The sequence below is a fragment of the Bradyrhizobium sp. genome (genome assembly GCF_036735945.1).
GTDB lineage: Bacteria > Pseudomonadota > Alphaproteobacteria > Rhizobiales > Xanthobacteraceae > Bradyrhizobium.
The window spans coordinates 1-54,573 of sequence record NZ_DAINNI010000028.1 but is presented as its reverse complement, the minus strand read 5'-3'; the positions used below and the strand labels follow the sequence as shown (position 1 = coordinate 54,573).

Below are 54,573 nucleotides of genomic sequence, written 5' to 3'. Positions count from 1 at the left end.
CACGTCACCCGCGAAGACATCCTGGCGTTCGCCGCCGAATACGACCCGCAGCCGATGCATCTCGACGAGGCCGCCGCCAACGCCTCGATGCTCAAGGGGCTGTCCGGCTCGGGCTGGCACCTCGGCTCGCTCATGATGCGGATGCTGTTCGACGGCTTCATCGGCCGTACCGCCTCGCTCGGCTCGCCCGGCGTCAACGAGATGCGCTGGCTGTCGCCGCTGCGTCCGGGTGACGACCTGACGCTGGATGTCGAGGTCGCCGAGGCCAGGGTCTCGAAGAGCCGTCCCGAGACCGGCATCGTCACCTTCAAGGGCACGATCCGCAACGCGGCCGGCATGGTGCTGTGCGAGATGGAATCGCCGATCATCGTGCAGCGGCGCGCCGGGGCGGGGACGGGCTAGCGATGCGTTTCTTCGAGGATATCGAGATCGGTGCCGAGCGCCACTTTGGCTCGTTCACCTTCACCGCCGACGACATCAAGCGGTTTGCCGCGCAGTTCGATCCGCAGCGCTTTCACCTCGATGAGGAGGAGGGGCGCAACTCGCTGTTCGGGGGATTGGCGGCATCGGGCTGGCACGTCGCCGCGGTCTGCATGAAGTTGCTGGTCGCCGACGGCAAGCGGCTGACGGCCGAGGCCACCGCACGCGGCGAGAAGGTTGCGATATGGGGACCGTCGCCGGGCTTTCGCGAACTGCGCTGGATCAAGCCGGTGCGGGCGGGCGACACCATCAGCTTTTCCAACCGGGTCGAAACCAAGCGGACCTCGGAGAAGCGTCCCCAGTGGGGGATATTGCAGGCCCGCAATACCGGGACCAACCAGCGCGGCGAGGTGGTGTTTTCGTTTCTCGCCACCGCCTTCGTGCCGCGGCGGAACGTGGGCTAGGATCTCTCCAATGAGACATGGTTAACGAATCGTTTCGTTAGAGTTTCGTAATCCATGCCGCCGCGAAACCGAATATTTGCTAACACATTTTGAACGTTCTACCTGCCATAAGCGTCTCAGGGGAAGTACCGAGGGGATGAACATGGCAGATCGCGGCAGCCTGAAATTCGTCGGCTTTGTCTTCGCAACCGTCACGCTGGCGGTGATGCTGACCGCCGGAATGGTGGTGAAGTCCTACGCGGACGGTGTCTATACGATCGAAGACACCGCGTTCGTGCGCTAACAGATTCCGGATTGCAAACGCAGCCGCCGAATCGGAAAAATTTCAGCGGCTCCAGATCAGCGCCATCGCCACGACTGCAACCGTCAGGAGGCTGACGAAGCGGATCGCGATCGTGCCCACGCCGTGTGACGATTGCCGAAGCGGCACCGTATCCAGATTTTCTGGCTGAACGTTCTGAACGTTTTGCATCGCCGGTAAGTCCTTGAAAAAGGTGACTGCCCCCGCGTCACGACGTCGTCTTTGGACGTTAATCCGCTTATAGGATTCAGATCGCGCACAGCCAAACAAAACCGCCGCGCTCCATGCGGAACGCGGCGGAGTGTCAGATTTTTGCAACGATCGAGTTAGCTGTTGCGCAGGCCGTCGGCAGCGCGCTTCCACTGCGTAACGTTGTCGGCGATCATGCGCGTCGACTTCATCGCGGCCTGGCTGAGCTGCGCGTAGCCCGAGATCTCGCGCTGGACGCGCTGGCCTTCGGCATGCAGGAGGTCGCGGAGGCTTTCCAGTTCCGAAATCAGCTTCTCGATTTCCGCCAGCGAGGTTCCGGCGACGCGCTGGATCAGCGAGTTGACGTTGTTGACGGTGGCTTCCGCGTTGGTATCGAGCGGGGCGGTGTCCGTCGCGACGGCGGGCCGGCGCAGATAGGCGATATCGTTGCGAACGAAATCGCGGATGCCGGCCTCGACCTCGGAGACGGCGGCGAGATCGGTCTCGACCTCGGTGTTCGATTCAACCTGCTCGGGTCGATTGGTGGCGTTCATCGGCTATTCCTCTGTTTCGCTTTCAGGCGAGCGCGGAGTCCCCCCGCACGACGAAATGGATCGGGCCGCATCTGTCCTGCCGATTTTGGCTGCATCTGGGCCAATCTGCGGCAATGGTCGTTCATTCTCGGCCGCCGACGCTTTTGCGCCCGAAAAGCGTTTCAAATCAAGACAGTTCGGCCCCTACCAGCTCCGCTTGAAGCCGGCGCTGAGGCTCTTGTTGGCCGCGCCCGAGGGCGTCTCGCCGATCGAGCCGGAGATGGTGATGCCATCGAGCAGCCTCTGTTCGGCGCCGACCTTGCGCAGCCATCTGTCCTCAGACCCCGATAGCGTCTGGCCGGCCGTGAAGCTGGTGCCGGTGTCTGCGATGCTGAGCCGCGCCGACTGGTCGGTCTCGGAACTGCGCGAGGGATGGCTGACGATGCCCGGCACCGGCACGAGGCCCTGCTGGATCAAATTGTAGTCGTTCTTCAGCGTCAGCGAATATTGCTCGCCGATCGGCAGCGATTTGCTCAGGGAGGTGCCGAGCTTGCTTTGCTCCGAGTTGGGGTCGATGCGGGCTTCGACCGACGTCGTATCCCAGATCGAGGCGACGCCCGGGGCGGTGACCGCCGCCCAGGCGGTGCCGGACGATTGCGGCAGGCTGCCGCCATTGGCGAGCTTTTCCGAAAGCTGCTCCGACGTCGTCGCGGCGCCTTGCCGCGCGACCGTCATGTCGGCGCCGATGCGGGTGTCCCAGAACGGCGAGATCGATTGCCTGACCGACACCGCCGAGGTGCCGTTAGCTCTTTCATTGGCGGACCATATGGTTTCCGTTCCGCTCGGGCCTTTTGATCCGCCGCCGCGCTTCGCGGCGAGGTCAGCGAGGACCGAGGCGTCGACATTGAGCAGGCTCCAGTCGAGCTTGCTGACGTCGACGTCCTTCATGATGTCGTCGTCGCTGGCACCGGGCGCCGCCTCGGCGGGAGCCGCACCAGCGTCCTCCGTCTCCTGCATCTCGGGCTCGTCGCTCGCCGGCGGCGTTTGCGCCGCGGCCGACAGCATCCACGCCAAACTCACGCCGGCCACCAGCATTGGCAGCCGCGCCGAGCCACGTCGCATGTTCGAAATCATTGCCCCGCCCGCATTCCAGGTCGCGTCCAGATTGCGTTTGTTTTAGCGCAAAATTATGACCGCGCGTCAGTTTGGTGCGCGGGCCGTCATGGCCGGGACTTAAATCCCGGCCATCCACGCTCTACTCGGGGCTGGCGGAGCAGGGGACGTGGATGCCCGACACTGTATCGCGAAGACGGCTTCGCGCTCTTGTCCGGGCATGACGATAACGCAAGACAGAACGGAAACGGCTACACCGCGATCCGCTGCAGGTGGATCGGATAGCCCACGGTCTGCTCGACGAGATCGAAGGTGTCGACCAGCACGCGCAGATTGGTCAGCCGGCCGGCCTTGAACTGCGCGAAATGGGCGATGCGCAGGCTGATCGGCTTGTTCGAATCCAGCGCCGTCAGCGAGTAGCGCATCATCGAGGACGCCGAGTCGACGCCCAGCATGATCGATTCGCGGTCGAAGCGGTGGACGCGGAAATTGTCGGCGATCTGCCTGATCACATCCATCACCGCCGCCTTGCCGCGGCGTGCGCCGAAGAACGGATAGAGGTCGACCGGGCCATAGATCGACCATTCGACGTCCTCGTCGAGCAGGGCTTCGATATCCTCGGGCTGGCGTTCGTTGACGGCGCGATGCAACGCGCGCGAGAAACGCCAGAGACTGTGCTCTGTCATTTGATGCGGTCCTTGGAAGCTGGAATACAAAACGGCAATCAAGCCCGGCCGGGCGTCTTCATCGACGCCGGGCGGCCATGCCGACATTCACTGTTGCGGCCAGAAATAGTGGAGTTCGGCCGAAATACAATTGTCATTTTTTGCATTGCACAAATGCAGCGATTTCGGGCGGAATCAGCGCTCCCGGTGGTGGACCGGCTCGCGCTCGATGGCGATCTCGGCGTCGCGAATGGAAAGGATGCCGAACAGCAGGGCGCCGCCGATACCGCCGATCGCGGCGCCGGCCGGCATGAAGGTGAAGAACACCAGCATCCCGCTATAGCCTTCAAAACTCGAGGTTTTAAAGATTTCCACCCAGGCCAGCCCGGCCCCGATGCCAAGCGCCGCGCCCCCCAATGTCCCCAACGCCAAACCGAGCAAAGCCAGCAGCGCGATCTTCATACGTTCTTCTTGTCCGGAAACGGCCTTGTGGTGTGTCACGGACGGAACGATTGGGTTCAACGGCTGTGGGAAAAACAGGCAACGCGCAGGCTTGCCGCGCGGATGTACAAATGGAACGACAGGTGGATAACAACGCTACATCGGGGTGGACCGTCGGCCGGTCAGGATCGCGGCGACGTCGCGTTCGAGCAACTGCTGGACCAGATCGAAGGTATCGATGACTTCCCTGATATGGCTGATCTTGCCGTCGCGCAGCGAGTAGAAGCCGGCGATATCGAACTGCACCATGCGCTGATTGATGCTCTTGCGGAAGTATACGCGGATGAAGGCGGCGGCCCTGTCGTCCTCGGTGATCAGGAACGGCACTTCGCAGCGCAGCTCGGAATAGCGGGCGCTCACCGCTTCCCACATCTCGCGCAGTTCGGCCTTGCCGCGGCGGTGGCCCATATGCGGCAGGATGTCGATCGGGGCATTGGCGAGGGATTCGACGTCGTCGGTGCAGCGGTCCAGCGCGGCGTCGATGTCGCCGGAATACAGGACGTTGAGGAAATCCAGCACGCGCTGGCGGTTCGATCCCTCGGTCATTCGCCCTTCCCACCTGCATTCGGGCCGGCTCTCGCGGTCGCGGCCCATTGTGAACGGATCGATAAGACGATCAATCAGCAAAAGGATTTAAAGTTTCTGAAAGTATTACGCGCTCGGCCAAAAGCTTTTTGCGCCGCGCCCTTTGGCGGTAGGCCATCACCGCCGTGGGCGCTATGCGCGCGAAGCACACCAGAAGCAAACTCGCCGCGCTCAACTGGTGACGAGCGAGATGAGGCTGGCAATACCGGCGGTGGGGGTAACGGGCATGAAATGGAATGTGCCGCTCGGTTACGAGCGGCAGGCGAATTTGCACTCATTCCGTCCTTCAATGGGACGTTGCGAGCACCGTGATGGACTTGGTCCCGCTGCCAGGCGTCTGAAACGCGATGCGTTGTCCCACCGACAAGCCGATGAGGGCGGCCCCAACCGGCGTCAGGACCGAGATGCGGCCGAGTTCGATGTTTGCTTCATGCGGATAGACCAGCACGACATCCCGGGCGGCGCCCGTCTCATCGTCCCGGTACGTCACCTTCGATCCCATCCTGACCACGCCTTGCAGGTCGCCATCGTCGGTCACGACCGACGCACGCTCCATTTCCCGGGCGAGAAAGTGAGCAACGCGCGGGAAGCGTTCCATGCCCGAGTTGGCGAGGGAACTGAGCCGGCGTAACTCGTCCTCGGTAACCCTGATGTCGGGGAGCGTCGGTTCTCGCCTGCGGGGCAGGCTGGCATCGATGTTGGTCACGTGATTTTTCCTTCTTCTCAGGCTGCAGGTGGTCCGGGGTCGTCGTCGAATTGCGTTCTTCTTCTTCGCGCCGCCCCATGAGGAAGCTGGCATTCCCGATCTCCCCGTTGAACTGCGACGCGCACGAACTGTTCGAGGCGCGGGTACTGCGATGCAATCAACGAGATTCTTGGAAGAGGCCGCACGGCACCGTCCTTTCTGTGTTCCAGGGCTGACCGCCCAGAGGTCAGCAAGACGAATGGAAGCTGATGAAAGAGTCCGGACGGCGCGGCAAGCCGTCCGGCTAACCGCCTGCGTGGAGGCGACCGGCGTGCAGACCAAAGCGCGCAATGCGCGGATCGATGACGATGACGTAGGTCATGATAGGATAACTATAGTCATCCGTTCGCTCCACAACATTGCGACGAAACCGCGCAGGAGCGGATGCGAAGCAGAAGCTTCAGATGGCGCTCTTGCGCAGGCGCTTCACGCGCTTGGCGTTGATCTGGTTGCTCAACCGCAGGGATCGAAGGCGGCGTAAGAGAGAACTGTTTCCGTATCTTTTCCGGTGCGCAAGTTTGCAATTTCACCGGTGTATGCTAGCTACGCCGCGCGGCAATGGGCCGCTTATCGAACCTATGGAGGTGTGTCATGCGCAAGCATCGTGATCTCGAAAACCTCCCCAGCTTTCAGCATCACGCGTAAGCGGCGGAAGTCCTTCCCTTCGGAAACCCATGTCAAGCGCGGACAGCGCGTCGTCCACGGCAGCGTCGAGCTGATGGAAAAGCTCGGCCGCAACGATCTATGTCCGTGCGGCTCAAGGCGCAGGTTTCAAAGCCTGTTGCATGAAGTCCGGCGACCATGATGGGTCAAACCGGCATTATTACTTTTAGGGAGTAGCCGCCGATAGGCGATAACAAGTCATCATTCCGGCGTCGCGAAGTGGCAGTCCCGGAATGATACTTTCTCGTCGCGATGGACCGCAGTCGGCCAGGCCTAACTAATTGCTCCAGCCGAGGCTCTGCAGGAACGACGGTGGCTGCGGAGGCTGGACAGGCTCGACCTGTTCCGGTGCCCGGGCATCTGCCGGAGGGGCCGCTACCCGCCTGACCTTTCGGCGATCGTGCGCGGGTCGCAATTCCGCGCGTGCCTCGCGGGTGGCGCGAACGTGCCGGCGCTTTTGGCTGGGCCGGCGCGCTGCCGGTTCATCCTTCGCAACCTCTGCTTCCTGCGCGACCCGTGTCGGGGTCTCTCGAACGGATGCCGGCCTGTCCTGAACGGGCTGTGCGTCTTCCAGCTTGCCTCGCGCTTCTCTCTCGGCCGCCCAGGCCTCGAACTGGCTGATCAGGCTGTCGCGTGACTCCGCAAGTTCAGGCCCGGCGGCAACTTGTTCGGGGGCCGGCGCGTCGCTGGTCCTCGGCGGCAAAGCCTGGACATCGGGGGTATCCCGGATAGCGGCGGTATCCTGGATAATGGCGGTATCTTGAATCGCCGGCGGCGTTGATTGGTCGGGGCCAGGCTGAAGCGACGTTTTGCTGGTCAGCGAAGCCGTGACATCGGCGATCGAAGCCGTGAGGTATGCAGACACGCGCGCTGGAACTCCTGCCGATAGCAGCGCGACAACCAGCGCCGATGCCGCAATAAGCCAGACGCCCGCACCGAGGACGGCGAACGAAAGAACAGATCTATTCCAGGTTTTCCTGGTACCCCGCTGCGCCGGTTCATCGGCCAGGAAGAGGGGCAAATTCTGGTCCGGATTTAAGCCGTCTTCGGTCGGCATTGAAGGATGCCTCCTTGTGATGTCCTCGCACGCGTTACGCTCCATCGAGGCCCAAAAGGGGGAGAAATCTTGACATCTCTTGGACCAGGGAACCGCGAGCCTTCGCAAGGCAGGAATGCGCGCTGGAAGTTCCACGCATCAGATTGGACATGCCAGACCGGCGCATATCGCGGCAGGCGAGCGGTGCGCGGGTAGCCTGATTGATGTATGCTGGCATCGTTTCTGCATTGCAGCCTGTGTGGAGGCAGCGATGACGAAGGACTTCATTATCATCTGGGCCGCGATGCTGGCGGTTGGCGTGGCGGCGTGGAGCTTCTCGGGTGACCGGCAAAGTACGAAGCCGATGCGGACAGAAGCGGCGGCGCGCATCATTGCAGATGATCCGGCGCTGAAGCTTTATTCCGAGAAGAGCCCTTACATGCGAAACGAGCGATAGACGCCGGCGGTGCCGCGCTATCGCTTCTTCCATCCTCCCCGCCGTCCCGGCGCGCCGCCGGTCGACCGTGGCGACGGCCCGAACTCCGGGCCCGACTCGCGCGAATTGGTCGGCTGGAAGATCTTGCTGCCGGAGCCGAATTCGGGCTTGCGCGGCTTTGCCGCGTCGGGGCGGTAGGGCAGGGATTCCGGGCCGTGCATTTCGTCGAGATGGGGCTTGTGGACTTTGGTTGAGGCACCGCCTTGTGGAGAGAGCCCCTCACCCCGACCCTCTCCCCGTAAAGAACGAGGAGAGGGGGAGCCACCGCGGCTGGATTTCAGGGCGGCCTGTACACCTTTCTTCTTCATGGCGCTCACCGGCAGGTTGGCGGCGTCGCCGTATTTTCTGGTGCCGGCATAGGCGCCGGCCTGCTTCTGCACGCTGCGCTGCTTGGCGGTGGGATCGTCGACGACGGCCATCTCGGTCGCGCGCAGGCGTTTGACTTCGTCGCGGAGTCTCGCGGCTTCCTCGAAGTTCAGGTCGGCGGCGGCTTCGCGCATTCTGGTTTCGAGGTCGGACAGCACCGCCTCGAAATTATGGCCGATCGAGATCACGTCATCGGCCATGCCGCCGTCGCCGATCTCGACCAGCACGTGGTCGCGCTCGTAGACGGAGTTGAGGATGTCGCCGATCGATTTCTTCACGCTCTCCGGCGTGATCCCGTTGGCCTCGTTGTACTCGACCTGCTTCTCGCGACGGCGGTTGGTTTCGGCGATGGCCCGTTCCATCGATCCGGTCATCTGATCAGCGTACAGGATCACCTTGCCGTCGACATTGCGCGCGGCGCGGCCGATGGTCTGGATCAGCGAGGTCTCGCTGCGCAGAAAACCTTCCTTGTCGGCGTCGAGGATCGCGACCAGCGCGCACTCGGGAATGTCGAGGCCCTCGCGCAACAGGTTGATGCCGACCAGCGCGTCGAATGCGCCGAGCCGCAAGTCTCTGATAATCTCGATGCGCTCGATCGTGTCGATATCGCTGTGCATGTAGCGGACGCGAATGCCCTGCTCGTGCAGATACTCGGTGAGGTCCTCCGCCATGCGCTTGGTCAGCACGGTGATCAGCGAGCGATAGCCGGCCGCGGCGGTGGCGCGAACCTCGCCGACGAGGTCGTCGACCTGCGTCCGCGCGGGCCTGATGTCGACGGGCGGATCGATCAGGCCGGTCGGACGGATGACCTGCTCGACGAACACGCCGCCGCTTTCGTTCAGCTCCCATCCGCTCGGCGTCGCCGAGACCGCGACCGATTGCGGGCGCATCATGTCCCATTCCTCGAACCGCAGCGGACGGTTGTCCATGCAGGAGGGCAGGCGGAAACCATATTCGGCCAGCGTCGCCTTGCGGCGGAAGTCGCCGCGGAACATGCCGCCGATCTGCGGCACCGTGACGTGGCTCTCGTCGGCGAAGACAAGCGCATTGTCCGGGACATATTCGAACAGCGTCGGCGGCGGCTCGCCGGGGCGGCGCCCGGTGAGATAGCGCGAATAGTTCTCGATGCCGGCGCAGCTTCCCGTCGCCTCCATCATTTCGAGGTCGAAGGTGGTGCGCTGCTCCAGCCGCTGCGCTTCGAGCAGGCGGCCATGATTGTTCAGCTCGTCGAGCCGCATTTTCAGCTCTGATTTGATCGACTTGATCGCCTGCACCAGCGTCGGGCGCGGCGTCACATAGTGCGAGTTGGCGTAGATCTTGATGAATTCGAGATCGTCCTGCTTGTGGCCGGTGAGCGGATCGAACTCCTCGATATTCTCGACGGTGTCGCCGAACAAATTCACGCGCCAGGCGCGGTCCTCATAGTGCGCCGGGAAGATGTCGATGACGTCGCCGCGCACCCGGAAGGTGCCGCGGGTAAAGTCGTCCTGGGTGCGCTTGTACTGAAGCGCGACCAGGTCGGCGATCAGCTGGCGCTGGTCGATGCGCTCGCCCTTCTTCAGCGCGAAGGTCATCGCGGTGTAGGTCTCGACCGAGCCGATACCGTAGATGCAGGACACCGAGGCGACGATGATGACGTCGTCGCGCTCCAGCAGCGCGCGCGTCGCCGAGTGGCGCATGCGGTCGATCTGCTCGTTGATCGAGGAGTCTTTTTCGATGTAGGTGTCCGTACGCGGCACATACGCTTCGGGCTGGTAGTAGTCGTAATAGCTGACGAAATACTCGACGGCGTTGTCGGGAAAAAAGTTCTTGAACTCGCCGTAAAGCTGCGCGGCGAGCGTCTTGTTCGGCGCGAGGATCAGCGCCGGGCGCTGCGTCGCCTCGATCACCTTGGCCATGGTGTAGGTCTTGCCCGAGCCGGTGACGCCGAGCAGCACCTGGGTGCGGTCGTTGCGGTTGATGCCCTCGACCAGTTCGGCAATCGCGGTCGGCTGGTCGCCTCTCGGCTGGTATTCGGATTTGATCTCGAAGCGCACGCCGCCTTCGGATTTTTCCGGGCGCGGCGGCCGGTGCGGCGTCCACACCCTCATCGAGCCGTCGTCCTTGCGGAATTCCGGGCGGCCGTCGCGGATCAGGTTCTCCAGCGCGTCGGCGGTCGCCTTGACGCCAAGCGATTCCATCTTGCTGCGCGGCGGGCGGGCGAGCGCTTCGTCGTCGTCCTCGGCCGTCGGCAGACCGAGCTGGCGCGCGAGCTCAGGGTCGAGGGTCGGGATGGTGGCCGAGGTGCCGTAGTTGGCTTGCGGGGCTTCCTCGAGGCCGTGTCCGGCATCGCGTTTGGCGACGTCGTCGCCCATGCCTTTGGTCGAGGCGCGCGCACGATGCGCGGCCGCCTCGCCGCCGGCGCGGCGGTCCCAGGAGTTGTCCGGCGGCGGCTGCAGGCCGGTGCCGGAGCCCATGCCGGCATCGCCGCGGTTGAGAGCGGGATTGAGCAGTTCCGCCAGCGCAGGCCCGATCGGCTGAACGTCGGGCCGGTGTGCCTTGGATTTCGGAGTCTTGCCTGATTTTTTGGGAGGGTCGGGTTTCTTCGCCATGCCCGCAATATGGGACTGCCGCAGGCCGCTGAAAAGGCCGAACTCGCCGTCCCGTGTTGTCGATCCGCAGGTCGTGCGGCGGCGCCGGAACTGCTGCCAACCACTGACATTGCGAGGGCGCCCTTCACCGAACAGAGGATGTGCAGGATGCCTTGATAGTGTGAGGAGACGTGTTGACCGCAAGACAGCCTGTGATTGAATGCGGCGAGATAATCAGAGGGGGAGTCAATGCAGCTCATCGAAGCCGCACTGGCGTTCGCGATCACGATGCTCGCGCTGTCGCTGGTGGTCTCGTCATTTGTCGAAATCATTCACCGCGTGTTCTCGATGCGCGAAGCCGGGCTCAAATACGTGCTCGGGCAGATGTTCGATCAGGTGCTGGCCAAATATGTCGTCCCGGCGATCACGCGCGCCGTGGCGGCCGATCCTGGAATTGCCGTCGCCGCGCGCAACGATCGCGTCGTGGAATTGCTGGCGGGTGTGCGCACCGCCTTCGTCGAGCGCATGAGCGCCAACCGCGCACCGATGGGCGTGACGCCCAAGGCCACGCCGACCGATGCGCCGCAGCAGGTGGCGGCCAATCCGCCGCGAGCGTTCGGATTGTGGAGCGGCCGCGACCTTGCAGCGATGACGCCCGCCGAGTTCATGGAGCGGCTCGGCAGCATCGATGTCGGGCAGGCGATTGCGGCGGCGAATATCGCGGCCAACAATGCCGCGCGGGGTGCCGGCGGCGCGGCCGCGGATGCCGTCGATACCGTGCTGAAGGACGTCGCGCAGAAGTTCGAGGCGTTCGGCAAGGAAGCCAGCGTCTATTTCGAGGGCCGGGCGCGGCTGTTGTCGGTTGGGGTGGCGATGGCGCTGGCGCTCCTCGCCCACGTCGATGCGGTCGATCTGTTCAAGACCTATCTGCGCGATCCCAACGCCCGCGCCAAGGTGATCGAGCAGAGCGAGGCGATTACCGCGCAACACAAGGCGGCCGCCGAGGCCGCCAAGGCGCTGAAAGACATCGATCCGAACGCGAGCTTGACGCCCGAGGAGGTCAAGAAGCAGATCGAAACCCTGAAGAACGACTGGAAGGAAGCGATCGCCAAGGCGAATTCGACGGTCGAGCAATATGCCGATCTCGGCCTGCCGCTCGGCTGGAACGAGGAACGCATCGACCGGGCGAAGATGTCCCAGTGGGCGTGGACCTGCAAGGACCCGAACAAGAAGGAAGGCGAAGGGCTCGAATCGCTCTGGAAGGATTGCGGCAAGAATCGCTGGCAGCGGGAAGTATGGGTGCAGGTGCCGACCTCACCACCTGTCTGGTTCTACCTCTTCCTCGGCGGACTGCTGGTCGGGCTCGGCGCGCCGTTCTGGTACAACGCCGTGACCGGGCTGACCAATATCCGCAACGCGGCACGCGGGACCAGCGCCGATGCGCAGACGCACGCCGCCGTGGCCGTCGCAGCGCAGGCCAGCACGACACAGCCGGCGACGCCGGTCGACACCTTCAGGGTGTCGAGCGCGGCGCTACGCTGAACGGCGGGGCCGCGACTTACGCTGTCAGCGGGGACGGCGAGGGCTTGATGATGTCCAGATGAATCCCGCCGCAGCGCGTGCAGCGCATGGTCCAGTATTCGGCGCCGGCACGGCCGGGGATGACGCGCAGCACCGACAGCGCGGCGCTGCAATCCGGGCAACTCGAAAGCACCGGCGTAGCCTGCAGGGTCTGTTCGGCCGAAGGCAGTGCGATGCGGCCGGGCAGCGCGCCGGTATTTATGGATTCACAAACCGCGGGCTGAAACGATCGATATGGGCTTTCGCGTCTGCGATCGCCGCTTCCGGATCCGACCACGCGAAGCCGACTTCGAGGGTCGGGAACGCCATGCCATCGATCACGACCGGCGCATGGTCGGTCCGTTGAATTCTCGCGTGCCACAGCCCTCTCCCCGCTTCGAACGACTGAATTTCAAAGCCGCCGTAAATCATGGCGCATCCCCCGGAATTGCCCGTATCGCCCACAACAGCACGGCGGGGACAGCGCAGATGTGAACGGGTTCACATGCGACGGATTTTTTGCGGTTCCGCGGATGCGGCGGTTCGCGTCACGTCCTACGGACTGCGCGCCGCGATATGGTCGGCGAGCACGGCGGCGTCGTCGCCGACGCCTGATAGGAACGAGGAGTTCATCTTCGACAGCCATTGCAGGCCGAGGAAGTAGAGCCCGGGCACATCAGAGACGCCCTTGTGGTGAACCGCCTCGCCGCGTTCATCGATCACGGGAACATCGATCCAGCCGAAATCGACGCCGTAGCCGGTCGACCAGATCACCGACGAGATGCCCGTGGCGGCGAGGTCGAGATGCGTCAGCGGCGCAGTGACGCATGGCGGGTCGGCGACCCTCGTGTGGGCGTCGGCATCCTCGGGTAGCTCGAGCTGGCGCCGCTTCGCATAGGCATCGACCGTACCGAGAAAGGTGCTGTAGACGAGGTCGCCGTCGAACAGGCTGTCGGCAAGGCCCGGCGCGATCTCGATCACGCCGTCTTGCGCCGCCGCCAGGCGCCCGACCAAGGTCATGCCGTCGGCGGCGAAATTGCGGAAGTCGATGGTGCGGCCGCCATAGGCGCCGGAGATGACGGGGCCAAGTCGCGCCGATCCGCGCTCCTCCGGCGTCATCTGGTCGAGCCGCATTTCGGCGAGCCACCAGACCAGGTCGCGGCCGCGATAGCGACGGGGCAGGCGGCGGTGCCGTGCGATGGACAGATAGACGTGGCGACCGGCGCGCTGCAATTCCTCCGCGATCTGCGCGCCCGACGCGCCGGCGCCGGCGACCAGCACCGCGCCCGGCGGAAGCTGTTCGGGATTCCGGTAGTCGGCGGCATGGACCTGGAACACGGGATGATCGCGCAGGATGTCCGGGATGATATTGCGCTGATAGGGGCCGGTAGCGACGACGACGTTACTGGCTGTGATCGCGCCGTCCGTGGTCTCGGCGAGAAATCCTCCGCCGTCGCGCTGCGACAGCCGCGTCACTGCAACGCCGCATCGGATCGGCGGCGCGACGAAGTCGGCGTAGGCCTCGATGTATCTGATGATGGTGTCGGTGTCCGAAAACGCATCGGGATCGTCGTGCGGAAACGGAAACTCCGGCAGCCGTATCGACCAGTTCGGAAACTGGAATTTCAACCCGTCCCAGCGCTCGCTGCGCCAGCGTTCGGCGATGCGGCGGCGCTCCAGCACGAGATGGGGCCGGCTGCGCTGCTTCAGCCGGTGGCTCATGGTGAGGCCGGCCTGGCCCCCGCCGATCACGAGCGTTTCGATGGTCTCATCCGGCATGGCGTTGACTCTTGCGGCGCAGGGCAGGTTCCGCCGCCGCACGGATGATCCAGCGGCGGAAGGCAGTGAAGTCGCGTTGGGCAGTGCTGAAACCCCGATATACGAGGTACCAGCGCATGCCCTTCGGAACGCTTAACGCGAAGGGTGCAACCAATCGCCCGGCGGCGAGGTCGTCGTCAATATAGGGGCGGATACCCATGGCGATGCCGAGGCCGTCGACCGCGGCCTGCAGCGCCTGGCCGTAGAATTCGAATTCCGTCCCGCGGGCGGTGATGCGGGCGGTGCCGGCGGCCTCCAGCCATGCCGGCCAGTCGTCGGGCGAATGCGCCACCCGCAGCAAGGTCGGCCCCTTCAGATCGGCGGGACGCCTGAGCTGGTTGGCGAGCCGTGCCGCGCAGACCGGCAGCAGATCGGCGGCGAACAAGGGTTCGGCGATCAGGCCGGGCCATTCGCCGTCGCCGAGCTTGATGCCGCAGCTCCAGTCCTCGCCGAACGGCACCGCCGCGCCGCCGGTGGTGATGCGGACGTCGATATCAGGCTCTTCCTTCCGGAAATCGGCGAGCCGCGGGATCAGCCATTTCATCGCAAAGGTCGGCCCGACGCCGATGGTCAGCACCCGGACGCTTGATGGCGCGGTGACCTGGGCGGTCAGGCTCGCCAGCGCGTCGAAGATCGGGGTCAGCCCGCCCTGATAGGAACGGCCGGCCGCCGTGGTGACGAGGCGGTTGGCTTTGCGCTCGAACAGCGCCACCCCGAGCCGCTCCTCCAGCAGGTGCACCATCCGGCTGACCGCGGCGGCAGACACATTGAGCTCCGAGCCCGCGGCGGCGAAGCTGCCGGTGCGCGCGGCCGCCTCGAACGCCTTGATGCCATTGAGAAAGAGCAGTCGCCGCACCTAACCCTCAGGAAAACTTATGCCAGAGCAAGATAACTCAGTTTGCGCCTGACTCACAAGCAAGGCACAAGAATAGCTGTGGTTTCTTTTGGTTGAATCGGTCAGGCGCAGTTCAACCGCGGGCCTATGCAGGAGACTTTTCGTGACGCCGTTGATGATCGCAGCGCTGGGTGTCCTGATGGTCGCGACGGCGTTTCTGTCGGGGCTGTTCGGCATGGCCGGCGGCATGATCCTGATCGGCGTGCTGTTGATGCTGATGCCGCTGCCGACCGCGATGGTGCTGCACGCGATCACGCAGATGGCCTCGAACGGCTGGCGCGCCTTTCTGTGGCGGGCGCATATCCGCTGGCGGCCGGTGTTCGTCTATCTGATCGGCTGCGCGCTGGCGCTCGGCATGTGGTCGGTGACCCGCTACGTGCCGGACAAGCCGATCGCCCTGCTGCTGCTCGGCGTGACGCCGTTCATGGCGCGGATGATGCCGAAGAACATCAAGCCGAATCCCGACAGTATTTATCAGGGCTCGTTCTACGGCTTCATCTGCATGGGACTGATGCTGATGACCGGCGTCTCCGGTCCGTTGATGGACACGTTCTTCCTCGGCGGCAATTTCGGCCGCCGCGAGGTGGTCGCCACCAAGGCGACCTGCCAGGTCGCGAGCCATTTCACCAAGCTGATCTATTTCGGCGGCATCATCGACCAGGCCTCGACGCTCGACCCGGTGCTGGCGGCGGTGGCGGTCGCGGCCTCGATGCTCGGCACCACGCTGGCGCGGCGCATTCTTGAGGCGATGAGCGACGCGCAGTTTCGCACCTGGGCGAACCGGATCATCACGACGGTTGCCGGCTACTACATCCTCTACGGCGGCTGGCTGCTGTTCTCGCGCACCAGCGCGATGGCGTTCTGACGTCCGACTTCGACGGGAGGCACTCGATGACTGAGGCGACCGATCCCCTGGTGCTCGATCTCGTCGAATGGATCGGCCGCGAGCCGCGGCTTTATTCCGACGTGATCGAGACGTGGCGCACCTCATGCCCGCGCCTCACCATCTGGGAGGACGCCGTCGACCGCGGCTATGTCACGCGGGAGCCTTCGGCCGGCCGCGGCCTGCGCGTCGCGATCACCGAGAGCGGCGCGAAATTCCTCCGCGACAACCGGCGCGGTCACTGATCCCCACGGATGACAATTACAAGTTTCCGTGAATGTGGGCGCGGCAATATTTCGCCGCGATGCCATCACCTATTCAGGTTGGCGTGCCCTTATCAGGGGTTCATTGCGCGACATGAGGCGGGGGAATATTGCCATGCCGAACATTGCCGATATGAAATGGTTCAAGGAAAATTTCCACGCTGAAGTCGAAGCGGCGATCGCGGGCACGCCGTTCACGCTGGATCTCATGGTCGCGCTGGCCTGTCAGGAGACCGGTGACGTCTGGCCGATCCTGCGCAAGAAGCCGCAGTTGACGCTGGACCGCATCCTCGCGCTTTGCGTCGGAGACACCATCGATTTCAAGCCACCGAGCGGCGGCCGCAAGGCATTTCCGAAGAACAAGGCTCAATTGCTGACGGCTCCGAGAGGCGATGAAATGTTTGCCATCGCGCGCCAGGCGCTGGTGGACATGGCACGGTTCATTCCGGGATTTCCGGTGTCGAACGCAAGCAAGTTCTGCCGCGGCTTCGGTATGTTCCAGCTCGACCTGCAATTCTTCAAGGACGATCCGGACTATTTTCTCGAGAGGCGCTACGAGAAGTTCAGCGAGACGCTCGGCAGGGCCATCGGCGAGTTGACCGACAAGGCAAAGAAGATCGGTCTCTTCAACAAGCCACAGCTCACCGACATGCAATTGACGGCGGTCGCGATCGCCTACAACACCGGCAGTTTCAACCCGAGCAAGGGCCTGAAGCAGGGCCATTTCGACGGCCACAAATTCTACGGCGAGCAGATTTTCGACTTCATCCGCATGGCGCACACGGTGCCGGTGCCGGGTGGTTCGCCGGCAATGCCGCCACCGCCGCCTGGCCAGGCGATCATCCCGCCGCCGACGCCGGTCGAGGCGACCGGGCCGTTCATGGTCGTCAAGACGCAGCTCAGCCCCCTACGTGTGCGCAGCGCGCCGAAGGTCAGTTCGCCGGCTACCGGCAACGTGATCGCGCAATTGCCTGACGGTCATCCGGTGCGCGCCGTTACGGGCACGCCGGTGAAGAAGTTCATCGAAATCGAAACCAGCCTGTCCGGTGCGCATATTCGCGGCTTCGCCTCGGCTGAGTTCCTTGTGCCGGCGCCGGCCGACGTCAGCGACATTCCCGTGGTGCAGATGATGAGCGACGCGCCCACCAGCGGCATCGTCGAGGTCTTCATGCCGCGCCGGCCGGGCCTGATCACGAGACGAACCGAGATCGCGGGCGCCCATTCGCTCAACGAGCCCGATATGCCCAAGCGCAAGGGCGAGACGCCGGAGGAACTGCGGAGCGGCCTTGACGCGATCATCGACTATCTCGCTTCCGACAAGGCGGCGCACAAGCGCTACAAGCCGCGCAGTGGCCTGACCTTCTGCAACATCTACGCGCACGACTATTGTTTCCTGGCCGGCGTGTACCTGCCGCGGGTGTGGTGGACTCCGGGCGCCATCGAGCGCCTGGCGCAAGGCGAGGCGGTCCAGCCGCTGATCGAGAACACCATCACGGAGGTGCGCGCCAACGATCTGTTCCGCTGGCTGCGCGACTTCGGACCGCGCTTCGGCTGGCGCCAGACCAGCACGCTGACCAAGCTGCAGCAGGAGGCTGATGTCGGCGCGGTCGGCTTGATCGTGGCGCGACGGAAGCAGGACGGCAAGTCGGGCCATATCGTTGCGGTAGTGCCGGAAACCAATGACCATCGCGCGGTGCGCAACGCCGCGGGCGAAGTCACCAGGCCGCTGCAAAGCCAGGCCGGCGCCGTGAACTTCCGCCGCGGCACCGGCAGCCTCAATTGGTGGAAAGGCGATCAGTTCGCCGAAAGCGCATTCTGGCTGCACGCCTGATCCGGAGGGAGAGCGCCTCGTGCTGCGGGCAGCACGGGGCAGCCGATCAACTCGCCTTGAGGCACAACTCCAGGCATTGACTTGGGTATCGTTCTGCGATGATTTTCATGCAATCGCATGTTCTTCGCGATAGCATGACAATGAGCAGGATGGGACGCCCCATGATCGATCTCTACTACTGGACCACGCCGAACGGCCACAAGATCACGATGTTCCTCGAGGAGACCGGGCTGCCCTACAAGATCTTCCCGGTGCAGATCGGCAAGGGCGAGCAGTTCAAGCCGGAGTTTCTGACGATCGCGCCGAACAACCGCATTCCCGCGATGGTCGATCATGAACCGAAGGGCGGCGGAAAGCCGATCTCGATCTTCGAATCCGGCGCAATGCTGCTCTATCTCGCCGAGAAGACCGTAAAATTCCTTCCCGCCGATCTCCACGGCCGCTACGACGCGATCCAGTGGACGTTCTGGCAGATGGGTGGGCTCGGGCCGATGGCCGGGCAGAACCATCACTTCAATGTCTACGCGCAGGAAAAGATCAAATACGCCATCGACCGCTATGTGAACGAGACCAACCGGCTCTACGGCGTGCTCAACAAGCGCCTCGCCGATCGCGAATTCATCGCCGGCGACTATTCGATCGCCGACATGGCTTCCTATCCATGGGTGGTGCCGTGGAAGAACCAGAGCCAGAACATCGACGATTTTCCGCATCTGAAGCGCTGGCTGGAGACGATCCGCGCCCGGCCCGCCACCGAGCGCGCCTATGCCAGGGCGAAAGAGGTCAATCCGAATTTCGGCCAGCCGGTCAACCGCACCGAGGAGGAGCGCAGGGTTTTGTTCGGGCAGACCGCCGCGGTGGTGCGGTAGAGGGACGGTCGCGCCACCGTCACTGCGAGGAGCCAACGGGTCGCGCGAATGCGCGCCCGATGGCGCGAAGATCACCTGGATACCACGACTGACCTGTGAGCCTCGATCTTCGCCGGCGCAAGCCGGCAGGCAATGATTGCGCGTCTGTCGGCGCAATCGCCGAGGCTGTAAATTAGTTCTATCCGATAACGATGTTAGCTGTGACGCAATATCGAGGCGTAAGCTGCTCTCCCAAGTGGCCGTTCAGGGGAGACGCGTCATGACCCACTTTGAAGCCAAACTGGAGCGGTTCGAGACCCTCGCCGCAGAATGCGATCTGATCAGCAAGCTGACGGGGGATACGAAGAAGCGCGAGCTGTATCTGCGCCTCGGCCTGCATTACCGCGAACTGGCCGACGACATGCGGACGGTGATCGCGGCGAGTGTCGCACACGATGTCAGCAGCCGCGATAGCACGGCGTCCGGCGCTCCATCCACGCATTGATACCTTCGCCAAGGTCGGCGGTCGGCGCCAGCGCCGCAAACTGCTCGCTCTCGACCTGCAGCCCTTCGGCAATCGTCATGTTCAGCCCGCGGGTCACCGCGGTGATGATGCCGCCGATCGCGAGCGGCGAATGCCTGACAATCCGGTTTGCCAACTCGTGCGCGGCGGGCAGCAGCGCCTGGTGCGGCACGACGCTGTTGACCAAACCGATCTCGTGCGCCCGCTGCGGCGAGAACGGATCGCCGGTCAATAACAGTTCAAGCGCGCGCTTGCGGCCGGCGAGCCGCGGCAGCCGCTGCGTTCCCCCGAAGGTCGGCGGCATGCCGAGATTGATTTCCGGTTTTGCAAATCGCGCGCGCTCGCTGGCAATGGCGAGATGGACCGCCTCGGTGATCTCGCAGCCGCCGCCGAAGGCGAGGCCGTTCACGGCCGCGATGACAGGTTTGCGGAACGCTTCCAGCCGCGCGGTCATGGCCTGGCCGCGGCGGACAAAGTCGCGGATCGCGGTATCGCGACCCCGGCGGATGCTGCCGGAGAATTCGTGGATGTCGGCGCCGGCGGAAAACGCACGTTCACCCGCGCCGGTCAGGATCACGGCACGCACGGCGTCGTCGGTTTCGATCGCATCCAGCACCGCCATCAGGCGGTCGATCAGCGCGTAGTTCAGTGCGTTGAGCTTGTCGGGACGGTTGAGCCTGACCAGCGCAATGCCGTCGCTGATTTCGAGCAGGATGGGATCGGACATCGGAAGGCTCCGCAAAGGTTTTGATTGAGTGAGCCTAGAAGTCCAGCGGCGTTGAGTATATTCACTGGTTGGTATACATGGCTGCGATGGCACGATCCGGTATACCGACGCGCGAACGCATCATCTCGGCGGCCAACGCGCTGTTCTACAATGACGGCATCCGCGGCGTCAGCGTCGATGCCGTGGCCGCGAAGGCCGGCGTCACCAAGCGGACGCTGTATTATCACTTCAGGAGCAAGGACGATCTCGTCGCGGCCTATCTTGCCGGGCGCGATCAGCCCAACCTCGCGCTGTTCAGGCAATGGTTTTCGGACGCGGAAGGCGGCCTGCCGGCGAAGGTCGAGGCGATCTTTCGCAATCTGGCGCGATCGGCGCGGCATCCGAAGTGGAAAGGCTGCGGCTTCCTGCGCACCTCGGCCGAGCTCGCCAACATGCCAGGCCACCCTGCGATCAGGATCGGCGCCGCGCACAAGAAGAAGTTCGAGGAATGGCTGCGCGCGACCTTCGCCGCGGAAGGTATCGCTCAGCCCTTGCGGCTCGCACGGCAAATCCTCTTGCTGCTCGACGGCTCCTTTGCCGTCGTGCTGCTGCATCGCGATCCCAGCTACATGGAAACGGCGGGCGAGGCGGCGCACGCGTTGATCGACGCCGCGCTTCCGGCGCGGGAGAAGCGGAGGCGGCCAGGGCGGTAGTCCTCCGTCATTGAGAGGAGCTCGCGACAAAATGGCAAAGCAATTTTGCGCTGAAGCGACGAAGCAATCCATTTCTCCGCTTGCGGCACGATGGATTGCTTCGCTTCGCTCGCAATGACGGCTAGGGCGAATGACGACTAAACGCGCCGCGCGCTTGCAGCATGGCCAGCACCGCATTCAGATCCGGCAGCACGGCGGCGCATCTGGCGCGCGTCTCGTCAGTCGGCGGCGCCATATCAGGCACCATGATGGTGATCGCGCCGGCGGCGTGGGAAGCGGCGACGCCGTGGTTGGAATCTTCCACGGCGACGCAGAGCTGCGGCGCAAATCCGAGGCGCGCGGCGGCGAGCAGGTAGAGGTCCGGGCTGGGCTTGCCGTTGACGACGTCGTCGAGCGTCAGGATGGTGTCGAAGCGTGGGCGGATTCCGGCGAGCGATAGATTGCGCTCGGCGTTGCGCCGCGACGACGAGGTCACGATTGCCGTCGGGCAATTGGCGGCGGCCAATCCATCGAGCAGATCTAACGTCCCCGGCTTGAGCGGCAGGCCGGCCTCGATCAAGCGGTCGCGATTGACGAGGAAGGCGCGGTTGATCTCGGCGAGCGGAAAGTCTGCGCCATAGCGATCGAGCAGCATCGCCTCGCAGGTCGGTCCGGGCAGGCCAACCATGGCGTGGCACAGCGCGACGGAATCATCGGCATAGCCGGCCGCGTCGAGCGCCGCGACGAGACTGTTGAAATAGACTTTTTCGGTGTCGAGCAGGGTGCCGTCCATGTCGAGCAGCACGGCGCTGACGTTCCATTTTCCACTCACGCCGCACCTGCGTCCGCGAGTCGCCCGGCGAGTTTGCGCAGGCAGTCCGGGCAGAGGCAATCGCCGCCGTCCACCGGCATCGGCATCCGGAACGCTTCGTCATTGCACCAGCATGGGCCGGACAAGTTGCAGCCGAATTCGGTTCCGCAGTCCTCGCAGGCGAGGCGGCGCGCGGGCTGATCTTCCAAAGGATTCGTCATCAACGAGGCCATATCCTGACGCGGAATTAATCCCGGGTTCATGTCGAAGCACGCTATATTGGCGGGCCACTATACGCCCCGAGAAACCGCAAGGGAAACAAGGGAAGCCCGATGGCCCGCGATTCGCAAGCAGCTCTCGTTGCGCTGCATCGCTTCGGTTTCGGCGCGCGCGGCGGCGCGTCCGGCGATTTTCTCAATGCGGCATCCGATCCGCGCGGCTTCGTCAAGGCGGAGCTTGGCCGCCCCAGCGCCGGCTTGCTCGAAGTGCCGGGATTGCAATCGACGCCGGCGCTCGGCAAGGCGGTATTCGACTATCAGTTCGAGATCCAGCAGGCGCGCGACGCGGCGGCCAAGTCGGCGCCGCCGCCGGCCCCCGAAGGTCAACCGCCGCCGGATGCGAAAGGGCAGCGGCGAAACCTCTCGCTCAACAGCATCGCCATGGACATGGCGCCAAGAGAACCGCCAACAGAACCGTCGAGGGAGCAGCCGGCCAAGCCGCCGGAAAATCCCGATGCGACCATGGTTCCGGCCGAGGCGATGCGACCGAATGCGCCGAAGCCGCCGCCGCCACCACTCAACATCATCCAGAAGACCTTTCGCGCCGAGGCACTCGCCCGGCTGCAACGCGCCGTCATCGCCGATTGCGGCTTCGTCGAACGTCTCGTGGTGTTCTGGTCCAATCATTTCTGCATTTCCGCCAACAAGGGCGGGCCGGCGCGGATGTGGGCCGGCTCGTTCGAACGCGAGGCGATCCGGCCGCACGTGCTCGGCCGTTTCGGCGACATGCTGAAGGCGGTCGAGCAGCATCCGGCGATGCTGTTCTTCCTCGACAACCAGCAATCGCTGGGTCCGGATTCGCGGGCCGGTAAAAACCGCAACCGCGGACTGAACGAAAATCTCGCGCGCGAGATCCTCGAATTGCATACGCTCGGCGTCGGCGGCGGCTACTCGCAGGACGACGTGACGGCGCTGGCCAACATCATCACCGGCTGGACCTATGCGGGCAGGCTCGGACAATTGGGCGCGCCGGGCAGCTTCGTGTTCAACGCCAATGCGCATCAGCCCGGCGCGCAGCGCGTGATGGGAAAAATCTACGACGCCGCCGGCGTGGCGCAGGGCGAGGCGGTGCTGTCAGATATCGCGCGTCATCCGTCAACCGCCAAATTCATCGCCGGCAAGTTCGTTCGCCACTTCGTCGCCGACGATCCGCCGCCCGCACTGGTGGCGCAACTGGCCGAAGTCTTTGCGAAAGCCGACGGCGACCTCAAGGCGCTGGCGCTGGCGCTGGTGGATTCCGAGGAGGCCTGGAAGGCGCCGCTGTCCAAGATGCGAACGCCCTACGAATTCCTGGTGGCGGCGGGCCGGCTGCTGGCGCGGATCCCGAATGATCCCGGCCGCTATCTCGGCGGTCTCAACACGCTGGGCCAGCCACTATGGTCGCCCGCCGGGCCGAACGGTTTTCCCGATACCAGTGCGGCCTGGGCGTCGCCGGAGGGCGTCAAGCTGCGGCTCGACATATCAGCGCAGATTGCCTCGCGGCTCGCCGACGGCATCGATCCGCGTGACCTGCTCGAACTGGTCGCCGCGGATGCGGCATCGGTCGAAACGCGACGGGCGATTGAACGCGCGGAATCGCGCCAGCAGGCGCTGGCGCTGCTGTTGATGTCGCCGGAATTCCAGAGGAGATGATTTCGATGGCACCGACACTGGATTGTTGCGAAGGCCTGCGATCGCCGGCGATTTCGCGGCGTGGCGTGCTGCTCGGCGGCGCCTCCTTTGCGGCGTGGGCCTATTTGCCGAAATTCGCACGCGCCGCCGATGGTCGCGATCCGCGGCTGGTGGTCGTCATTCTGCGCGGCGCGCTCGACGGGCTCGCCACCGTCGCACCGATCGGCGATCCCGATTACGCGGGGCTGCATGGCGCGATCGCGCTCGCGTTGAGTGGTCCGAACGCGGCGCTGCCGCTGGATTCGTTTTTCGCGCTGCATCCGGCGATGCCGGAACTCGCGCGGATGTACCGCGAAAAGAAAGCCGCGGTGATTCACGCGGCGGCTACGTCGTATCGCGACCGTTCGCATTTCGACGGGCAGGACGTGCTCGAAAGCGGCTTTGCCGGTCCCGGCCGCGTGCAGTCAGGCTGGCTCAACCGCGCGCTGGAAGGGTTGCCTAGGGCTGAGCGGGTGACGAGCGCGCTTGCGGTCGGGCCGACCACGCCGCTGGTGTTGCGCGGCGCGGCGCCGACGGTCGGCTGGGCGCCGGTTGCGCTGCCGCAGGCCGCCGAGGATACTGCGATGCGGCTCGTCGAACTCTATCAGCACCGCGACCCCGCGCTGGCCGGCGCGTTGAAGCAGGGCATCGCGCTCGACAAGACCGCGCAGGGCGACGACATGAAGCCGAAGCCGGGCACCAACGGCGCCGGCGCGATGCGGCTGGTGGCGCGCGGCGCGGCCAAGCTGATGGCCGCCGACGACGGTCCGCGGATCGGCGCGCTCGCCTTCGACGGCTGGGACACCCATGCCAATGAAGGCGGCCCGGTCGGCCGGCTCGCGCAACTGCTCGGCGGGCTCGACGGCGCGCTCGCTGAATTCGAGACCGGGATGGGGCCGCGCTGGCGCGACACCGCGATCGTGGTCGCCACCGAATTCGGTCGCACCGCGCGCATCAACGGCACGCAAGGCACCGACCACGGGACGGGCACGCTCGCGCTGCTCGCCGGCGGCGCCGTGAAGGGCGGGCGGGTGATCGCAGACTGGCCCGGGCTGAAGCCCGCCAATCTCTACCAGGGCCGCGACCTCGCGCCGACCACCGACCTGCGCGCGGTGATGAAGGGCGTGCTGAAGGACCAGTTCGGCCTCGCCGACCGGGTGCTGGCGGAGACGGTGTTCCCGGACAGTAGCGCCGCGAAGCCGATGCAGGGGTTGGTGGGATAACCTCTGCCCGCATTTTGCGGGGAGAGGTCGGATCGCTCTTGCGATCCGGGTGAGGGGGTACCGGTCTCACCTCATTCACGGCTCGTGGAGAGAGCCCCTCACCCCGACCCTCTCCCCGTGAAGAACGGGGCGAGGGAGCGAGAGCGCGCCGCATGTCATGTCGTCATCCCATCCACCTCCGCCATCTCGTCCGCGCTCAGTGTCCAGCCAACAGCTTTCACGTTCTGCTCGACCTGTTCGACGCGGGTGGCGCCGGCGATGACGCTTGCGACCTGCGGGCGCTGGGCGAGCCAGGAGAAGGCAAGTTCGAGCATGCTGTGGCCGCGCGCTTGCGCGAACGCCTGCAGCTTTTCGACGATGTCCTCGTTGCGTGCGGTGACGTAGCGGTCCTTCAGCGCGGGGGCCTTGGCGAAGCGGGTGTCGGCGGGGGCCGCCGAGCCGCGCTGGTATTTGCCGGTGAGAAGTCCGCTGGCCAGCGGGAAGAACGGCAACAGGCCGAGCCTGTATTCCGCTGCGGCCGGCAAGAGATCCTTCTCGATGCCGCGGACCACGAGGCTGTATTCGTCCTGGCAGGAGATGAAGCGACCAACGTTCATCTGCCGCGCCAGCATTTCGGCTTCGGCGATGCGCCACGCCGGGAAGTTCGAATTGCCGATATAGCGGACCTTGCCCTGGCGCATGAGATCGTCGAGCGCGCGCAGCGTCTCTTCCATCGGCGTCAGGGGATCGTAGTCGTGCTGCTGGTAGAGATCGATGTAATCGGTCTTCAGCCGCCTGAGACTGGCTTCCACCGCTTCCATGATGTAGCGGCGCGAGGCGCCCTGTTTGGTGCCGTCATTGCTCATCGGCTTGGAGTATTTCGTCGCCAGCACGATGTCCTTGCGGCGGTCGCCGAGGACGGCGCCGAGGACGGTCTCGGAGCCGCCCATGCCGGCATAGATGTCGGCGGTGTCGAACAGGGTGATGCCGAGGTCGATCGCCTTGTGAATGACCTTGCGCGAGGTCTCGAGGTCGGTGCGCTGGCCAAAATTGTTGCAGCCGAGGCCGACGGCGGAAACGCGCAGGCCGGAGCCGCCGAGGTTGCGAATTTGCATGGAATCGATCCTGTGGGGAGGGGCGGTGAAAAGGCCCGGCATCTTGGCCCGCACGGCATCGACCCGCAAGCAGCGCGGCCATCGGCGGCCGGCTGGGCAGCCATGCGGCACAAAAAGGGGCGGCCCCGGTCAGACGCGGCGACTGACGGGGACCGCTGGGGGGCGTGTGATCCGAGGACGGGGGGCTGATCAGACGCGGCTGCAACCTAGCCGTGCTTTGTTACGCCGGCGTGACGACAGCGACTTATCCACAGGGCGGCGGCCGGCGCGTCACAGCATCTTGCGATAGACGACGAACCCCGAGCGCTTCGCGACCTTGTCGTAGAGCTGCATCGCGGTGTGGTTGGTCTCATGGGTCTGCCAATAGACGCGAGAACAGCCGGCGCGCTTCGCCTGATCATACACGCCGTTGATCAGCGCGCGGCCGACGCCTCTGACGCGCGCCGCCGGATCGGTGAAGAGGTCCTGCAAATAGCAGTTCGGCTCGATCATGGTGGTCGAGCGGTGCAGCAGATAATGCGTCAGTCCCAGCAACTTGCCGCCGCGCTCGGCGACCAGCGCATGCACCGGCTCGTAGGCGTCGAAGAAGCGCGCCCACGTCATCGCGGTGATCTCGGACGCCAGCGCGGTCGGACCCGAGCGGCCGTAGAAGGCGTTGTAGCCGTCCCACAGCGGCAGCCATTGCGCATGGTCCTCGCGGCTGATGAAGCGGATGGTGAGGTCGCCGGGCATTGCGGGATATTCCGTTATGAGAGGACGCACCGGGAGACGCGCGTAGCTATCCAATACAGACGCAGCAGTGCGGGATCAATGTCGCAAGAGCGCCCCGCGCTATTCCGCGGCGCCGAGTTGGTGGGCGAGACCGTGGGGGCCGCGCAGCGCGCGATAATAGTCGGCGCTGCCGGGATCGTCGGAGTGACGGACGAGGTCGGTGACCGGCGTGTAGCTCAGCATGCGTCCGCCGTCGGGCAGTGCGGTGCAGATGAAGCGCAGCACCTGGCCGTCGGCGAGGTTGATGATGACCGGCGTGGAATCGCCGGCGCGGATCATTTCGGTGCGTTTGGCGATGAAGGCGCTGCGCTCTTCCTTCGGCAGTTGCCAGGCGCCGGTGTCGCGGCCATGATACATCAGCGCGATCACCGGCGGCTTGCTGTCGGCCTGCTCGTCGGGCAGCTTGAAGTAGTCGCGGAAGGCGCGGTTGATGAATTCGGCGCGGGTATCGGCGTCGAGCAGCACAATGCCGATGTCGACCTGGTCGAGCGCGGCCGACAGCCGGGCGGCGGTCGCGTGATGCGTTTCCTGCCGGGCCAGCGTATCGATCCATTTCTGCCGTAGAAGCCCGGTGATCAGCGCAGTGGCCCCGGCGGTCGCCGCCAGCAGCAGCAGGCGCGCCAGATCCGACATGTCGTAGCCGGGCGCGGCGCGGTGGTTGAGAAAGAACATCGCGGACGAGCCGACCGCAATGGCGGCGCTCACCATGCCGGAGGCGATGCCGCCGACGGACGCGACAAGCGCGACGATGCAGACGAACAATGGCGCGGGATTGGGGACGGGAATGACGAGCCGGTCGAGCAGGAAGGCGGCCAGCGCCGTCGCTGTCGTGAGAGCCGGACCGGAGATTGCCTGCCAGTTGAGCTGCATGCCCGTTCTCGCCACTTGCCGGGAATAAGGCTCAAGCATGCCCGATTGTTGCAATCGTGCACGCATTTCTGCCGCCAGTCTTAAGGGAGCGTTGCGCCGTCACAGTGGGCTTTCGCATTATTCGCATCAAATGATATCGAAGTGGCGGAACGGGAACCGCCCCCGCCGATTGAGCTCACGACAAGGTTTCAAAGAGGACATCGATGCCCACTGTTTCGCCCGCGCTGCTGCCGGTCCTGATGCTGTTCGCCTCCAACGTTTTCATGACCTTTGCCTGGTACGGCCATCTGAAATTCAAGGAAAGCCCATTGCCGACGGTGGTGCTGGTAAGCTGGGGCATCGCCTTCGTCGAATACTGGCTGGCGGTGCCGGCCAACCGCTGGGGCAGCGCGGTCTATTCGGCGGCGCAGCTCAAGACCATGCAGGAGGTGATCACGCTCGTCGTGTTCGCCGCCTTCTCGGTGCTCTATCTCAAGGAGCCGCTGGGCTGGAATCACGCGCTCGGCTTTCTCTGCATCGCGATCGGCGCGTTCCTGATCTTCCACAAATGGGGCTGAGCGGACGGCGGGCCAGCCCTCCCGCAACGTCTTTGATTTCGCGAAGGGACGTTGATAGCTTTCTGTTTTTCTCACCCTTTGCAGGCAGCCGCGTCATGCACCCATTGCATTCTGCTCCGCGCCGGATCCGCGCCCTCTTTGTTTCGTTCGCGCTGGCGCTTGCAGCAACGGCGGCGCGCGCCGCGCCGCTCGTTGATGTCCATGCGCTGGCGCAACAGGAGCAGCAGCCGCTGCTCGACACGCTGCGCGATCTCGTCAATATCGAATCCGGCAGCAAGGACATCGAGGGGCTGAACCGGATCGCCGAGCGGATCGCGAGCCAGCTCAAGGGGTTCGGCGGCGCCGTGGAAATCCTGCAGCCCACCGACGTCTATCGCCTGGACGATACGCCTGAAAGGGTCGGGCCTGCCGTGCAGGCCGTGTTCAAGGGCACCGGCAGCGCCAGCATCATGCTGATCGCGCATATGGATACGGTCTACCTCAAGGGCATGCTGAAGGATCAGCCGTTCCACATCGACGGCGACAAGGCCTACGGGCTCGGCATTGCCGACGACAAGCAGGGCATCGCCGTCATCCTCCACAGCGTCGCGCTGCTGCAGAAGCTGAACTTCCGGCAATACGGCACGCTCACGGTGCTGATCAACGGCGACGAGGAAATCTCCTCGCCCGGCTGGCGCAGCACCATCACCCGCCTCGCCGCGGAGCAGGACGCGGTGTTCTCGTTCGAGGGCAGTGGCCTCGACGGCACGCTGCGGCTGGCCACCAGCGGCATCGGCTCGGCCTATCTCAGCGTGCACGGCAAGGCGTCGCATGCGGGCGCGCGGCCCGAGGGCGGCGTCAACGCGCTCTACGAGCTGTCGCACCAGTTGTTGCAGATGAAGGACCTGTCAAAGGCGGAGGAGGGGCTGAAGCTGAACTGGACGGTCGCCACCGCCGGCACCAACCGCAATGTGATCCCCGCCGAGGCGGCCGCGCAGGCCGATGCGCGCGCGCTCAGGATTTCGGATTTCGACGCGCTCGAAAAGGCGCTGCAGGACAAGATCAAGAACCGGCTGCTGCCCGATTCCAGGGTGGAGCTGAAATTCGAGGTGCGCCGTCCGCCGCTCGAGCCGAGCGATGCCGCGCGCCGTCTCACCGGCCACGGCAAGGCGATCTATGGGGAACTCGGCATGACGCTCAACGTGGCCGAGAAGGCCACCGGCGGCGGCACCGACGCCGCGTTCGCCGCCCTCAAGGCGAGGGGCGCCGTGGTCGAAGGCATGGGCCTCTCGGGCTTTGGCGCGCACTCCAACGATGCCGAATATGTCAGGACCGACAGCATCGTGCCGCGGCTCTATCTGACGGCGCGGCTGATCATGGATTTGTCGAGCGGCAAGCTGAAATAGGTTCGAAACAACGCGCCCGCGCGATCGATGGCGCGCACGGCGCCACGGTCATTTCGCGGCGGGCGCCACCCGCAACAGCCGGCCGTTGGAATTGTCCGTGAGCAGCCACAGCGCGCCATCCGGCCCCTGGCGCACATCCCTGATCCGCTCGCGCAGGTTCTGCAGCAGACGCTCCTCCGAGGTGACGGTGTTTCCGTTTAGCGTCAGCCGCACCAGCATCGCGCCGCGCAGCGCGCCCAGGAACAGGCTGCCGTCCCATTTCGGAAACAGTTTTCCGGTGTAGAAGGCCATGCCCGACGGCGCGATCGACGGCACCCAGTATTTCAGCGGCTGCTCCATGCCGTCCTTGGCCGTGGCGTCGTGGATTTTCGCGCCGGAATAGTCGATGCCGTAGCCGATCACCGGCCAGCCGTAGTTCTTGCCCTTGCCGATCAGGTTGACCTCGTCGCCGCCGCGCGGGCCGTGCTCGATCTCCCAGAGTTCGCCTGACGTCGGATGGATCGCGAGCGCCTGCGGGTTGCGATGGCCGTAGCTCCAGATCTCGGCCTTTGCGTCGGCACGGCCGACGAACGGATTGTCTGGAGGTACCGAGCCGTCGGGCGCGATGCGGATCACCTTGCCGAGATGATTGTCGAGGTTTTGCGCCTGGTCGCGATAGGCAAAATGCTCGCCGAGCGTGACGAACAGGTTTCCGTCATCGGCCTGCGCGATGCGGCAGCCGTAGTGATTGCCCGTCGACAGTGGCCCCTCCTGGCGGAAGAGAGCCTTGACCTTGTCCAGCCGGTCCGCGCCGTCGGCGAGCCTGGCGCGCGCGACCGCGGTGCGTCCGCCGCCTTCGCCTCGCTCGGCGTAACAGAAATAGATCGTCCTGTTCTGTGCGAAGGATTTGTCGGTGACGATGTCGAGCAGGCCGCCCTGGCCGGACGCGAAGACCTTGGGCACGCCGTTGAGCGGAGGCGAAATCTGTCCGTCCACTGAGACGATGCGCAAGCGGCCCGGACGCTCGGTCACCAGCATCGTTCCGTCAGGCAGGAAGGCCAGCGCCCAGGGATAGAGCAGGCCTCGCGCGACGGTCTTGACCTCGAGTTCGCCCGCCGACGAGTCGAATGCCGGCTGCTCGCCGCGGCTGCCGGTCGCGATCAGGAATGAGAGGGCAACCAGGATCGCTACCGTCAGCGTAACGCTCACGAGGCCGACTTGTGCCTTCATCCTGATCCACATCGCGATGCTACCCATCGCGCGTTCGCTAGTGATGCAAACAAACGGTCGTTGACGTCACGGGAAGGGCATGGCGACGGTGGCCTTGATCGACAATACCGTCAGGGTGACCATGAGGCAAAGCGACAGCGTGCCGAACGCGAGCGAGGTGGCGATGGCACCGAGCAACCGGGAAGATGCAACGGGCGCGCGGCTGCCTTCGAAGCCGACCGCGCCGGGTGACCGTATCATTGGTCCGATCCTTGTTGCGCGGGCGAATCACCCGCGATGTCACAAAGACTTCGCAGTCAGGATCGGCAACAATGCGGCGGCGAACCGGCTCAAGATGGCGGAATTGCGACAAAGGTTAATGTTTTGCCCACTATTGTTAACCTTTGAAGGTCGGCTCGCGGGAATGTGAGCCCGCTGGCCCTATGCGTGGGCGGCGATGCCGGGCTGGTCGTCGACCACGGTCTGCGGCCGCCAGTCCATCGTGACGAAGCCCGGGGTCTGCTCCACCCGCCGCAGCCAGGCGCGGATGGCGGGGAAGGTGGCGAGATCGTAATCGCAGTGGTCGGCGACGTGGGTGTAGCCGTACAGCGCAATGTCGGCGACAGTCAGTTGCCCCGCAGCGAAATAGGCGCGGGTCTTGAGATGGTTCTCCATCACCTGAAGCGCTGCATAGCCGCGCTCCATCCAGTCTTCCAGCGCATGCGTCTGCAGGTCGCGGCCGCCCTTGACCAGCGACAGCCAGAAGTAGGCGGCGCCGATATTCGGCTCCAAAGCGTGCTGCTCGAAGAACATCCATTGCAGCGCTTCTGCGCGTTCGACCCGCGATTCCGGCGCCAGCGACGTGCCGCCGCAGACATACCAGAGAATGGCGTTGGACTCGGCGAGATAGCGTCCTTCGGCGACTTCCAGCAGCGGCACCTGGCCGCTCGGGTTCTTCTCCAGAAACTCCGGCGTGCGGCTTTCGCCGCGCAGGATGTCGACTTCGATCGCCTCATAGGGCGCGTTGAGCAGCGACAGCGCAAGGCGGACCTTGTAGCTGTTGCCGGAGCGCTGCATCGAATAGAGCTTGTACATCGTGTTGGCTTCACTCCGGTCGAGGGCGCACGCGGTGGTCGAACGATCCAGACGCTCTCGCGCCGCAACGCGACTAAACAATGATGCCGATACGAATGCGTCGCAAGGCCCGCACAATGGAAAAAGTCGAAAACCTCTACTGCACTGCACGCGTGCAGCATGATGTGCCACGGCGTGGCATTCACGCGGCCGAGAGCAGATCAGCGGATCGATGCAATCCTGCGCGACGCTGCTCCGTTGCACGCCGGCCGCAGATGCGAATCGCGGTCAGACATCCTGACGTTGAGCTGGTGCCGCCGAGGCAATGACAGCCTCCTCGAACCGTCGGCCGCTCCGGGGATCCGGGGAACATGGCCTGCTCTCTGCATGTGAGTTGCGACTTGCCGGATATGAGTCAATCCGCCACGGAACTTTGCGAATATTGCGCTGGCATTGCTCCGATCGTACCGAGCCCGCGCCACATCGGCCAAAGTTTGACCCGTATTCGGCCAAGCTTCTTGCGGTGCAGCGCCCAGCGCCTTAGGGTGCGGCGTTCCCATCAAAAAGAGTCGTGAATTTAAGAGTTCACGACGTTTGCCAGGAGATGATGATGCCCTTCCTGTCTGCCTCGCTCGCCCGCGTGAAGCCGTCCGCGACGATCGCGGTCACGGACAAAGCGCGCGCGCTGAAAGCGGCGGGCCGCAACGTCATCGGCCTCGGCGCCGGCGAGCCGGATTTCGACACGCCGGCCAACATCAAGCTGGCGGCGATTCATGCGATCGAGGCCGGCAAGACCAAGTACACCGATGTCGGCGGCATTCCCGAGCTGAAGGAAGCGATCATCGGCAAGTTCCAGCGCGAGAACGGCCTGACCTACAAGCCGAACCAGATCATCGTCGGCACCGGCGGCAAGCAGGTGCTCTACAACGCGCTGATGGCCACCCTCAATCCCGGCGACGAGGTGATCATCCCCGCGCCCTACTGGGTGAGCTATCCCGAAATGGTGGCGCTCGCCGGCGGCGAGTCGGTGCCGGTGGTGTGCCCGGCGTCGAACGGCTTCAAGCTGCGCCCCGACGATCTTGAAAAGGCGATCACGCCCAAGACCAAGTGGATCATCCTGTGCTCGCCGTCGAACCCGACCGGCGCCGCCTATTCACGCACCGAGCTGAAGGCGATCACCGATGTGCTGGTCAAGCATCCGCATGTCTGGGTGATGACCGACGACATGTACGAGCATCTCGTCTACGACGATTTCGAATTCGTGACGCCGGCGCAGATCGAGCCGAAACTCTACGAACGCACGCTCACGGTGAACGGCGTGTCGAAGGCGTATTGCATGACCGGCTGGCGCATCGGCTACGCCGGCGGCCCGGCCGAACTGATCAAGGCGATGGCGACGATCCAGTCGCAGTCGACCTCGAACCCGTCGTCGATCGCGCAGTGGGCGTCGGTCGAGGCGCTGAACGGGCCGCAGGACTTCATCCCCGTCCACAACAAGGTGTTCAAGGAGCGTCGCGACCTCGTGGTCTCCATGCTCAACCAGGCCAAGGGCATCGAATGCCCGCGGCCCGAGGGCGCGTTCTACGTCTACCCGTCCTGCGCCGGCACCATCGGCAAGACCTCGCCATCCGGCAAGGTGATCGCCAATGACGAGGACTTCGTCACCGAGTTGCTCGAGAGTGAAGGCGTCGCCGTCGTGCAGGGCTCCGCGTTCGGTCTCGGCCCGGCGTTCCGGATCTCCTATGCGACCAAGACCTCCGATCTCGAAGATGCCTGCAAGCGCATCCAGCGCTTCTGCGGCAATCTGAGATAAGAAGCGCTTTGCGACCCGAGCCGTCCCGCAATGCGGGACGGCTTCGATCGTTGACAAACCCCACCGAAAATCGACGGGGTTCGTCAGCGCTCTGAGGCCCGCGCGAGCGGGCCTTTTTGTTGGATTGATTGAATTGTGGCATAGAACGTCCAACGCTGTGGGCTCAGTCTTGTTCGAGCTTCTCTGCTCGCATCACTTTTCCTTCCGGAGATTACTTCATGCGTCGTTCCCTCATCCTTGCCGCGGCCGCGATCGCCGCACTGGCTTCCTCGATCGGTGACGCCAGCGCGCAGCAGGTGCAGCGCGTGCAAGTCGGCGTGCTGGAGTGCCGTGGCGGCGCCAGCGTCGGATTCATCGTCGGTTCGGTCACCAATCTCGGCTGCGTGCTGCGTGCCGGCGGAATGCCGGAGGACCGCTACATCGCCACCATCCGTAAAGTCGGTCTCGATCTCGGCATCACGCAGGAATCGGCGCTGGCCTGGGCCGTGTTCGCACCGGTCGCGCAGCTCGGGCCCGGCGGCTTGTCGGGCGACTATGTCGGCGCGCAGGGCAGCGCGACGCTCGGCGTCGGCGTCGGCGGCAATGTGCTGGTCGGCGGCTCCGCCAATTCGATCGCGCTGCAGCCCCTCAGCCTGCAGGGCCAGGTTGGCGTCAGCATTGCTGCCGGACTGGAGGCGCTGGAGCTGCGGCCGGGGCGTTGAGCGGAGTTCGTTCCGCGTCGTTGCGCGGAGCGATGGCAACGCATCGATCCGTGTCGCCGCTGTCGGCCGGCGCTACGTTCGCTTCATCGAGCGGATGTCTCAGCAGGGGCAGGAAACCGGCAAGCCAGATCGCGAAGGCCAACGACCAAAGAGAACCGCTGAAGGTATAATGCCCGCCCAGCAGGAAGCTGGCGATCCCGATTTCGGGCAACACCCTGACGAGGCCGGCCGCGATCATGACGACGACGGCGGCATGCGCCTGCCAGGGCAGATCGAGCGTCCGGCCGGTGTGGCGAAGCCCCGCGATGATGAACACGCTCAGCACGGCGAGGCCGAGGCTCGCCACCGACAGCACGTGGAATCCTGTCGCCATGGCGAACGGAGCCCCCAATCCCGCCAGACCGATGAACAGGAATCCGGCACCCGCGAACAGATTGGCGGCAGCCAGCGCCAGCACGTGGGTTCGGAATACCGCGACGCCGATGAACCATTCGGCGAGGCGGTCGAAAAAAGCCGCTGCGGCCGCCAGCGCGAGATAGGCCGGTACGGTCGAATCCGGTGCGGCCAACGCCGCTCCTGCATAGAGAGCGACCAGCCCGGCCGTCAGGTTCTGGCGGCCGGGATGCGGACGGTACGGCGTGGTTTCGCCGCTCGGGTCGAGCGCAAGATTGATGATCGCGACATTGATGCGGGCGACGGCAAGGGAGAAAAACACCACGAAGACCATCAGGGCCGCATGGAGCAGCCGCGCCGCCACATCCGTCATGCCGGCCATCCAGGCGACGCGCACCGCCAGCTCGATCAACCAGAACAGGCCCACCCAGACGGCGAAGGACGCATGCCGCGTGCTGCCACGGTCGACCAGCGCCTTGAGGACGTACCAGAACAGCAATCCGAGAAAAGCGAGATCGGTCAGCGCCGCCACGCCAACGAGCGTGTCGAGCCCGACCATTCCGATCATCCGCCCCGGAAGAAAAAGCGCCAGCAGGATGAGCAGCGCACGGCCGCGGCGCGGCGGCGTGTCGGTCCATTCGGGCACCGCAGAGGTGAGGAAGCCGGCGAGCGCCGCGCCATAGGTGCCGAAGATCATTTCATGCGCGTGCCACTGGCTTGCGGGAATGTCGCGGGCAAACGGCAGCGCAAACACGAACACCGCAACCCATATCAGCGGCGAGAGCAACGCATGGCAGGCGGCGACGGGAAAGAATAGCCGCAGACCTTCGACGAGCCACGGGCTCGATGTGGAAAGTCCGTGCTCGGTGCGACACTGGACGGTCATCGGACACGCTCCCGCTCGCCGTCGAACAGCACGCGAAACGCCGGATCGCGCGACCACGTCTCCACCATCTCGAAGACCATGCGGTCGTTGCGCTCGCCCGGCCTGCCTTCGATGCGGCGGCTTGCGGACCGACCCTCGATGTTGCCGGACAGCACGACGAGCCGATGCGCGACACGAATGGCCTCGGCGAGATCATGCGTTACGAACAGCGCCGAGAAATGCTCGCGCGCCGCAGCTTCGATCACCAGGTCCTGGAGCGTGCGCTTGAGGCCGACATCGACGGCGGTGAACGGCTCATCGAACAGCACGAGGTCAGGATCGACGGCGAGTGCGCGGGCGACGGCGACGCGCTGGCGCATGCCGCCAGAAAGTTCCACGGGAAACTTGTCGAGGTCGGCCGCGTGCAGGCCGACTTCGCGCGCCCGTCGCTCCACGGCCGCCATCCGGGTGAGCGCCGCGGCGCCGAGCGCGCGCAAGCCGTAGCCGATGTTGTCGCGCGCCGTCATCCACGGCAGCAGCCGCGGCTCCTGGAACACCACGGCATGGCGTCGATAGGCGCGCCGCACCCGGCCGCGCAACGGATCGATCAGCCCGGCCGCGATCTGCAGCACCGTGGTCTTGCCGCAACCCGATGGTCCGATCAGCGCGACCACCTCGCCTTCGTCGAGCGACAGGTCGAATTTCTCGAACACGGGACGGCCGAGAAACGCATGGCCGACGCCTTCGAGCGCGAGCTTCATCGCTTGACCCCCCAGGGCAGCCCGGCCTCGCGCCAGCGTTCGAGCCGGTCGCGCAGCGGATGCAGAAACCCATATTCCGTGATCAGGGCGAAGGCGACGACGGCGAGGATCAGGGCCATCACTCTTGGAATGTCGAACAGCGCTCGCGCCGTCGCCAGTTCGCCGCCGATTCCGCCGGAATTGGACAGCAACTCGGCCATCACGGTCACTTTCCACGCCGTCCCCGCCGTCGTGGTCCATGCCGGAAAAAGATAGGAGATCAGATGCGGCGCGGTCACGGTGCGAAACCGCATCCAGATTCCCGCACCGAACGAGCGGGCCATGGCGTCGAGCGCGCGGTCGCGCGTCGCGACGCCTTCGAGGCCTCCGGCAAACGAAATCGGAAGCGAGGCGACGACGACGGTCACGACGGCGGAAGCGCCGGTCGATCCGAACCAGATCAGCGCCAGCACGATCCAGGCGATCGGCGGCACGCCGAGGATCACGGTGACGACCGGCCGTAGCAGCCGCATCGCGGCGAACGAATAGCCCGCGATTGCGCCGGCCGTCGTCCCGATGCCGACCGCCAGCACGAAGCCCGCGAGCGAACGCTCGGCCGTTTCCCGGGCCGCTTTGGAAAAGGCGGGTTCGTGAACGATCGCGACCAGCGCCTGCGCGGTTTCCAGCGGCGAGGGCAACACGAAGGAGCCGTAGAATTCATGGCCGGCCTGCCATGCCGCGGCAAGGCAGAACAGCCCTGCCAGCCCGGCCCAGGCCGACCAGACGTAGCGGCCCATCCATCCTGCCAGCGCAAGGCCATGCATCGCCGGCTTCACAATGCGTAGAAGGCGTCATTCGGCTGCTTGCCTCCGATGATGCGGGGATCATCCTGGGCAAGAAGGTCGAACAGGCTGGTGAGGTCGGCCCGCGCCTCGGAGGCCGCGCGCACGACCAGCCTGCTGTGGGGGATCGATTTTTCGACCATGGCCGCCGGCAGGTCGAGTGCTGCCGCAGCCTTCGCCGCGACCGCCGGATTCTTGATCGCCGCCTGCAATGCCTGGTCCAGCGCGGCGTGCAGCTTCGCAACACCGGAGGGACCGATCTCGGCTGCAAACCGGTCGGTGATCGCCAGTCCCGCCTGAGGGATCCGCGTGATGCCGGCAACTTTCTGCCATGCCTGCTGGCAATCGACGGCGCGCTCCAGGTTCTTCCAGAACGTCGCGGCCTTGGCGATCACTGCGCTGCTGGCGGGCTCGCTCAGCAGCGCGGCGTCGACGCGCCCGACCATCAACATTTGAACCGCTTCCAGCGGGGTGCCGGAATATTCGATCGTCAGGTCGGACGGCTTGACGTCGGCTGTAGCAAGCAGGCGGCGTAAGATGTAGTCCGGCATGTCGTTCCGGAACGGCACGGCGATCCGCTTGCCTTTGAGACCGGCGATGCCGGTGACGGTGCCGGCAGGCGCCACGACAAACAGCAGACCATCGGTCAACACGTTGACGAGGCGCAGGCCGAGGCCGCGATTGTACAGGTTGGCGGCGACATAGGTCGGAACGACGGTCGCCGCCATCGATCCCGAACTGATCCCCGCGCGCATCTCGTCCGGCGTTTTCCAGACCTTGAACGTCGCTTCCGGCGCGATCGGTTTCAGCAGGCCGCTGTCGATGGCTTGCGCCAGAATGACGGAAGGGGTCGCCGGAGGTCCCCAGAACGTCACCGGGCCTGCTGCGCGCCCAATCCGCGGTGCGGCAAGCACCGCCAATGGCAGGCCGGCGATCAATGTTCGACGGTTGAGCATGATGGTCTCCTCAATGATGCAAGGGCATGCTCTCGCCATGCCCGCACTAGAATCTCGCTTTCACGCCGGCGTAGAATCCGCGGCCGTCGCCGGGCAGGAAGGCTGCCTGATCCGGACGCGCCTGGTCGACGATCAGGGTCGACGACGCGTAGGTTTCATTGAACAGGTTGGTGATCTCGCCGAATACCGAGAAGGTCTTGTCGATCTTGTATTCGGTGCGCAGGTCGACCACGACGTAGGGATCGGCGTAGAGCGTGTTCATGTTGTCGACCGGGGTCCGTTCGGGACTCCAGCGGACGGCTCCCTGCAACCGCCAGTCTTCCGTCGCCTGAAACTGCAGCAGCGCATTGACGAGGTGACGGGGCGCGCCGGCAAGGCGATTATTGCCGCGCAGTGGATCGTCGTCGAAGCGGAAATCCTGGTAGGTGTAGGCAAGGCGGACCGAAAGCCGTTCGGCCAATCTGGCGCCGAACCCAAGTTCGATGCCGAAATGCGTGGTCCTGTCGGCATTGATCGCGCCTAGAGGCGCGCCGGTGGAATCGCGCAGGCTGAGCAATTCGTTGTCGACCCAGGAATAGTAGGTCACCGCGTCCCAGGAGAACCGGTCCGTTCGCCCTCTCCAGCCGGCCTCGACGGTGGTTGCGGTCTGGGCCTTGAGATCGGGCGTCGTGAAGGCTGCCGCTGCCAGTAATGGGCTGCCGGGCGCGGGCCTGCCCGGACTGGAATTGGGCGTACCGTTCACGGTGGCGAGAAGATCGTCATGCGTGGGCGGCTCGAAACTGCGGCTCAGTGCGGCAAAAACGGTATTGATGTTGTCGGGCCGGTACGACAGGGCGAGACTGGGACTCCATCCCTCATAGGAGCGCGAGTAGCTCGTGCTTTGCGTCGGCACCGCGCCGTTCGGCAACAGCATCGTGGGATTGGCGGGGTTGTAGGCGATGGTCGGTCGCGTCGGCAGCCGGTAGGTATCGTCATTGTCGCGCGTTGCGTGGGCGTAGGAGATGGCCGGTGAAAGCGTGAAGGCGGGCGCAATCGGGATGTTGAATCCGGAGTACAGCGCGAGCGTGGTGGCGTCGAGTTCGCTTTCTCCGAACTTTGCGCCGGTCTGGCCGGCCTGGTTGATGTAATTCTGGCGGCTCGCCGAGCCGGAGGTGAACTGGGCCGTGGTCTCGAACAGCGGCAGGACGGCAGCGCCGGGATTGTACGCGTAGCGCAGCAGCCCGGTGAGATCGCCACCCTGCGTCGCCCGGATGCCTGACGAGATCGGGAAGCGGAACGTGTCGTCGGTATGGGTGTATCCGATCGCTGCGTCGATCAGGTGGGCGTCGAACGTCGCCGTGGTTCTCGAACCCACCAGGAACTGGCTGGCATCGCGCCGCGGCTTGTCGCGCAGCACGTTGGGACCGGGATTGATGGCGACGCCGCCGACCACGCTTGGTCCGCCATGCACCTGGCGCGGATCGGCATACATCGCGCTCTTGGTCAGCGGTCCCGGCACGTCGAAGCCGATGTCGGTATAGCCGGCAAAGAAGCGCGTGCTGACATTCTCCGAATGCCTGACGCCGACATTGCCGCTGATGCTGACACGCTCGGAACCGTTGTAGGTGCGAAAGCCGTCGCGATGGCTGGCATCGAACTGGATGAGGCCGTCGACATTGTCCTTCTTGAAACCGGTCTGGCCGGCGATCCGGATCTGGCCGAAACTGCCGCCGCTCACCGCGATCTGCGTTCCCGGTTGGGTCGAGCCGGTCGGCGAGACGAAGTTGAGCGCGCCGCCGAGCACGGTCGCTCCGAGGCGGTTGGCCATGTAGCCGCGATAGACTTCGATCGCTTCGGCGAGTTGCGGGTTCGCAAAGCCGACGATGTAGGAGCCGTCGGCTCGGTTGATCGGCAGGCCGTTCTGCAGCACCAGAATGCCGCGCTCGACCGGATTTTGCTGCAGGCCGGAGCCTCGAATTTGAATCCGGGGCTGATCGTTGCCGCCGAAGAAGTCCTGGACCACGACGCCCGGGACGCCGCTCAACGCCTTCGATACGGTCAGATTCGCCGTGGTCGGGAAATCCTGCCGGGTAACGAGCGCGACGCCGCCGGCGAGAGCATTGAAGCGCGCGCGGACGATGGCCTCCGCGGCGGCGTCTGCAGCGACCGGGCTCGCGCGCATCGGCACGGGAGCGACGCGACGCGAACCCGCCGTTCGTCCGCGCGCGGCCGGCGGCGCGGCGGCGCGCCGCGGGGCCTCCACCGTGACCGGATCCAGCGCGACCGTGGCGCCCGGGCTGGCCGACTGTGCAAGACAGGTCTGCGCCAATCCGACCTGACCGGCACCCATCGACAGCAGCAGCGCCGACGCCCGTGCAAGCAATCCTGTACCTCGTGTGCCGCGCACGGATCCATCGCCCTGCGCCGCCCCGATCACCGTCTTCCCCGTCACAAACAACTCCCTTTGCCCAAGCGACATCGCCACGTCTGCCCAAGCCGTCGCCGAAGCGACGTCCTGGGCAGCGCATTCACTTCCAAGTTTGATCTGGATGGCGATCGGGCTGTCTTGATCGGCCGGCAAGTTGGATGCTCACGATGCCGTGCTCTTTGTGCTGGCGCAAAGAACGCCGGATCGACATTACTTTCGTTCTAAAGTTCGCTTCACCGTCGCTCTGCGGATCGTGCTTGATCCGTGTTCGAACGGGCCGAGCGCGGCGATCGGCTGAGCGGAATCAAGTTTGAGTTCCAGGCCGGGAAGGCGGAGGTAGAGGGCGGACGTCAACATGGACGACTGGATGCACCGCAGCGAAATTTTTCCCGCTTGCCAAAACGTCCCGACGGGCGGAGCATCCGAGGTCGCCGACCCAATCATGGGCCGAGCTCCAAAGGTAAGGAGGCGGCAATGGGACAAGACGTCAGAAGTCCCCGTGGTCCACGGTGCATCGCGCTGGTGGGCCCTTTCCAAAGCGGTAAAACCACACTTCTAGAAGCCATCCTGGCGCGAACGGGCGCCATTAAAAATGCCGGCAGCGTCGATGCCGGAACTTCCGTCGGCGATGCCAGCCCGGAGGCGCGCCACCACAAGATGGGGGTGGGCCTGAGCGCCGCCACCACCACCTTCATGGGCGACAGTTACACCTTTATCGATTGTCCCGGCTCGGTCGAGTTCGTGCACGACATGCGCGCCGCGTTGCCCGCGGTCGATGCCGCGGTCGTGGTCTGCGAGGCGGACGAGAAGAAGCTGCCGCAACTGCAGATCATCCTGCGCGAGTTGGAGGATCTCGGCATTCCGCGTTTTCTGTTCCTGAACAAGATCGACCGCGCCAACAAGCGCATCCGCGAGACGCTGGCGACGCTGCAGCCGGCCTCGCGCGTGCCGCTGGTGCTGCGCCAGATTCCGATCTGGAATGGCGATCTGATCGAGGGCTTTGTCGATCTCGCGCTCGAGCGCGCCTTCGTCTATCGCGAGCACAAGCCGTCCGAGGTCATTGCGCTGGAAGGCGGCAATCTCGACCGCGAGAAGGAAGCGCGCTTCTCGATGCTGGAAAAGCTCGCCGACCATGACGACGCGCTGATGGAGCAACTGCTGGAGGATATCCAGCCGCCGCGCGATGCGGTGTTCGACGACCTCGCCCGCGAACTGCGCGAAGGGGTGATCTGCCCGGTGCTGCTGGGCTCAGCCGCGCGCGAGAACGGCGTGCTGCGGCTGATGAAGGCGCTGCGGCATGAAGCGCCCGCTATTGCCGAGACGGCAAAACGCCTCGGCGCATCGTCGCAGAAGGATGCGCTGGCCTATGTGTTCAAGACGGTGCATCTGCAGCATGGCGGCAAGCTGTCGCTGGTGCGGATGCTCGCCGGCCATCTCGACGACGGCGCGACGCTGCAGTCCGCCTCCGGCGAAGCCGGGCGAGTGTCCGGCATCCTCGCCGTCAACGGTGCGCATGACAGCAAGCGGCCATCGGCGGAGGCCGGCGACACCGTGGCGCTCGGCAAGCTCGACGCGATCAAGACCGGCGACACCGTGTCCAGCGGCAAGACCGCGCCGCAGGCCCTGGTGCAGGTCACGCCCGCGGCGCCGGTGCTGGCGATGTCCCTCTCGGCGACCGATCGCAAGGACGACGTCAAGCTCGGCCAGGCGCTGTTGCGGCTGAACGAGGAGGACCAGTCACTGACGATGATCCAGAACCCGCGCACCCACGACATCGTGCTGTGGGGGCAGGGCGAGATGCATCTGCGCGTCGCGCTCGAACGCCTGCGCGACCGCTTCGGCGTCAATGTCAAATCGCATCCGCCGGCGATCGGCTATCAGGAGACGATCCGGAAATCGATCACCCAGCGCGGCCGCCACAAGAAGCAGTCCGGCGGCCATGGCCAGTTCGGCGACGTGGTGCTCGACATCAAGCCGATGCCGCGCGGCACCGGCTTCGAATTCCACGAAAAGGTGGTCGGTGGCGCGGTGCCGCGCAACTATATCGGTGCGGTGGAGGAGGGCGTCGTCGACAGCCTGGCCAAGGGGCCGCTCGGCTTCCCCGTCATCGACGTGCAGGTGACGCTGACGGACGGCTCCTATCACAGCGTCGACTCCTCCGATCTGGCCTTCCGCACCGCCGCGCGGATCGGCATGAGCGAGGGGTTGCCGCAGTGCCAGCCGGTGCTGCTTGAGCCGATCCATACGGTGGAGATCGTCTGTCCGAACGAGGCGACCGCGAAGATCAACGCCATCCTGTCGGCGCGGCGCGGCCAGATCCTCGGCTTCGACACCCGCGAGGGCTGGTCGGGCTGGGACTGCGTGCGCGCCACCATGCCGGAGGCGGAGATCGGCGACCTCATCGTCGAGTTGCGCTCGGCCACCGCCGGCGCCGGCAGCTTTACGCGCACCTTCGACCGCATGGCCGAAGTTACGGGCCGAGCCGCCGACCAGATCATCGCCGCGCACCGCGTCGCGGCGTAGCTCCTGACGGGGATCATCGCGGCGCGACAGCCGCGGTGATTCCCGTTCGGCTTGACACGCCTCAAGAGAAGATAAATTGATCGTTGTGGCCGGGTTCATCCCGGCCATCGACGTCTTCGAGGAGGTTGTTGTCGTGACTAAACCCCCCGCCGCCTGCCTGATCGGCTGGCCGGCCGCGCATTCGCGCTCGCCGCTGATCCATCATTACTGGCTGCGGACGCTCGGCATCGAGGGGGGGTACGTCATCGAGGCGGTGCCGCCGGACGAGTTCAAGGATTTCATCTTCCGCCTGTCGCTGCGCGGCTTCGTCGGCGCCAACGTCACCATCCCGCACAAGGAGCGCGCGCTGGCGCTGTCGAAGCCGGATGCGCGCGCCCGCGCGGTCGGCGCTGCCAATACGCTCTGGTTCGCCGACGGCGAACTGTGCTCGACCAACACCGACGTCGAAGGCTTCATCAACAATCTCGACGCCTGTGCCAGGGGATGGGACAGTTGCGACGAAGCGCTGGTGCTGGGCGCCGGCGGCTCCTCGCGCGCCGTGCTGTTCGGCCTGCTCGAGCGCGGCGTCAAGCGCGTGCATCTCGCCAACCGCACGGTGGCGCGCGCGCAGGCGCTGGCCGGTCAGTTCGGCGAGCGCGTCGTGCCCGTGGCGTGGGATGCGGTCGGCGATCTTCTGCCCCGCACAGGCATTCTGGTGAATACGACCTCGCTCGGCATGAAGGGCCAGCCGCCGCTGCAAATCGACGTCGCCCTGTTGCCGCGCGAGGCCGTCGTTGCCGATCTCGTTTACGTGCCGCTCGACACGCCGCTGTTTCAGGCTGCACGCGCGCGCGGCCTGAAGACGGCCGATGGGCTCGGCATGCTGCTGCACCAGGCGGTCCGCGGCTTCGAATTGTGGTTCGGCCGGCACCCCGAGGTGACGGCGGAGCTTCGCGCGCTGGTCGAAGCCGATCTCACGAATAGCTGACCGGCCGTTCGCGCGGCACCGGCGAGGGCTCGCGGCCGCATGATCTGCGTCCCAACTCGACCATGACCAATGCCACGGTGGCGGATTCGGTGGTCGGCAATGACGGCCATACCCTGACGATCAAGTATCTCCGCCGACAAGTCCGACCTCAAGGTCGGCGCCAAGATGATCGCCGCCATGAAGAAGCTGCAGCGTCGGCCGCGACGGGATGACCCCGCCGATGTGACGCGGCTGATCTTCTGAGGCGTCGGAACGCGCAACTCTTTGCGAAGAGTGACTAGCCGCTCGCTGCCCTCTTCGCCCAGTCCAGCGAACTGGCCGTTATCTGCACTGCCTCGCCAACATCGACGACAGGAATGACATCAATGTCGTTCCAGTAATTGTACTTCGATACGAAGGCGGTGATGACCTTCGGGTCGTTGGCCTCCGCCAGGACATAGCCGCCCCTTCCGGTGAGATCGGAGACGAACGCGTGGATCGTCAGACCATTCTCTTCCTCCGGCTTCCATTTGCTGAACGCCGTCAGCAGCGATTGCGACCCCGCAAAATTCTGGTCGAAGGAAAGGCCTGCTGTGCGAACGGTGTACTCGATCACGTATTTCATGATCCCTCCAAAGGCTTGGAACAATAGACCTGGGACACCAGACTTGGGACAATAGACTTGAGACAATAGGCTTGGGACAATACCCAGCACTTTGCCAAAGACATGCAGCGGCATGTTCGGCCATTGATTCAGATCAATGGAATGTCGCACGCACGGCCATTCGCCGGGCATTCCGATGCCGGGTTCTTGCGCACCTTCAAGGAGGCAGACGGGATATTATTCCACCACAAGGGGAGGCGGAAACGAGGAGCCGGGCGGCCCGGAATACCTGCTCGCTTCCGGTGTTTGCGAAGAGTTGGGCGCCAAACACAAGCCGGGAGGATCATCATGCAAAAATCATCGTCATGGCCGCGCCTGTTCGCGGCAACGCTCGGCCTTGCCGCGCTGTTTGCGGTCGAGGCCGCGGCGCAGCAGCCGCCGACCGTCCGCATCCGCGGCACCATCGAAGCCGTCGACGGTCCCCTGCTGTCGATCAAGTCGCGCGAGGGTGCCGACATGAAGGTGAAGACCACCGATAACGTCGTGGTGTTCGCCGTCGTCAGGACCGAGTTGTCGGAAGTCAGGGAAGGCTCCTATATCGGCGTCACCGGCATGCCCGAGCCTGACGGCACGCAGCGGGCGGTCGCGGTGCACATCTTCCCCGAGAACCAGCGCGGCGCGGCCGAAGGTTTTCGCCCCTGGGACGCGCGGCCGAACTCGACCATGACCAACGCCACCGTGGCGCAGACGGTGAAAGGCACCGACGGCCAGATCATCCTGGTCAAATACAAGGACGGCGAGAAGAAAGTTGTGGTGCCACCGGATACGCCGGTCGTTACCTTCGTCGCCGGCGACAGGTCCGAACTGAAGCCGGGCGCCAAGATCATCATCTTCGGCGCAGCGAAGAAGGACGACGGTACGCTGGAGGCCAATCGCGTCAATGTCGGCCGCGACGGCGTTACGCCGCCGATGTGACCCGACGCTCTATCCTCATGTCGTCCCGGATCGCGCTTCGCTTGTCCGGGACGACGGGGATGGAGCTTGCCTCAAACCGCCAGCAGATTGTCGTCGATCTCGGCGACCCTGTTGACGCCGCACAGGCCCATGGTGGTGAGCATTTCCTTGCCGAGGATGTCGATCGCCTTGGCGACGCCGGCCTCGCCGCCAGCACCGAGGCCATGGCAGTAGGCGCGGCCGATCATGCAGGACTTGGCGCCGAGCGCGATCGCCCGCACCATGTCCATGCCGGTGCGGATGCCGCCGTCGAACATGATCTCCACCTGCGAGCCGACGCTGTCGGCGATCTCGGGCAGCACCTCGATCGACGACGGCGCGCCGTCGAGCTGGCGGCCGCCATGGTTGGAGACCACGATCGCCTGCGCGCCGGTCTTGGCAGCGAGCTCGGCGTCTTCGACGTCGAGGATGCCCTTGAGGATCAGCTTGCCCGGCCAGATCGAGCGGATCCAGTCGATGTCCTTCCAGTTCAGCGTGGTGTCGAACTGCGACGCGGTCCATTCCGCCAGTTTGGTGAGATCCTCGGTGCCTTTGACGTGGCCGACGATGTTGCCGAAGCTGCGGCGCTTGCCACGCAGCACGCCCGCGACCCATGACGGCTTGCTGGCAAAGTCGACGAGCTTCGAGAGCGACCATTCCGGCGGCACCGTCATGCCGTTCTTGATGTCCTGGTGGCGCTGGCCGATCACCTGCAGGTCGACGGTCAGTACCAGCGCCGAGCATTTCGCCGCGATCGCGCGTTCGATCAGCGCCTTGATGAAGCCGCGGTCCTTCATCACGTAAAGCTGGAACCAGAACGGCTTGTCGACGGCGGCTGCAATCTCCTCGATCGAGCAGATCGACATCGTGCTTTGCGTGAAGGGGATGCCGGCCGCCTGCGCCGCGCGGCAGGCATGGATCTCGCCGTCGCCATGCTGCATGCCGAGCAGGCCGACCGGCGCCAGCACCAGCGGCATCGCGGCGGGCTCGCCGAGGATCGTGGTGGAGAGGTCGCGTTTGGAGACATCGACCAGGATGCGCTGGCGGAACTTGATCTGCTGCAAATCCTCGATATTGGCGCGCAGCGTGTCCTCGGTGTAGGAGCCGCGGTCGGCGTAATCGAAAAACGCCCTGGGAACCCTGCGTTTGTGCAACAGGCGCAGATCCTCAATGCAGGTGATGTGCTTCATGGACGTCCCGGCCCTTCTTGATTTTCGTAACCCCGGCGTCATCTAGCATGGTTGGATGGCCAGCCAAATCGCATCTCGTGAGGCGCCATCCCTTTTGAGAGGCATGCCATGACCGGACCGCGCACCGCTCCATCCGACGAGGCGAACTCGGACGCACGGGACGAGAAGCGCCGGCTCGATGACGCCCTGGAAGTGGGCCTGGAGGAGACCTTTCCGGCATCCGACTCGGTCAGCGTCACCCAGCCACCGCCCTCGAAGGCCGACCGCCGGGTCAAGCGTCGTTCCTCAAGGACGGCGCGATGAATCTGATAAAAACTAAGTAATATCAACGTTATATGCCGGAATGCGGTCGCGCCGCGCCGTAATGATTCATCATATTTTTTGAAGCCATTTTAGCGAGCGAGGAGGTATAACCCCTGCACGCTTCGATCGGGGGCGTTCGGCGAATAGTGGCCTGACGGTCCACATCCCGACATGGCTGGGGGTTTCATGAGCCGCAAATATTTCGGTACCGACGGCATTCGGGGCCGCGCCAATGGTTTGATCACGCCGGAGCTCGCGCTCAAGGTGGGGCAGGCGGCGGGCCTGGTGTTTCAGCGCGGCGACCATCGCCACCGCGTCGTCATCGGCAAGGACACGCGGCTCTCCGGCTACATGATCGAATACGCGATGGTGGCCGGCTTCACCTCGGTCGGCATGGACGTGCTGCTGCTCGGCCCGATGCCGACGCCGGCGGTCGCGATGCTGACCAAGTCGATGCGCGCCGATCTCGGCGTGATGATCTCGGCCTCGCACAATCTGTTCGAGGACAACGGCATCAAGCTGTTCGGTCCGCAGGGCTTCAAGCTGTCCGACGACGTCGAGAAGCAGATCGAGCAACTGCTCGACGAGCCGATCGACCGCCGCCTGGCGCAGAGCGCGAGCCTCGGGCGCGCCCGCCGCATCGACGGCGTCCATGACCGCTATATCGAATTCGCCAAGCGCACGCTGCCGCGCGAGCTGTCGCTCGACGGGCTGCGCGTCGTGATCGATTGCGCGCACGGCGCCGCCTACAAGGTGGTGCCGGAAGCGCTATGGGAACTGGGCGCCGACGTCATCGCGATCGGCGTCGATCCCGACGGTTTCAACATCAACAAGGAATGCGGCTCCACTTCGCCGGAGACGCTGGCCAGGAAGGTGCGCGAGATGCGCGCCGATATCGGGATCGCGCTCGATGGCGATGCCGACCGTGTCATCCTGGTCGATGAGCGCGGCCATGTCGTCGACGGCGACCAGCTGCTCGCGGTGATCGCGCAAAGCTGGAAGGAAGACGGCCGGCTCGCCAAGCCCGGCATCGTCGCCACCGTGATGTCGAATCTCGGGCTCGAGCGCTTCCTCGAAGGGCAGGGCCTCGGCATGGTGCGTACGCCGGTCGGCGACCGCTACGTGCTCGAGCAGATGCTGAGCCAGGGCTACAATCTCGGCGGCGAGCCCTCCGGCCACATCATCCTCTCCGACTATGCCACGACCGGCGACGGTTTCGTCGCTGCGCTGCAGGTGCTCGCCGTGGTGCAGAAGCTGCGCCGCCCGGTGTCGGAGGTCTGCCACCGCTTCGATCCGCTGCCGCAGATCCTGAAGAATGTGCGCTATCGCTCCGGCAAGCCGCTCGACAATGCCGAGGTGAAATCGGCGATCTCGGACGGCGAGAACCGCCTCAACGGCCACGGCCGCCTGCTGGTCCGCTCGTCCGGCACCGAGCCGGTGATCCGCGTGATGGGCGAGGGCGACGACCGCGACCTGGTCGAGGACGTCGTCGACCAGATCGTCAACGCGCTGGGCGACGCCGCCGCGGCATAAGCGCGTTTTATCGGGCGCGCCTATAGTGACTGATCGGTGGTGCGCAGCAGCGCATCGCAGCTATCGGCTAATGATGCTGGTCGCGCCAGCGCGTGGGGCGTAACAACATGTGCCCGCCCCGCAAATCCTGTCCGGGAATGCGCCGTTGAACAAGCCCGTCATCGTTTCGCAGGAGACCTCGACCGCGCCGGTCGTGGTGACGGATATTTCGCCCGGCCTTGCCGCCAAGGCGGCGGCAGCGGGGCCGGCCTATGTCGTGCTCGCCGGCATAAGCTTCTCCCATTTCCTCAATGACACCATGCAGTCGTTGATCGCCTCGGTCTATCCGATCCTGAAGGACGCCTACGCGCTCGACTTTGCGCAGATCGGCATGATCACGCTGGCGTTCCAGTTCACGGCGTCGCTGCTGCAGCCTTTGGTCGGACATTTCACCGACAAGAAGGCGCAGCCGTTCTCGCTGGCGATCGGCATGGGCTCCACCTTCTTCGGCCTGCTGCTGCTCAGCGTCGCGCATCTCTATCCGATCATCCTGATCGCGGCGGCGCTGGTCGGACTTGGCTCGGCGGTGTTTCATCCGGAGTCGGCGCGGATCGCGCGGCTCGCCTCGGGCGGCCGCTACGGCATGGCGCAATCGGTATTTCAGCTCGGCGGCAGCTTCGGCACCTCGATGGGGCCGGTGCTGGCGGCGCTGATCGTGGTGCCGTTCGGTCAGCCGTCGATCGCCTGGTTCTCGTCGATCGCGTTTCTGGCGATCGTGATCCTGTGGCGGATCGGCGTCTGGTACAAGCCGCAGATCGCGACGAAGAAGTCGGCAGTGATGGAGCGCCATCCGGACCATCCGGATTCGCGGCGCGTCAGGATCGCGCTTGCGGTGCTGGTCGCGCTGCTGTTCTCGAAACAGCTCTACGTCTCGAGCCTGTCGAGCTATTACATCTTCTATCTGATCGACAGGTTTCAGGTGTCGACGCAGGCCGCCCAGCTCTATCTCTTCCTGTTCCTCGCTTCGAATGCCGCGGGCGCGTATTTCGGCGGCCCGCTTGGCGATCGCTTTGGGCGCAAATACGTCATCTGGTTCTCGATCCTCGGCGCACTGCCGTTCACGCTGGCACTGCCCTATGCGGGTCTCGCCGCCAGCGCGGTGCTGACGGTGTTCATCGGCCTGATCCTTTCCTCGGCCACCTCGTCGATCATCGTGTTCGCCCAGGAACTGATGCCGCATCGCTTCGGCATGATCTCGGGCGTGTTCTTCGGCGTTGCCTTCGGCATCGGCGGACTTGGCGCGGCCGTGCTCGGCAGGGTGGCCGATCACACCGGGATCGCCTTCGTCTATCACCTCTGCGCATTCCTTCCGGCGCTCGGTTTGCTTGCGGTGTTCCTGCGGAAGATGCCGCAGCACGTGCGCTGAAGGATTCTCGCGCGGTGAGGGTGAAAGCCCGCCATATCCGAAAATTCATAACAGGGACGGCGGGCGGATCTTCTCAATACATCGTTAGGGTGTGTGGCGCTTGCGCTCGCTGCATCGAACCGCAAACAGCGTGAAGCAGTCAGAAATTGTCAACCTTAATAATTAGGGTTAAGCGCCGCTTAAACATTTAATGCCATCGTCCGTCCGTGGGTTTTTGAAGTGGGGCCGTTCGTAGTCAGCCTCATCCGACAAGAGGACGAGCCAATGCGTTGCGTTAAGTCGTTCATTGCCGCCGGTGCGGCAACTTTGTTATCCCAGGCGGCGTTCGCCGCCGACATGGCCATTGCGCCTCCGCCCTATGCGCCGCCGGTGATCGAGGATTTCGGCGGCTGGTATCTGCGCGGCGATATCGGTTTCTCCAATCAGCGCGTGAAGGATGTTCACTACACGCGTGAATCCGCCTACACGCCGCTCACCTCGTTCCAGCAGCAGTCCGCGTTCGATGCCGCCGGAATCTTCGGTCTCGGCGTCGGTTATCGGGTCAACAACTGGTTCCGAGCGGACCTGGTTGGGCAGTATCGTGGCAACTCCAATTTCAAGGCTACCGATCGCTTCACCGGTACGGCCGGCGGCGCCCCCTATAATGGGATCGACAACTACGGTGGCAGCAAGTCCGAGTGGCTGGTGATGGCCAACGCCTATGTCGATCTCGGCACCTGGTGGTGCATTACCCCGTTCATCGGTGCAGGCGTCGGTGGCGCGCGGGTCGCGATCTCGAACTTTACCGATACCGGGACGAACAACCTGCCATTCACCACGACGAGTTTCGCGAGCGCGCCGACCGGCTCGAAGTGGAATTTCGCATGGGCGGCCCACGCCGGCCTTGCATATCGGGTCAATCCGAATCTCGTGCTCGAACTTGCCTACAGCTATGTCAATCTTGGTGAAGGACGGACCGGTATTCTTTCGGATTTCACCGGTGTGACCACCAACAATTATTTCAGGTTCAAGGACATCACCTCGCATGACCTGAAGCTCGGCGTACGCTGGGATCTCAACAGCCCGCAGGTCTACGCACCGCCGCCGCTGGTAACCAAAGGTTAATCGCGGCCTCCATTCGTTAACGGCTGCCTGATGGCGCGGGATGTTTCCCGCGCCATTTTCCTTTGTGCTTCGCGGTGGGGCGAGGGCGGACCGAGAAAATACGCGTCAGCTTTCCGACAAGATTGCGCCATTCGACGTCCACGAAAACGATTGGTTAAGGTTAACAGGCGATGATCACGCCAAGTCAGGTTTGTCGGATGGAGCGTTGCAATGCGTCGATTCTTGCTGGTGGCGATGGTGTGCGGAGCGGTAACGGGGGCGCAAGCCGCAGACATGCCGGACCTGCCGTTTCTCCGCGGCAGCGTCACCGAGGGCCTGAGCAGTGCCCGGGTCAACTGGCAGGGCTTCTACGTCGGCGGCCAGGTGAGCTACGGCTCGGTCACCTCGAAAGTCGCGCCCGGCGCCAACAGCGACATGCAGGCACAATCGAATTACCCTCCGCCGCCCGGTGTCGGCTACCTTTGGCTGCCGCTGCCCAGCGCGCACGACAGCCGCACCGGCTTCGGCGGCTACTTCGGATACAACGGGCAATGGGAGGACGTCGTCCTCGGCGTCGAAGGCAATTACATCCACGACGGCTTCCGCTCGTCGTCCAGTTCGACGGGGATCTTTCGTAACCCGGATCTCTCGATCAACAGCATCACCAATTCCAACGCAGTGGTGAAACTGTCCGACTTCGGTTCGCTGCGCCTCCGCGGCGGCTACGTGATGGGCTGTTTCCTGCCTTACGCGTTTGCCGGCGGCGGTTTCGGCAACCAGACCGTCGATCGCGTCATTTCGGCTTCGCCTGGTTCGCTGCTGCCGGGGATCACCGCCGCCAGCAAGACCAAGCTGGTCTATGGCTACAGCGTGGGCGCGGGTGTCGACGTGATGCTGGTCGCCGGCCTGTTCATGCGCGCCGAATACGAGTACCGCCGGGTGACGTCGGATATCGAATCCAACATCAACACCGTGCGGCTCGGCCTCGGCTACAAGTTCTGATCCGGTCACGGCGCGGCAATGCCGCGCCGTTGACAGAGTTGCCGCCGCCTGTTGCACTGTCGCCCTCGCAGGGGCGGCACATGAAGATCTACGGCGACACCAACTCCGGAAATTGTCTCAAGGTGAAGTGGGTGTGCGATCATCTCGCGCTGCCCTACGGCTGGATCGCCGTCGATACGCTGAAAGGCGAGACGCGGACCGCGGCGTTTCTCAAGCTCAACGGCGCCGCCCAGGTGCCGGCGATCGAGCTCGATGACGGCCGCACGCTGGCGCAGTCCAACGCCATCATCCGGTATCTCGCCCGCGGCTCCAGCCTGATCCCCGCCGATGCGTTCGCGCAGGCGAAGATGGACGAGTGGCTGTTCTGGGAACAGTACAGCCACGAGCCTTATGTGGCGGTGTGCCGCTTCCAGATGTTCTATCTGAACAAGCAGGCCTCCGAGCTCGATCCCGAGAAGGTCAAGCGCGGCTATGCGGCGCTGGCGCGGATGGAGCAGCAACTCGCCGTCACGCCATTCCTGGTCGGCGAGACCCTCACGCTGGCCGATGTCTCGCTGCTTGCCTATACCCGCGTGGCGCATGAAGGCGGCTTTGATCTCGACGGCTATGCAGCGTTGCGCCGCTGGATCGGTGAGAGCGAGAAGGTTCTCAAGCTGCCGCCCGCGCGCTGACGTTGCGACGTCCATGGAACCTACGGCAGATCGCCGTGTTGCTCGAACGGTTGAAGCTACTACTCCGCGGTGAAAACCCCATGTCGTTGTCGCTGTGCGATCGGGTTAACAACCGATAAACTACGCAGGCGTCCCTGATTTTACCGACAGGGAACAGCAGGAGCCGGCGCCGGCCGTGGCTGAGGCCTCATCAATCGAGCGTGATACGCCCGAAGTTCCTTGACGATCGGACGCGATTCCCTTAATCACCGCCGCGGGACACCTCCCCCCAACGGGAGGCTTACTATCTGGAAGGATAGATCATGACCGCAGCGAAGCCCGCTTCGCGGCCGAACGTGCCGCATTTTTCCTCCGGCCCCTGTGCCAAGCGCCCCGGCTGGAATCCCCAAAATCTCAAGGACGCCGCCCTCGGCCGCTCGCACCGCGCGAAGGTCGGTAAAGCCAAGCTCAAGCTCGCGATCGAACTGACGCGCGAGGTGCTGGAAGTCCCTGCCGACCACAAGATCGGCATCGTGCCGGCGTCCGACACCGGCGCGGTCGAGATGGCGCTGTGGTCGCTGCTCGGTGCCCGCCCGGTCACCACGATCGCCTGGGAATCCTTCGGCGAAGGCTGGGTCAGCGACATCGTCAAGGAATTGAAGCTCAAGGACCTCACCAAGCTGCACGCCGGCTATGGCGAGCTTCCCGATCTCTCCAGGGTCGATCCGGCTTCCGACATCGTGTTCACCTGGAACGGCACCACGTCAGGCGTGCGCGTGCCGAACGCCGACTGGATCAAGGCTGATCGGCAGGGCCTCACGATCTGCGATGCGACGTCCGCCGCCTTTGCGCAGCCGCTCGACTTTGCAAAACTCGATGTGGTGACTTTCTCCTGGCAGAAGGCGCTGGGCGGCGAAGCCGCGCACGGCATGCTGATCCTCTCGCCGCGCGCGGTGGAGCGGCTCGAGACTTACAAGCCGGCCTGGCCGCTGCCGAAGATCTTCCGCCTGACCAAGGGCGGCAAGCTCAACCAGGGCATCTTCGAGGGCGAGACCATCAACACGCCGTCGATGCTGTGCGTCGAGGATTATCTCGATGCGCTGAACTGGGCGAAATCGATCGGCGGCCTCAAGGCCCTGATCGCGCGCGCCGACGCCAACACCCGGGTGCTGTCGGACTGGAAGGCGAAGACGCCGTGGATCGACTTCCTGGCGAAGGATCCCGCGATTCGCTCCAACACCTCGGTGTGCCTGAAGTTCACCGATCCCGCGATTACCTCGCTGACGGCGGATGCGCAGGCCGAGTTCTCCAAGAAGCTCGTTGCGCTGGTCGAGAAGGAAGCCGCCGGCTACGACTTCGCCTATTACCGCGATGCGCCGGCGGGCCTGCGGATCTGGTGCGGCGCCACCGTCGAAGCGTCCGACGTCGCGCTGCTGACGCAGTGGATCGACTGGGCGTTCGCCGAGACCAAGGCCGCGCTGCCGAAGGCGGCTTAACTCGTTCTCCTGTTAGCCGTCGTCCCGGCCAAGCGAAGCGCGAGCCGGGACCCATAGCCACAGCACGGAGTATGGGTCCCGGCTCTACGCGCCAAGAGGCGCTTCGGCCGGGACGACAGCGATTTCCCAAAGGATCACTCCAATGTCCAAACCCAGGGTTCTCATTTCCGACGCGCTCTCTCCCGCCGCCGTCCAGATCTTCAGAGATCGCGGCATCGAGGTCGACTTCCAGCCCAATCTCGGCAAGGACAAGGACAAGCTTGCCGAGATCATCGGCGACTATGACGGCCTCGCGATCCGCTCCGCGACGAAGGCGACCGCCAAGATCATCGACAAGGCCAGCAAGCTGAAGGTGATCGGGCGCGCCGGCATCGGCGTCGACAATGTCGAGATCCCCGCGGCGACCGCCAAGGGCATCATCGTGATGAACACGCCGTTCGGCAATTCGATCACCACCGCCGAGCATGCCATCACGCTGATGCTGGCGCTGGCGCGTGAAATTCCGCAGGCCGACGCCTCGACCCAGGCCGGCAAGTGGGAGAAGAACCGCTTCATGGGCGT

Annotated in this window: 57 protein-coding genes and 2 pseudogenes (1 of these 59 only partly in view); 30 read left to right on the top strand and 29 right to left on the bottom strand. The window is 64.6% G+C overall.

Annotated elements, in window-relative coordinates:
* The 3 genes from V7E26_RS12695 to V7E26_RS12685 form a co-directional block, all read left to right on the top strand.
* Positions 1-402, top strand: the 3' portion of a protein-coding gene (locus V7E26_RS12695; RefSeq protein WP_324416308.1) for a MaoC family dehydratase. 60 nt of this gene lie to the left of the window's left edge; the window shows 402 of its 462 coding nt (coding positions 61-462); its start codon lies beyond the left edge, outside the window; its stop codon occupies positions 400-402.
* Between the two features lie 2 nt (positions 403-404).
* Positions 405-884 (top strand): MaoC family dehydratase, encoded by a 480-nt coding sequence (locus tag V7E26_RS12690; RefSeq protein ID WP_324416306.1) that lies wholly within the window; start codon positions 405-407, stop codon positions 882-884.
* A gap of 142 nt (positions 885-1,026) precedes the next feature.
* Positions 1,027-1,167: a hypothetical protein gene (locus tag V7E26_RS12685; protein ID WP_324416305.1), complete on the top strand. Its 141-nt coding sequence runs from the start codon at positions 1,027-1,029 to the stop codon at positions 1,165-1,167.
* A 42-nt stretch (positions 1,168-1,209) separates the two neighbouring features.
* Here V7E26_RS12685 and V7E26_RS12680 read toward each other — a convergent pair whose 3' ends face one another.
* The 7 genes from V7E26_RS12680 to rnk all read right to left on the bottom strand — a co-directional run bounded on the left by V7E26_RS12680 (position 1,210) and on the right by rnk (position 5,477).
* The gene (locus V7E26_RS12680) at positions 1,210-1,356 is read right to left on the bottom strand and encodes a hypothetical protein (RefSeq protein WP_324416303.1); all 147 of its coding nucleotides are present in this window, start codon (positions 1,354-1,356) and stop codon (positions 1,210-1,212) included.
* Between the two features lie 155 nt (positions 1,357-1,511).
* Positions 1,512-1,928 (bottom strand): hypothetical protein, encoded by a 417-nt coding sequence (locus V7E26_RS12675; RefSeq protein ID WP_324416301.1) that lies wholly within the window; start codon positions 1,926-1,928, stop codon positions 1,512-1,514.
* A 183-nt stretch (positions 1,929-2,111) separates the two neighbouring features.
* A complete protein-coding gene (locus V7E26_RS12670) occupies positions 2,112-3,029 on the bottom strand; it encodes a hypothetical protein (protein WP_324416299.1) in 918 nt (305 codons plus the stop codon).
* 242 nt (positions 3,030-3,271) lie between these two features.
* On the bottom strand, positions 3,272-3,706 hold the full coding sequence (locus tag V7E26_RS12665; RefSeq protein WP_324416297.1) for a nuclear transport factor 2 family protein: 435 nt from the start codon (positions 3,704-3,706) through the stop codon (positions 3,272-3,274).
* A 174-nt stretch (positions 3,707-3,880) separates the two neighbouring features.
* Positions 3,881-4,147, bottom strand: a complete 267-nt coding sequence (locus V7E26_RS12660) for a hypothetical protein (protein WP_324416295.1) — start codon at positions 4,145-4,147, stop codon at positions 3,881-3,883.
* Between the two features lie 135 nt (positions 4,148-4,282).
* On the bottom strand, positions 4,283-4,732 hold the full coding sequence (locus V7E26_RS12655; protein WP_324416293.1) for a nuclear transport factor 2 family protein: 450 nt from the start codon (positions 4,730-4,732) through the stop codon (positions 4,283-4,285).
* Positions 4,733-5,057: 325 nt separating this feature from the next.
* Positions 5,058-5,477, bottom strand: coding sequence for a nucleoside diphosphate kinase regulator (gene rnk, locus V7E26_RS12650; protein WP_324416291.1), 420 nt, complete (start codon positions 5,475-5,477; stop codon positions 5,058-5,060).
* Positions 5,478-6,234: 757 nt separating this feature from the next.
* Between rnk and V7E26_RS12645 the strand changes: the two genes are divergently transcribed.
* The gene (locus V7E26_RS12645; RefSeq protein ID WP_324416336.1) at positions 6,235-6,321 is read left to right on the top strand and encodes an SEC-C metal-binding domain-containing protein; all 87 of its coding nucleotides are present in this window, start codon (positions 6,235-6,237) and stop codon (positions 6,319-6,321) included.
* Between the two features lie 135 nt (positions 6,322-6,456).
* Here the strand turns inward: V7E26_RS12645 and V7E26_RS12640 are convergent, their stop codons facing one another.
* Positions 6,457-7,236, bottom strand: coding sequence for a hypothetical protein (locus V7E26_RS12640; protein WP_324416290.1), 780 nt, complete (start codon positions 7,234-7,236; stop codon positions 6,457-6,459).
* Between the two features lie 250 nt (positions 7,237-7,486).
* On the opposite strand from V7E26_RS12640, the gene V7E26_RS12635 reads away from it, so the two are divergent.
* Positions 7,487-7,672 carry a hypothetical protein gene (locus tag V7E26_RS12635; RefSeq protein ID WP_324416288.1) on the top strand — a complete coding sequence of 62 codons (186 nt, stop codon included), beginning with the start codon at positions 7,487-7,489 and terminating at the stop codon, positions 7,670-7,672.
* Between the two features lie 17 nt (positions 7,673-7,689).
* Here V7E26_RS12635 and uvrB read toward each other — a convergent pair whose 3' ends face one another.
* On the bottom strand, positions 7,690-10,668 hold the full coding sequence (gene uvrB, locus V7E26_RS12630) for an excinuclease ABC subunit UvrB (protein WP_324416286.1): 2,979 nt from the start codon (positions 10,666-10,668) through the stop codon (positions 7,690-7,692).
* A gap of 228 nt (positions 10,669-10,896) precedes the next feature.
* On the opposite strand from uvrB, the gene V7E26_RS12625 reads away from it, so the two are divergent.
* Entirely contained in the window at positions 10,897-12,189 is a 1,293-nt protein-coding gene (locus tag V7E26_RS12625) for a hypothetical protein (RefSeq protein ID WP_324416284.1), read from the top strand.
* 16 nt (positions 12,190-12,205) lie between these two features.
* Here the strand turns inward: V7E26_RS12625 and V7E26_RS12620 are convergent, their stop codons facing one another.
* The 4 genes from V7E26_RS12620 to V7E26_RS12605 all read right to left on the bottom strand — a co-directional run bounded on the left by V7E26_RS12620 (position 12,206) and on the right by V7E26_RS12605 (position 14,881).
* Positions 12,206-12,361, bottom strand: a complete 156-nt coding sequence (locus V7E26_RS12620; protein ID WP_442893395.1) for a hypothetical protein — start codon at positions 12,359-12,361, stop codon at positions 12,206-12,208.
* Between the two features lie 65 nt (positions 12,362-12,426).
* On the bottom strand, positions 12,427-12,639 hold the full coding sequence (locus V7E26_RS12615; RefSeq protein WP_324416282.1) for a hypothetical protein: 213 nt from the start codon (positions 12,637-12,639) through the stop codon (positions 12,427-12,429).
* Between the two features lie 123 nt (positions 12,640-12,762).
* Entirely contained in the window at positions 12,763-13,986 is a 1,224-nt protein-coding gene (locus V7E26_RS12610) for an NAD(P)-binding domain-containing protein (protein ID WP_324416279.1), read from the bottom strand.
* Positions 13,976-14,881 (bottom strand): LysR substrate-binding domain-containing protein, encoded by a 906-nt coding sequence (locus V7E26_RS12605; protein ID WP_324416277.1) that lies wholly within the window; start codon positions 14,879-14,881, stop codon positions 13,976-13,978. The genes V7E26_RS12610 and V7E26_RS12605 overlap by 11 nt, the downstream gene beginning before the upstream one ends.
* 142 nt (positions 14,882-15,023) lie before the next feature.
* Here V7E26_RS12605 and V7E26_RS12600 point away from each other — a divergent pair, with 142 nt between their 5' ends.
* The 5 genes from V7E26_RS12600 (at position 15,024) to V7E26_RS12580 (ending at position 19,250) form a co-directional block, all read left to right on the top strand.
* On the top strand, positions 15,024-15,785 hold the full coding sequence (locus V7E26_RS12600) for a sulfite exporter TauE/SafE family protein (protein ID WP_324416275.1): 762 nt from the start codon (positions 15,024-15,026) through the stop codon (positions 15,783-15,785).
* 26 nt (positions 15,786-15,811) lie between these two features.
* Positions 15,812-16,048, top strand: coding sequence for a hypothetical protein (locus V7E26_RS12595; RefSeq protein WP_324416273.1), 237 nt, complete (start codon positions 15,812-15,814; stop codon positions 16,046-16,048).
* Between the two features lie 133 nt (positions 16,049-16,181).
* Entirely contained in the window at positions 16,182-17,897 is a 1,716-nt protein-coding gene (locus V7E26_RS12590; protein WP_324416271.1) for an SH3 domain-containing protein, read from the top strand.
* A 161-nt stretch (positions 17,898-18,058) separates the two neighbouring features.
* A complete protein-coding gene (locus tag V7E26_RS12585; protein WP_324416269.1) occupies positions 18,059-18,766 on the top strand; it encodes a glutathione binding-like protein in 708 nt (235 codons plus the stop codon).
* Positions 18,767-19,025: 259 nt separating this feature from the next.
* A complete protein-coding gene (locus V7E26_RS12580; RefSeq protein ID WP_324416267.1) occupies positions 19,026-19,250 on the top strand; it encodes a hypothetical protein in 225 nt (74 codons plus the stop codon).
* On the opposite strand, the gene V7E26_RS12575 is transcribed toward V7E26_RS12580, so the two are convergent.
* On the bottom strand, positions 19,204-19,995 hold the full coding sequence (locus V7E26_RS12575) for a crotonase/enoyl-CoA hydratase family protein (RefSeq protein WP_324416265.1): 792 nt from the start codon (positions 19,993-19,995) through the stop codon (positions 19,204-19,206). The genes V7E26_RS12580 and V7E26_RS12575 overlap by 47 nt on opposite strands.
* Positions 19,996-20,081: 86 nt before the next feature.
* Here V7E26_RS12575 and V7E26_RS12570 point away from each other — a divergent pair, with 86 nt between their 5' ends.
* Entirely contained in the window at positions 20,082-20,687 is a 606-nt protein-coding gene (locus V7E26_RS12570; protein ID WP_324416332.1) for a TetR/AcrR family transcriptional regulator, read from the top strand.
* Between the two features lie 121 nt (positions 20,688-20,808).
* Here the strand turns inward: V7E26_RS12570 and V7E26_RS12565 are convergent, their stop codons facing one another.
* Together V7E26_RS12565 and V7E26_RS12560 are read right to left on the bottom strand one after the other, a co-directional pair.
* Positions 20,809-21,498 (bottom strand): HAD family hydrolase, encoded by a 690-nt coding sequence (locus V7E26_RS12565; RefSeq protein WP_324416263.1) that lies wholly within the window; start codon positions 21,496-21,498, stop codon positions 20,809-20,811.
* Positions 21,495-21,740 carry a cysteine-rich CWC family protein gene (locus V7E26_RS12560; protein ID WP_442893394.1) on the bottom strand — a complete coding sequence of 82 codons (246 nt, stop codon included), beginning with the start codon at positions 21,738-21,740 and terminating at the stop codon, positions 21,495-21,497. The genes V7E26_RS12565 and V7E26_RS12560 overlap by 4 nt, the downstream gene beginning before the upstream one ends.
* Positions 21,741-21,809: 69 nt before the next feature.
* On the opposite strand from V7E26_RS12560, the gene V7E26_RS12555 reads away from it, so the two are divergent.
* Positions 21,810-23,387, top strand: a complete 1,578-nt coding sequence (locus V7E26_RS12555; RefSeq protein WP_324416261.1) for a DUF1800 domain-containing protein — start codon at positions 21,810-21,812, stop codon at positions 23,385-23,387.
* 5 nt (positions 23,388-23,392) lie between these two features.
* A complete protein-coding gene (locus tag V7E26_RS12550) occupies positions 23,393-24,628 on the top strand; it encodes a DUF1501 domain-containing protein (protein ID WP_324416259.1) in 1,236 nt (411 codons plus the stop codon).
* A 155-nt stretch (positions 24,629-24,783) separates the two neighbouring features.
* Here V7E26_RS12550 and V7E26_RS12545 read toward each other — a convergent pair whose 3' ends face one another.
* The 3 genes from V7E26_RS12545 to V7E26_RS12535 all read right to left on the bottom strand — a co-directional run bounded on the left by V7E26_RS12545 (position 24,784) and on the right by V7E26_RS12535 (position 27,363).
* Entirely contained in the window at positions 24,784-25,722 is a 939-nt protein-coding gene (locus tag V7E26_RS12545) for an aldo/keto reductase (protein ID WP_324416257.1), read from the bottom strand.
* Between the two features lie 270 nt (positions 25,723-25,992).
* A complete protein-coding gene (locus tag V7E26_RS12540) occupies positions 25,993-26,454 on the bottom strand; it encodes a GNAT family N-acetyltransferase (protein WP_324416255.1) in 462 nt (153 codons plus the stop codon).
* Positions 26,455-26,553: 99 nt separating this feature from the next.
* Positions 26,554-27,363 carry a PAS-domain containing protein gene (locus tag V7E26_RS12535; protein ID WP_324416253.1) on the bottom strand — a complete coding sequence of 270 codons (810 nt, stop codon included), beginning with the start codon at positions 27,361-27,363 and terminating at the stop codon, positions 26,554-26,556.
* 203 nt (positions 27,364-27,566) lie between these two features.
* On the opposite strand from V7E26_RS12535, the gene V7E26_RS12530 reads away from it, so the two are divergent.
* Positions 27,567-27,920, top strand: a complete 354-nt coding sequence (locus V7E26_RS12530; protein WP_324416251.1) for a DMT family protein — start codon at positions 27,567-27,569, stop codon at positions 27,918-27,920.
* 95 nt (positions 27,921-28,015) lie between these two features.
* Positions 28,016-29,305: a M20/M25/M40 family metallo-hydrolase gene (locus V7E26_RS12525; protein ID WP_324416249.1), complete on the top strand. Its 1,290-nt coding sequence runs from the start codon at positions 28,016-28,018 to the stop codon at positions 29,303-29,305.
* Positions 29,306-29,353: 48 nt separating this feature from the next.
* Here the strand turns inward: V7E26_RS12525 and V7E26_RS12520 are convergent, their stop codons facing one another.
* The 3 genes from V7E26_RS12520 to V7E26_RS12510 all read right to left on the bottom strand — a co-directional run bounded on the left by V7E26_RS12520 (position 29,354) and on the right by V7E26_RS12510 (position 31,588).
* Positions 29,354-30,514 carry a PQQ-dependent sugar dehydrogenase gene (locus V7E26_RS12520; protein ID WP_324416328.1) on the bottom strand — a complete coding sequence of 387 codons (1,161 nt, stop codon included), beginning with the start codon at positions 30,512-30,514 and terminating at the stop codon, positions 29,354-29,356.
* 66 nt (positions 30,515-30,580) lie between these two features.
* Positions 30,581-30,754 carry a hypothetical protein gene (locus V7E26_RS12515; protein WP_324416247.1) on the bottom strand — a complete coding sequence of 58 codons (174 nt, stop codon included), beginning with the start codon at positions 30,752-30,754 and terminating at the stop codon, positions 30,581-30,583.
* Between the two features lie 180 nt (positions 30,755-30,934).
* A complete protein-coding gene (locus tag V7E26_RS12510) occupies positions 30,935-31,588 on the bottom strand; it encodes a glutathione S-transferase family protein (protein WP_324416245.1) in 654 nt (217 codons plus the stop codon).
* Between the two features lie 589 nt (positions 31,589-32,177).
* On the opposite strand from V7E26_RS12510, the gene V7E26_RS12505 reads away from it, so the two are divergent.
* A complete protein-coding gene (locus V7E26_RS12505) occupies positions 32,178-33,380 on the top strand; it encodes a pyridoxal phosphate-dependent aminotransferase (RefSeq protein WP_324416243.1) in 1,203 nt (400 codons plus the stop codon).
* A 218-nt stretch (positions 33,381-33,598) separates the two neighbouring features.
* Positions 33,599-34,081, top strand: coding sequence for a DUF992 domain-containing protein (locus V7E26_RS12500; protein WP_324416241.1), 483 nt, complete (start codon positions 33,599-33,601; stop codon positions 34,079-34,081).
* Here V7E26_RS12500 and V7E26_RS12495 read toward each other — a convergent pair.
* From V7E26_RS12495 to V7E26_RS12475, 5 genes are read right to left on the bottom strand one after another with little or no spacing between them, the layout of a single operon-like run.
* Positions 34,032-35,360 (bottom strand): NnrS family protein, encoded by a 1,329-nt coding sequence (locus V7E26_RS12495; protein WP_324416239.1) that lies wholly within the window; start codon positions 35,358-35,360, stop codon positions 34,032-34,034. The two genes, V7E26_RS12500 and V7E26_RS12495, sit on opposite strands and share 50 nt — an antisense overlap.
* Positions 35,357-36,100 carry an ABC transporter ATP-binding protein gene (locus V7E26_RS12490; protein ID WP_324416237.1) on the bottom strand — a complete coding sequence of 248 codons (744 nt, stop codon included), beginning with the start codon at positions 36,098-36,100 and terminating at the stop codon, positions 35,357-35,359. Before V7E26_RS12490 ends, V7E26_RS12495 begins: the two co-directional genes overlap by 4 nt.
* A complete protein-coding gene (locus tag V7E26_RS12485; RefSeq protein ID WP_324416235.1) occupies positions 36,097-36,903 on the bottom strand; it encodes an ABC transporter permease in 807 nt (268 codons plus the stop codon). The genes V7E26_RS12490 and V7E26_RS12485 overlap by 4 nt, the downstream gene beginning before the upstream one ends.
* Before the next feature lie 8 nt (positions 36,904-36,911).
* The gene (locus tag V7E26_RS12480) at positions 36,912-37,877 is read right to left on the bottom strand and encodes an ABC transporter substrate-binding protein (protein WP_324416233.1); all 966 of its coding nucleotides are present in this window, start codon (positions 37,875-37,877) and stop codon (positions 36,912-36,914) included.
* A gap of 46 nt (positions 37,878-37,923) precedes the next feature.
* The gene (locus V7E26_RS12475) at positions 37,924-40,206 is read right to left on the bottom strand and encodes a TonB-dependent receptor family protein (protein ID WP_324416326.1); all 2,283 of its coding nucleotides are present in this window, start codon (positions 40,204-40,206) and stop codon (positions 37,924-37,926) included.
* 552 nt (positions 40,207-40,758) lie between these two features.
* On the opposite strand from V7E26_RS12475, the gene V7E26_RS12470 reads away from it, so the two are divergent.
* The 3 genes and pseudogenes from V7E26_RS12470 to V7E26_RS12460 all read left to right on the top strand — a co-directional run.
* Complete coding sequence (locus V7E26_RS12470; RefSeq protein WP_324416231.1) at positions 40,759-42,807, top strand: elongation factor G; 2,049 nt, start codon at positions 40,759-40,761, stop codon at positions 42,805-42,807.
* A 133-nt stretch (positions 42,808-42,940) separates the two neighbouring features.
* Entirely contained in the window at positions 42,941-43,774 is an 834-nt protein-coding gene (locus V7E26_RS12465; RefSeq protein ID WP_324416229.1) for a shikimate dehydrogenase, read from the top strand.
* An 11-nt stretch (positions 43,775-43,785) separates the two neighbouring features.
* Positions 43,786-44,000, top strand: a pseudogene (locus V7E26_RS12460) (hypothetical protein); the annotation flags it as partial.
* Between the two features lie 51 nt (positions 44,001-44,051).
* Here V7E26_RS12460 and V7E26_RS12455 read toward each other — a convergent pair.
* On the bottom strand, positions 44,052-44,378 hold the full coding sequence (locus tag V7E26_RS12455; protein WP_324416227.1) for a DUF3303 domain-containing protein: 327 nt from the start codon (positions 44,376-44,378) through the stop codon (positions 44,052-44,054).
* A gap of 327 nt (positions 44,379-44,705) precedes the next feature.
* Here V7E26_RS12455 and V7E26_RS12450 point away from each other — a divergent pair, with 327 nt between their 5' ends.
* Entirely contained in the window at positions 44,706-45,332 is a 627-nt protein-coding gene (locus V7E26_RS12450) for a hypothetical protein (RefSeq protein ID WP_324416225.1), read from the top strand.
* A 71-nt stretch (positions 45,333-45,403) separates the two neighbouring features.
* Here V7E26_RS12450 and V7E26_RS12445 read toward each other — a convergent pair whose 3' ends face one another.
* Entirely contained in the window at positions 45,404-46,540 is a 1,137-nt protein-coding gene (locus V7E26_RS12445) for an alpha-hydroxy acid oxidase (RefSeq protein WP_324416223.1), read from the bottom strand.
* Positions 46,541-46,648: 108 nt separating this feature from the next.
* On the opposite strand from V7E26_RS12445, the gene V7E26_RS12440 reads away from it, so the two are divergent.
* From V7E26_RS12440 to V7E26_RS12405, 8 genes and pseudogenes are all read left to right on the top strand, one after another.
* Positions 46,649-46,843, top strand: a complete 195-nt coding sequence (locus tag V7E26_RS12440; RefSeq protein WP_324416221.1) for a hypothetical protein — start codon at positions 46,649-46,651, stop codon at positions 46,841-46,843.
* A gap of 186 nt (positions 46,844-47,029) precedes the next feature.
* Entirely contained in the window at positions 47,030-48,376 is a 1,347-nt protein-coding gene (gene glmM, locus V7E26_RS12435) for a phosphoglucosamine mutase (RefSeq protein WP_324416219.1), read from the top strand.
* Between the two features lie 145 nt (positions 48,377-48,521).
* Complete coding sequence (locus V7E26_RS12430) at positions 48,522-49,781, top strand: MFS transporter (protein ID WP_324416217.1); 1,260 nt, start codon at positions 48,522-48,524, stop codon at positions 49,779-49,781.
* Positions 49,782-50,045: 264 nt separating this feature from the next.
* The gene (locus V7E26_RS12425) at positions 50,046-50,885 is read left to right on the top strand and encodes an outer membrane protein (RefSeq protein WP_324416324.1); all 840 of its coding nucleotides are present in this window, start codon (positions 50,046-50,048) and stop codon (positions 50,883-50,885) included.
* 210 nt (positions 50,886-51,095) lie between these two features.
* Positions 51,096-51,866, top strand: coding sequence for an outer membrane protein (locus V7E26_RS12420; protein WP_324416215.1), 771 nt, complete (start codon positions 51,096-51,098; stop codon positions 51,864-51,866).
* Positions 51,867-51,946: 80 nt separating this feature from the next.
* On the top strand, positions 51,947-52,537 hold the full coding sequence (locus tag V7E26_RS12415; protein ID WP_324416213.1) for a glutathione S-transferase family protein: 591 nt from the start codon (positions 51,947-51,949) through the stop codon (positions 52,535-52,537).
* A 302-nt stretch (positions 52,538-52,839) separates the two neighbouring features.
* A complete protein-coding gene (locus tag V7E26_RS12410) occupies positions 52,840-54,012 on the top strand; it encodes a phosphoserine transaminase (RefSeq protein ID WP_324416211.1) in 1,173 nt (390 codons plus the stop codon).
* Positions 54,013-54,154: 142 nt separating this feature from the next.
* Positions 54,155-54,573: pseudogene (locus V7E26_RS12405) on the top strand (phosphoglycerate dehydrogenase); the annotation flags it as partial.

Excerpts from the sequence above, each read along its gene's own strand:
- V7E26_RS12610 (WP_324416279.1), bottom strand. The coding sequence starts at position 13,986 with ATGCCGGATGAGACCATCGAAACGCTCGTGATCGGCGGGGGCCAGGCC.
- V7E26_RS12535 (WP_324416253.1), bottom strand. The coding sequence starts at position 27,363 with ATGCAGCTCAACTGGCAGGCAATCTCCGGTCCGGCTCTCACGACAGCG.
- V7E26_RS12510 (WP_324416245.1), bottom strand. The coding sequence starts at position 31,588 with ATGTACAAGCTCTATTCGATGCAGCGCTCCGGCAACAGCTACAAGGTC.
- V7E26_RS12625 (WP_324416284.1), top strand. The coding sequence starts at position 10,897 with ATGCAGCTCATCGAAGCCGCACTGGCGTTCGCGATCACGATGCTCGCG.
- V7E26_RS12635 (WP_324416288.1), top strand. The coding sequence starts at position 7,487 with ATGACGAAGGACTTCATTATCATCTGGGCCGCGATGCTGGCGGTTGGC.
- V7E26_RS12675 (WP_324416301.1), bottom strand. The coding sequence starts at position 1,928 with ATGAACGCCACCAATCGACCCGAGCAGGTTGAATCGAACACCGAGGTC.
- V7E26_RS12640 (WP_324416290.1), bottom strand. The coding sequence starts at position 7,236 with ATGCCGACCGAAGACGGCTTAAATCCGGACCAGAATTTGCCCCTCTTC.
- V7E26_RS12645 (WP_324416336.1), top strand. The coding sequence starts at position 6,235 with ATGGAAAAGCTCGGCCGCAACGATCTATGTCCGTGCGGCTCAAGGCGC.
- V7E26_RS12470 (WP_324416231.1), top strand. The coding sequence starts at position 40,759 with ATGGGACAAGACGTCAGAAGTCCCCGTGGTCCACGGTGCATCGCGCTG.
- V7E26_RS12495 (WP_324416239.1), bottom strand. The coding sequence starts at position 35,360 with ATGACCGTCCAGTGTCGCACCGAGCACGGACTTTCCACATCGAGCCCG.
- V7E26_RS12445 (WP_324416223.1), bottom strand. The coding sequence starts at position 46,540 with ATGAAGCACATCACCTGCATTGAGGATCTGCGCCTGTTGCACAAACGC.
- V7E26_RS12550 (WP_324416259.1), top strand. The coding sequence starts at position 23,393 with ATGGCACCGACACTGGATTGTTGCGAAGGCCTGCGATCGCCGGCGATT.
- V7E26_RS12500 (WP_324416241.1), top strand. The coding sequence starts at position 33,599 with ATGCGTCGTTCCCTCATCCTTGCCGCGGCCGCGATCGCCGCACTGGCT.
- V7E26_RS12420 (WP_324416215.1), top strand. The coding sequence starts at position 51,096 with ATGCGTCGATTCTTGCTGGTGGCGATGGTGTGCGGAGCGGTAACGGGG.
- V7E26_RS12615 (WP_324416282.1), bottom strand. The coding sequence starts at position 12,639 with ATGATTTACGGCGGCTTTGAAATTCAGTCGTTCGAAGCGGGGAGAGGG.
- V7E26_RS12425 (WP_324416324.1), top strand. The coding sequence starts at position 50,046 with ATGCGTTGCGTTAAGTCGTTCATTGCCGCCGGTGCGGCAACTTTGTTA.
- V7E26_RS12415 (WP_324416213.1), top strand. The coding sequence starts at position 51,947 with ATGAAGATCTACGGCGACACCAACTCCGGAAATTGTCTCAAGGTGAAG.
- V7E26_RS12575 (WP_324416265.1), bottom strand. The coding sequence starts at position 19,995 with ATGTCCGATCCCATCCTGCTCGAAATCAGCGACGGCATTGCGCTGGTC.
- V7E26_RS12560 (WP_442893394.1), bottom strand. The coding sequence starts at position 21,740 with ATGAACCCGGGATTAATTCCGCGTCAGGATATGGCCTCGTTGATGACG.
- V7E26_RS12530 (WP_324416251.1), top strand. The coding sequence starts at position 27,567 with ATGCCCACTGTTTCGCCCGCGCTGCTGCCGGTCCTGATGCTGTTCGCC.
- V7E26_RS12670 (WP_324416299.1), bottom strand. The coding sequence starts at position 3,029 with ATGCGACGTGGCTCGGCGCGGCTGCCAATGCTGGTGGCCGGCGTGAGT.
- V7E26_RS12555 (WP_324416261.1), top strand. The coding sequence starts at position 21,810 with ATGGCCCGCGATTCGCAAGCAGCTCTCGTTGCGCTGCATCGCTTCGGT.
- V7E26_RS12580 (WP_324416267.1), top strand. The coding sequence starts at position 19,026 with ATGACCCACTTTGAAGCCAAACTGGAGCGGTTCGAGACCCTCGCCGCA.
- V7E26_RS12540 (WP_324416255.1), bottom strand. The coding sequence starts at position 26,454 with ATGCCCGGCGACCTCACCATCCGCTTCATCAGCCGCGAGGACCATGCG.
- V7E26_RS12455 (WP_324416227.1), bottom strand. The coding sequence starts at position 44,378 with ATGAAATACGTGATCGAGTACACCGTTCGCACAGCAGGCCTTTCCTTC.
- V7E26_RS12485 (WP_324416235.1), bottom strand. The coding sequence starts at position 36,903 with ATGCATGGCCTTGCGCTGGCAGGATGGATGGGCCGCTACGTCTGGTCG.
- V7E26_RS12520 (WP_324416328.1), bottom strand. The coding sequence starts at position 30,514 with ATGAAGGCACAAGTCGGCCTCGTGAGCGTTACGCTGACGGTAGCGATC.
- V7E26_RS12690 (WP_324416306.1), top strand. The coding sequence starts at position 405 with ATGCGTTTCTTCGAGGATATCGAGATCGGTGCCGAGCGCCACTTTGGC.
- V7E26_RS12570 (WP_324416332.1), top strand. The coding sequence starts at position 20,082 with ATGGCACGATCCGGTATACCGACGCGCGAACGCATCATCTCGGCGGCC.
- uvrB (WP_324416286.1), bottom strand. The coding sequence starts at position 10,668 with ATGGCGAAGAAACCCGACCCTCCCAAAAAATCAGGCAAGACTCCGAAA.
- V7E26_RS12480 (WP_324416233.1), bottom strand. The coding sequence starts at position 37,877 with ATGCTCAACCGTCGAACATTGATCGCCGGCCTGCCATTGGCGGTGCTT.
- V7E26_RS12450 (WP_324416225.1), top strand. The coding sequence starts at position 44,706 with ATGCAAAAATCATCGTCATGGCCGCGCCTGTTCGCGGCAACGCTCGGC.
- V7E26_RS12590 (WP_324416271.1), top strand. The coding sequence starts at position 16,182 with ATGCCGAACATTGCCGATATGAAATGGTTCAAGGAAAATTTCCACGCT.
- glmM (WP_324416219.1), top strand. The coding sequence starts at position 47,030 with ATGAGCCGCAAATATTTCGGTACCGACGGCATTCGGGGCCGCGCCAAT.
- V7E26_RS12490 (WP_324416237.1), bottom strand. The coding sequence starts at position 36,100 with ATGAAGCTCGCGCTCGAAGGCGTCGGCCATGCGTTTCTCGGCCGTCCC.
- V7E26_RS12410 (WP_324416211.1), top strand. The coding sequence starts at position 52,840 with ATGACCGCAGCGAAGCCCGCTTCGCGGCCGAACGTGCCGCATTTTTCC.
- V7E26_RS12515 (WP_324416247.1), bottom strand. The coding sequence starts at position 30,754 with ATGATACGGTCACCCGGCGCGGTCGGCTTCGAAGGCAGCCGCGCGCCC.
- V7E26_RS12545 (WP_324416257.1), bottom strand. The coding sequence starts at position 25,722 with ATGCAAATTCGCAACCTCGGCGGCTCCGGCCTGCGCGTTTCCGCCGTC.
- V7E26_RS12505 (WP_324416243.1), top strand. The coding sequence starts at position 32,178 with ATGCCCTTCCTGTCTGCCTCGCTCGCCCGCGTGAAGCCGTCCGCGACG.
- V7E26_RS12595 (WP_324416273.1), top strand. The coding sequence starts at position 15,812 with ATGACTGAGGCGACCGATCCCCTGGTGCTCGATCTCGTCGAATGGATC.
- V7E26_RS12475 (WP_324416326.1), bottom strand. The coding sequence starts at position 40,206 with ATGGGTGCCGGTCAGGTCGGATTGGCGCAGACCTGTCTTGCACAGTCG.
- V7E26_RS12680 (WP_324416303.1), bottom strand. The coding sequence starts at position 1,356 with ATGCAAAACGTTCAGAACGTTCAGCCAGAAAATCTGGATACGGTGCCG.
- V7E26_RS12440 (WP_324416221.1), top strand. The coding sequence starts at position 46,649 with ATGACCGGACCGCGCACCGCTCCATCCGACGAGGCGAACTCGGACGCA.
- V7E26_RS12525 (WP_324416249.1), top strand. The coding sequence starts at position 28,016 with ATGCACCCATTGCATTCTGCTCCGCGCCGGATCCGCGCCCTCTTTGTT.
- V7E26_RS12665 (WP_324416297.1), bottom strand. The coding sequence starts at position 3,706 with ATGACAGAGCACAGTCTCTGGCGTTTCTCGCGCGCGTTGCATCGCGCC.
- V7E26_RS12585 (WP_324416269.1), top strand. The coding sequence starts at position 18,059 with ATGATCGATCTCTACTACTGGACCACGCCGAACGGCCACAAGATCACG.
- V7E26_RS12655 (WP_324416293.1), bottom strand. The coding sequence starts at position 4,732 with ATGACCGAGGGATCGAACCGCCAGCGCGTGCTGGATTTCCTCAACGTC.
- V7E26_RS12685 (WP_324416305.1), top strand. The coding sequence starts at position 1,027 with ATGGCAGATCGCGGCAGCCTGAAATTCGTCGGCTTTGTCTTCGCAACC.
- V7E26_RS12660 (WP_324416295.1), bottom strand. The coding sequence starts at position 4,147 with ATGAAGATCGCGCTGCTGGCTTTGCTCGGTTTGGCGTTGGGGACATTG.